The organism is Varibaculum cambriense, from assembly GCF_032557235.1.
In the GTDB taxonomy this organism is placed as follows: Bacteria; Actinomycetota; Actinomycetes; order Actinomycetales; family Actinomycetaceae; genus Varibaculum; species Varibaculum cambriense_C.
In genome coordinates this window covers 57,672-115,342 of sequence record NZ_JAWGMB010000003.1, presented here as the reverse complement: position 1 = coordinate 115,342, position 57,671 = coordinate 57,672, and the positions used below count along the sequence as shown (strand labels likewise).

The window sequence follows — 57,671 nt, the reverse complement described above, 5'->3', positions numbered from 1 at the left end:
TACCGTTCGGGTTTTAGCCCAGTTGACCCGGCAATTAGCGGTGGTGCAGTACCCGCATTTCGAGCGCAGCGGCCTGCGTCATATCGAGCTAATCCCAGTTGCAGAGTTCAAACTGTTAGTAATCGTCATTACCAATAGTGCTCGGGTGCAGCAGGCTAGTATCGAGACTCGTTATGAGATTGACTCTGCGAGCGCCCACTCTTTGGCATTGCTACTAAACTCCACCTTAGAGGGAATGGAAGCATCGCAAATATCCCAGGTGGAGCCAGTATTAATGGCAGGAGCCGCCCCGGAACACCTGGAGGTGATCTCTCAGGTATTGCCGATTATTCGCGAGGCACTTACCGGGGAACGTACCGAGAGGATCGTGATGGTAGGGGCGGGAAATTTGGTGCGTTCTAGCCCCGAGTTTTCTAGCTCAATCGGCTCCATTTTAGATGCCCTGGAAGAGCAAGTAACCTTGTTGCGGCTGTTTTCAGAGATTGATCAACAAGATTCGCCAGTTACGGTCACGATTGGCTCAGAATCAGGAGAGCATTCCCTGTCGGAAACTTCCATTGTGGCCGGGGCTTACGGGGATAAAGAAAGCGGGGTCGCCCATGTCGGAATAGTGGGCCCGCAAAGAATGGACTATCCGCGCGCAATGAGTATTGTTCGTGCGGTTTCGCGGTATTTATCGCGGATGATGACCAGGTAGAATAGGAAAGAGGAAAAAGGATCCTTGGCTGATTACTATGAGATTCTAGGGGTTTCCCGGGACGCTACGGCGGCGGAGATTAGACGTGCGTACCGCCGTAAAGCCCGCAAATTACATCCGGACGTAGCCGGACCACAGTCAGAAGAGGCTTTCAAAGAGGTCTCGATGGCGCACGAAGTCCTGTCTGATCCGGAAAAACGGCGTCGCTACGATATGGGCGGTGAGTCCGGTTTTTCCAGCTCAGGTATGGGCGACTTTTCCATGTTCTCCGATATTTTTGAGAGCTTTTTCGGAGGAGACACGGGCGGTGGCCCGACTCCGAGAGGGCGAAGAGGTGAGGATCTGCGTCAGCGCCTGGAAATCGCTTTAGAGGAAGCGGTATTTGGGGTAAAGAAGCAAGTACAGGTGCGGACTGCAGTAACGTGTCCTACCTGTGAGGGAAGCTGTTGTGCCCCGGGAACTTCCCCGCGTACCTGTCAGGTTTGTAATGGTCGCGGCTCGGTCACCCGCTCTACCCGCACCTTCTTGGGACAAATGCAATCCACGGTTCCCTGTAGCGCCTGTGCCGGCCACGGTACCACTATTCCCGATCCCTGCCCCGAGTGTTCCGGCGAAGGACGAGTACGTACCACTTCCACTTTGCAGGTAGAGATTCCTCCCGGGGTGCAAACCGGGCATAAAGTGCAGCTGCGTGGTAAAGGCGCAGTAGGGCCGGGAGGCGGCCCCAGCGGGGATTTGTATTTAGAGATCAAAGTTAGTGCCCATCGGGTGTTTTCCCGCCACGGGGATAATCTGGAGACCACATTGCGGGTGCCGATGACGGCCGCTATTTTGGGAACCAAAGTTGATTTGGAAACTTTTGATGGGACTCAAGAGATTACTATTGCACCTGGCACCCAGCCTGGCCAACAGATTCGCCTTGCCGGCTTGGGGGTAGGACGTTTACAGCGAGAAGGACGCGGTGACCTGATTGTAAATATTATGGTTCAGGTGCCCACTAACTTAGATACTGCTCAGCGGGAGCTAATCTCGCAATTGGCGCAGCTGAGACAAGAAGATCGGGTAGAACCAGAACCGCTAGCGGATAGTGGAGTGTTCTCTCGCCTGCGGGAACGATTTGCAGGTCACTAATGTTTCTTCCGGTATTTTTAGGTGAAGAATCCTGCCCACCGCTTTCTAACCTGCAGGAAGGGGAACGCGGATCCCTCAAAGGGGCAGAAGCGGCCCACGCAAGCGGTTCCCTGCGTCTTGGAATAGGTGACCCCCTAGACCTAGTTGACGGTAAAGGGTTGCGCCTGCGCTGCCAGATAGTGGCAACCGATAAAAACTTTTTAGAGTTTGAAGTACTTCAGGTAATGCACCTATCTTTACCCCAAACGCAGTTTGGGCTGATTCAAGCGCTTTCAAAGGGAGGGCGTGATGAACAGGCGGTAGAGTCGGCAGTCGAGTTAGGGGTTAGCCGAGTGCGCCCCTGGGCGGCAGGGCGCTCTATTGTGCAGTGGAAGGGATCCAAAGTGCAGCGGGGAGCCAAGAAGTGGGAGTCGCTACTGCAAGCGGCAGCAAAACAGTCCCGCCGTGCCAACTGGCCTCTGCTAGATCCCTTAGCTGATTCGCGGAGGCTGCAAGAAATAATTGCTGCCGGAAGTCGCGAAGAAAAGTTTGTGCTGCTGGATCCGGATTCCCCCCTGCCTCTTGTCGAAGCCTGGGAGCAGGTAAGCGAGGCTAAAATGATACACCTGATAGTCGGCCCGGAGGGCGGGGTGAGTCCGGAGGAAACTGCTAAGTTTTGTGCGGCTGGCGCGATTACTGCTCGGCTGGGACCTACCGTTTTACGCTCCTCTAGTGCCGGGCCGGCTGCCTTGGCGGCGTTAGGACTTTGTAGCGGCTTGTGGGGACGGAAGGAAGCACTCTGAGATGACCGATGAGCTAACCCAGGTGGTAATGCCCGAAGACTTGGATCCGGTGCTGGTGTTTGGCCCGGGAGACCAGGTACTGCGGGCAATGCAAGATAACCTGCCGGGGGTGCGGATTAATTCGCGCGGCAATATCGTAACTTTTCAAGGAAACCCGGGCGAGGCGCGGATGGGTGCCGATCTGCTAGGCGAGTTGATTGCAGCTGCCCGTCACGGTAATCCCTTATCTGCCGCGGCAGTCCAGCAGGCATTAACCCTCATGTCATCCCAAGAAACCTTGCCGGTATTACGTACTAAACGCCGGCAGGTTAGGGCAAAAACTCCCGGTCAACAAAGTTATATTGAAGCGATCAGCAATAATCGGATCGTCTTTGGAGTAGGGCCAGCCGGGACCGGAAAAACCTATCTGGCGATGGCAAAAGCGGTGGAAGCTTTAGAATCCGGGGCGGTGTCCCGGATAGTTTTGACCCGTCCCGCGGTAGAGGCAGGTGAATCGCTCGGTTTTTTGCCCGGTACGCTCACCGAAAAGATCGATCCCTATCTGCGTCCTCTTTATGATGCCTTGCGGGAAATGCTGGAACCAGCAGAACTTGCCCAGCTGCTAGAATCGGGAACGATCGAAGTTGCTCCACTTGCCTATATGCGCGGGCGCACGATTTCTCATGCGTTCATAGTGCTGGATGAAGCCCAAAACACCACTACCCAACAGATGAAAATGTTCCTCACCCGGCTGGGAGAGGGATCAACTATGGTAGTGACCGGCGATATTACCCAAATTGACCTGCCCCGGGGAAAGCTTTCGGGACTTAAAGATGCTCGCAATGTCCTCACCGGAGTTAAAGATATCGAGTTTTGCTATTTGACCAGTGAGGACGTGGTACGCGATAAGCTGGTGGGGCTGATCATTGATGCCTATGAACGACATGCGAACATTTTAGATGAGGGGGAGAAATACCGGTGAGCGTAGAAGTATTAAACGAAACTGAATACCAAATCGACGGGGAAGAATTCCAAGAGCTTGCCGCCTATGTGCTGGAGGCAATGCATGTGTCTCCAGCGGCTGAAACGTCGCTGATTTTCGTGGAACCGGATGCGATTGCTGCCCTGCATGAGCGTTGGTTGGACCTAGCAGGCCCGACCGATGTAATGAGTTTTCCGATGGACGAACTGCGCCCAGGAAGCGCGGATTCTCCCACCGAGGCAGGTATCTTAGGGGATATTGTGATTTGTCCCCAGGTTGCAAAGACACAGGCAGCTAAGGCTGGGCACTCTTCCACCGAAGAAATGTTACTGCTTACAGTGCACGGCATCTTGCATCTTTTAGGGTATGACCACGCCGAAAAGGATGAAGAAAAAGAAATGTTTGCTTTGCAACGCAAACTCTTGTTGACTTTCTTAGCGGAGCGGAGCTGAAGTTGATCTCCCAGATACCTGCGGGAGGACTCCTCGCCTTAGCGATTGTATTAGTGGGGGTAGATGCCGCTTGGGCAGCGGCTCTGGGGGCCTTCCAAACGCTATCTCATGCCCGTGCTCAAGACCTGGTTGAGGCAGGGCGCCGCCGCGCTCGGCTAGTGAGGTCGCTATTGGAAGATAGAGCTCATACCGTGGCTATCTGCCAGTCTTGGCGTCTATTTGCGCAGGTATTAGCGGCCACCTGTATGACTTTGGCTATGGTAGGGTTTGGCCTGACTTGGTGGGTAGCGCTTCTAGTGTCGCTACTGGTATTGGGGGCTCTGCTGCTGATCTTTGCCACTTTTGTAGGTATGCGCGTGGGGTATTATCGCCCCGAAGCTACCGCTTTGTGGCTGAGCAAAATGGTGGGTTTCGGGCTAAAAATATCGGTTATTTCTCGTCCGGTAGAATGGATTGTGCAAAAAATTGCGCCCCTCACTCCGGCAGATGAGGCCGCTTCCCGTGCCGAAATCGCGGAAGATTTCCGGGAAATGGTCGATGAAATGGGGCAGGAAGAGAATCTAGCTTTCGAGGATGAAGATCGCCAAATCGTGCGTTCTGCCTTGGAACTGGGGACTACTTTGGTTCGGGAAATTATCGTTCCGCGTACCGATATGGTGGCGGTAGAAACCACTACCGTAGCCAGAGAAGCTTTCGAAGTTTTCATTCAATCTGGTTTTTCGCGGATCCCGGTGCTCGGTGAAGATGCTGATGATGTGCGGGGCATTCTCTATTTGAAAGATCTGATTTCGCGCTGTTTTTCTCGCCCCGAACTAATGGATCACCCGGTTCCTGAAATGATGCGCGAAGCCTTCTTTGTCCCCGAAGTAATGCTCGCCGACGACTTAATGCGTCAGATGCAAGCTGACGCTCCCCATATCGCGGTAGTGGTGGACGAATGGGGAGGCACCGTTGGCCTCGTGACCATTGAAGATATTTTAGAAGAGCTGGTCGGAGAGGTAACTGATGAACATGACCGCGCCGAGCAAGAACCAGAGCAACTAAGCGCCACTACCTGGTTGGTGCCTGCCCGTTTAGGTTTAGATGACCTCGCTGAACTAGTAGGTCTGGAAATAACTGATGACGAAGTGGATACTGCTGGTGGGTTACTAGCCAAGGCTTTAGGAAAAGTGCCCCTGCTGGGATCACATGCCCAGACTAAGGGACTGGAGATTACGGTGAAAGAAGTTGCTGGCCGACGCCGGCAAATGGATACTCTATTGATAAAACGTCTAGACACAGAAACGGACGAAGAATGAGTGAGCAAGACAAAAAATCCCTTAGCGAGCATCGCGCAGGATTTGTTTCCATCGTGGGTCGTCCTAATGTTGGCAAATCTACCCTAACGAATGCGCTGGTAGGACAGAAAGTAGCAATCACTTCTTCGCGTCCGGAAACTACCCGACATAACGTACGCGGAGTAGTCCAGGGGGAGGATTATCAGATCGTGTTGGTCGATACTCCCGGTCTGCACCGCCCTCGCACGCTGCTGGGTAAACGCCTAAACGATATGGTGCGCGAAGCGCTGGTAGACGTGGATGCAGTGGTTTTTTGCGTGCCCGCGGATCAAAAGATTGGCCCGGGTGATCGCTATATTGCTGCCGAACTTAAAGAACTCAATATTCCGGTTATATTGGCGGTTACCAAAGCTGATCTGGTTTCGAACGAGCGGATGGTATCAGCACTGGTAGCTGCGGGCGAACTGGGAGATTGGAAAGAGATTGTCCCCGTCAGTGCGGTAGAGGGCGAAGTGTCGGTACTGGCGGATCAGATCGCGAAATACCTGCCACCTTCTCCACCTCTATATCCGCGCGACCAGGTCAGTGATGAGTCAGTAGAAAAACTGATTGCGGAATTTGTGCGCGAGGCAGCGCTAGAAGGGGTACGCGAAGAGCTTCCGCATTCGATTGCGGTGCAGGTAGAAGAGATTCTCTACCAGGGGGAAGATAGTGGGCCGAGCCTAGGCTACGGTACGCACCGCGCCTCGGAAAAAGATAAAGATAATGCCAAAGGCACAGAAGACGATGTTGCTTCAGGCGATGCCCACTCTCTTGCCGATACAGGGGCTCAAGGTGAGGCCACGTCCCCTCAGCAGGAAACTAAACCGTTAGATCTGCATGTAAACGTGTTCGTGGAACGCGATTCCCAAAAAGGAATTTTGATCGGTAAAGGTGGCAGCCATATTCGCCGAGTGCGGATAAAATCCAAACGACAGATTCAAAAACTATTGGGGCGTCCAGTGCAGCTTCACCTGCATGTACGGGTGGCAAAGAATTGGCAGTCGGACACTAAAATGTTAGGGCGTCTAGGATTCTAACTCTCTACCTCCTTGAGATGGGCGCTTTGAGGTCGCTTTATTAGGCAGCCGGTAGCTATCTATGCTTCGTTCGTAGCGGGCAAAAGGATTATTGTAAACGTTTCCCTATGTCGGGGTTTTCCTGCTAGGATCGTTAACATTAAGTTGTGGCGCGAGGAGGCGTTTAGTAGTGGCAACCATTAGGGATGTGGCCAAGGCGGCGGGAGTCTCGATTGCTACCGTTTCGCGTGCCCTGAATGGGAATACTCATCTAGCTGCCGATACCAGGCAGAAAGTATTGGTAGCCGCCGAAGAACTGGGGTATCAAAAAGACCGGTTAGCAGCGGCTATGCGCACGGGGCGTACGGGAGCTATCGGGTTAGTGCTAGGAGACGTGATGAACCCGTTCTATGCGATGCTGGCGCATTGTGTGGAGCGGGCGGTTCATTCCCATGAAGCTTCCCTCGTACTATCTAATGCGCATGAGGATGGGCAAAGCTACGAAAGAGGGATTCGAGCACTGGCAAAACAAGGGGTAGATGGGTTGCTAGTGGTACCGCCCTCCCGGGTAGCGCCCGGATGGAAACATCCAGATCCTCCCGAGTCAATGGCAATGGTGGCTCTAGACCGGGAAGCTCCGGGATCCAAGATCCCCTCGGTGGTGATTGATTCTGCCCGAGCAATGCAAGACCTGGGAGAGCATCTACGCGCTGCTGGGTATCGTCATCCCGCTTATCTGGCAGGCCCCGAGTTTTCTTTATCGGAGCAAAGACGCACTGAAAAACTCCAGGAAGCCTTAGCTAACTGTGGTTTTGGAGAGCTAGAAGTGGAATATTGTCACCACGAGGCAGTCTCCGCGGCTAGTGCCGCCCGGGCTCTATTGGCACTGTACCGTCCCGACATCATTATCTGTGCCTCCAACCAGATCGCCCTGGGGGTATTGATGATCGCAAAAAGTATGGGGATGCAGCTAGGTAGCGACCTGGGATTAGCAGCAATCGATGATATTCCCTGGTTTTCAGTAATGTCTCCGGCGATCACCGTAATTGATCAACCGGTCGATAAACTCGCCAACCTGGGGGTAACGGTACTGATGAAACAGATTTTCGGTGCCTCCTATTTGCCGAAAGCTGGGGATCGTTTAGTGGCAGGTGAAGCTGCATTTATTCCTCGGGAATCCACCCAAGGTCCGCAGTTGTCTGCTCAATATGCGGGCCGGTGGTTACCAGAAAGCGGAAAAACAGTTTAAAGTAGACCCGTGCGCATGGTTATTCTGCTGCTAGGCTGCCGCGACGAAGTCCAGTAAAACTGGTCGAGGCTCGTCGCGGGATTCTTTGGTGTCTTCGGCCAGCCACTTAAAAAGCAGAAAGAAATCTTAGAATGCAAACTACTGGTAAAGCGCCTCGTCAGCAACCTTCTGGAATGCCGTTTCAAAAGTATGCTCATTTTTGGGATACTTCTCTGAAACTGCCGGATCGTACCTGGCCAGATAGAAATGTTACCCAGGCTCCCCGCTGGCTTTCTACAGATTTGCGGGATGGTAATCAGGCTTTGATTGACCCCATGGATCCGCTGCGGAAACGGAAAATGTTTGATCTGTTGGTGCAGATAGGCGTGAAGGAAATCGAGATTGGGTTTCCGGCGGCCTCACAGATAGATTTTGATTTTGTGCGCTCGCTGGTGGAAGAGGACGCTATCCCCGAGGACGTGTGTGTTTCGGTACTTACTCAGGCGCGTGAAGATCTAATCGGACGCACCGTAGAATCCCTAGTGGGAGTGCCGCGCGCCAATGTGCATATCTATAACGCCACCTCACCAACTTTTCGGGAAGTAGTATTCCATAACGATAAAGCCGCTACCGTGGAACTGGCAGTAAGCGGGGTGCGCGAGGTAATCGCGCAAGCTGAAAAGCAGCTAGATGATTCCACGGTTTTCGGGCTGCAATATTCTCCAGAAATTTTTGTGGATACCGAAGCTGAGTTTGCCCTGGAAATCTGTGAAGCGGTCATGGATATTTGGCAGCCTGATGAGGATCGCGAAATTATTTTGAATCTCCCGGCAACTGTGGAGCGTTACACCCCGGACTCCTATGCGGATCAAATCGAATGGATGAGCCGGAACCTGAGCCGCCGCGAACACGTCTGTTTGTCGGTACATAACCATAATGACCGGGGGACGGGGATTGCTGCGGCAGAACTATCAATGAAAGCCGGTGCTGACCGGGTAGAAGGCTGCCTGTTGGGTCAGGGGGAACGTACTGGCAACGTAGATTTGATTACTTTGGCAATGAATCTTTATTCCCAAGGAATCGACCCCATGCTGGATTTGTCCAACCTAGACCGAGTACGTGAAACCGTAGAGTATTGCACCCGGATGGAAACTAATCCCCGCCAACCCTATACTGGCGATCTGGTTTACACTTCCTTCTCTGGCTCTCACCAGGATGCCATTAAGAAGGGCTTTGATAAGCGTGCCCGGGAAGTTGCGGCAGCCGGTGGTGACCAGAACCAGGTGATCTGGACAGTGCCTTACCTGCCGATTGATCCCGGTGATGTAGGACGCGACTACCAGGCTGTGGTGCGGGTGAACTCCCAGTCGGGTAAGGGCGGTATCGCGTTCCTGATGAAACGTGACTACTCTTTGGATTTGCCGCGCCGCCTGCAGGTAGAGTTCTATCGCCATGTCCAGGACTATACGGAAAAGTTTGGAGGAGAGGTCGATTCACAGCATTTGTGGAAAATTTTTGCTGACGAATATCTGCCCGGCGAAGAGCATAACCTTGCGCCTTGGGGGCGCTTTAAGCTGCGGGATTCTCTCGCCGACACCAACCATGAAACCGGGGAAGTATCTTTACGGGCGCAGGTTAGCGATAACGGTACCTTGCGCACTTTAGAGGCGGTGGCGCCGGGTCCTATCGAAGCGTTTATCACTGCTTTCCAAGGGCTGGGAATGGATATCAAGGTGCTGGACTATGCTGAGCACGCCATGGAAACCGGCGAGAGTTCGCGGGCAGCGGCCTATGTGGAGGCCGAGATTGCCGGTCAGGTGCTGTGGGGAGTAGGTATCGATCCTTCGATTACTCGCGCTACCTATAAGGCAGTTATTAGCGCCCTCAACCGCGCGGAACGCTAGGGCGTCTGCAAAACCTGCGTTAGAACATCTGCAAATAGTGCGCTAGGGTGTCTGCAAACAGTGCGCTAGCACCCTGGGAGCTGCATTAATCTAGGAACGCCAAAGGAATCACCGCCACCCCGTCCTTGCGTGGGCGGATTTCATATAAAACCAATTGTTTCTAAAGTTGTCTGCGTTTAAGGTAATCCCCTAAAGCGCTCTTTAAAACCGGCAGGTGGTTTTCAACTACGTCCCTGATTATCTGGATGTCAACTCCGAAGTATTCGTGAACGAGAATATTACGAAACCCCCGGATTTGCGCCCAGGGAATCTCTGGATTCGAGTCGGTGACCTTACAAGACAAACGGCTGGTGGCTTCCCCTATTATTTGTAGGTTCCGTTCTATGGCATCCTCCACCATCTCAGTAAACTCGGCAGAACTATCAGGGGTTAGTTGTTTCAGGTAGTATTCACATTTGTTAATGGCTCGCAAAATGTCTTGGCAGCGTGATTTGTCATCTCGAATCATAGTGGTACTGCCTCATTGAGTGCTTGCTGGTTAACCTCTGATTTCAGTAGTTGAACAGGGAAAATATCTATATTTTTCCCAAAAAGCTCCCGGGTTTCCTCCAATAGCCCGCTCGCCCGCATCAACAGGTTTCCGTCCTCGGGGCTCATCTCGACCAAGATGTCGATGTCGCTTTTAGCATTGGCATCGCCACGGGCTACCGAGCCAAAAAGCAGCGGATTAGAGGCTCCGTATTTTTCCAGTAAAGACCGAAACTCGTTGGTATTTGCAGCTAATAGGGCACGCAACTGCACTGTTTCCGGAGTTAAAGTACCTGCGGTATCAACGAACACAAAATCATGCTATCAGTTGATAATCATAGTTTCACTGCTAGTAGCTATTTTTTCGAGGTGGAAGGGGGCGATAACTAGCCGCAGATTTACTTCCTTCGTTTCGAGTCGAAAAGGTGCTGCGAGAGCCCGAAATGGTCGAGCTAGAAGAGTATTTCACCTGGGAAGGGATTGGCAAGAGGCTGTAGGAGAGCGGTAAATACTTTGCAAAACTTGCGTCAGAACGTCTGTAAAAAGTGCGCTAGAGCGTCTGCAATATGTGCGCTAGCACTCTGGGAGCTGCATTAGCCTAGGAGCGCCAGGGGAATCACTGCCACCCCGTCTTTGCGGCGGTAGGCGTAAGGACCGGTATATACGAGGATTTTATCCAGTAGCCGATTTCCGAGGCGGGTTTCTAGCCAGTTGAGGTGGCGGACGTCCTCTGCATCTATGATTGCCGAGGACTTCGCCTCGAATGCAATAGCTTTCCCGTCATAGCGCTCGATAATCGCATCAACTTCACGTTCTCCCGAAGGAGTGCGGAAGTGAAAAACCTGAGATTCGCATTCTTGAGCAGCTCCCCGCAAGGTGAGTAGCATCAGTGATTCAAATAGTTGTCCATAAGTTTCTAGGGTTCCTTCGGCTCCGCTGGTCAAAACATCTTCACTGACCCCCATTAGATAAGCGGCCAACCCCGGATCTGCCAGGTGATGTTTAGCAGCTTTAGATAATCTCGCGAAGGAAGTATAAGTGGGAGACCAAGCAGGAAGCGGGTCTAAAATCCAGAGTTTTTCCAAGAGATTTCGATACCCGCTGGTAGCAGATTTTGAAGGTAAGTCGCCCTCTGTCGGTAACGCCGCCTTCAATATCTTGGTGTATGAAGCGGTGGTGGCGGTGGCAGCAGAATAGGCATGCAGCCATGCGCGTAGTGCTGCGGGTCTACGCAAGTTAAGTCCCTGCTCGGGGAAATCTCGGTCAACGATCCTCGAAATGTAGCCCGCAACTGCCGCCCTGCGCGCCCGGGGAGAAAGAGTTTCAATCTGGGGGAAGCCCGTGGAACAGATGGCTCCGGCGTAATCGGAATAAGAAAAATTACTTTCCCCCGATATCGGAGTTGAAAAGGGTTTCGAAGAAAAAATATCGCGGATAAAAATCGTTGGGGTAGTGCCGGGGCGCTCCGATAATGCTAGAGGACGCATCCGCAGCGAGATAATTCTCCCGGCGCCAGAATGGGTGTCCACATTTTCAATCGGGGTAGCGCTGCCGGTAAAAAGAAAGCGGGTAGCGGTTTTTTCATCGATAAGCCGGCGGGCGCCATCCCAAACCGGAGGATAGTTTTGCCATTCGTCAAGCAACACAGTTTTGTGGGAGGTAAGCACTGTTCGCAGTTGCGAGGCGACGAGATTGCGTACATCCGGAGAATCCAATTCGAGGACGCGCTCTGCTCTACGTGAAGCGGTGACGGTTTTCCCTACGCCTTTAGGGCCGGCAAGCGCGATTCCATGTAGCTCTGGAAGCAGCGCATCAAGCTCGTTGTCTACGTAACGCCTCAAGTAATTTCCGGAAGAACCTGGAAGCATAGTTACCTCGCTTAATAGATGCTAAAAGTCATTTTACATGAAGTCTAGCAATCGTTTTACATGAAGTCTAGCAATCGTTTTGCAGGGGTTCTAGCAATCGTTTTGCAGGTTTTATGGGGCTGGTGATATCCATTCTTGACAGAAGGTGCTAGTAGTTGCCCACCAGCGTCCCATGAAATGTGGAGTTTATAGCCTCAACACTGACCTAGCAACTAGATGTGAGATAATGAGCGGGTGCTGCGAACCTATATCGACCAGGCGATTGTCCTGAGAACCACCAAGCTAGGGGAAGCAGACATGATCTTGACCCTGCTCACCCTCGAGCATGGGCAGGTGCGGGCGGTAGCTAAAGGACTGCGCCGCACCTCCTCAAAATTTGGGGCTCGCCTGAGCCCCTTCAACCGGGTAAAACTGCAGCTACACGCCGGCCGTAATTTGGACACGGTTACTCAGGCCACTTCGCTCAGTCTCAATGCTCCGAGAATTGCTTGCGACTATGAACGATACCTCTCGGGGCAGGTAATGTTAGAAACTGCCGAGAAGCTTTCCGAGGGCGAGGCTTCGCGCAGCCAATATCATCTGCTCGCTGGCGCAATACCCGCTTTAGCAAATCGGGCGCACCGCCCGGGTGTGGTGCTATCCTCCTACCTATTGCGTACCCTAACCATTGCCGGATGGGCGCCGGCTTTAGACCAGTGCGCCCTCTGCGGTACTTCGGGCCCCTTTAAAGTATTTTCCGCACCTGCCGGTGGGGTAGTTTGCGAAAACTGTCAGTTAAGCGGAGGTATCCGCATTTCTAAGCCAGTAACCGACCTACTCGCCGCGCTGTTGGCGGGACAGTGGCCACAGGTCTACCAGGCGGATCCGCTAACCCAGGGAATCGCAGAAGAAGTGGTCACTGCCTATACCGAATGGGTGTTAGAGCGAAAGCTAAAATCCTTGTTCGTGATGGCACGCAAGGCATAATAAGAACATGAGCGATAAAGACTTCGTAGCCACCGTTCCCCCCGGGCAAGGGTCGTCAATGCCGCCGTTATCGTCAGTTCCCTCCCACGTGGCGCTAATCATGGACGGTAACGGCCGCTGGGCTAACCAGCAGGGATTGCCGCGTACGGCAGGGCACGAGGCCGGGGAATTGTCTCTCATGGACACCCTGGCCGGGGCAGTAGAGGCCGGGGTAAAAATGCTGAGTGTCTATGCTTTTTCTACCGAAAACTGGAAACGTTCCCCGGCGGAAGTTCGTTTCCTGATGGGGTATTCGCGGGACGTGATTCGCCGCCGTTCCCGTGAACTGAACGACTGGAACGTGCGCATAGTTTGGTCGGGGCGGCGCGGTCGGCTATGGAAATCGGTTATCAAGGAGCTAGAAGCTGCCGCCGAACTGACCCAAAATAACACCGGCATGGTGTTCAATATGTGTATTAACTATGGAGGGCGCGCGGAACTGGTTGATGCGGTTCGCGCGGTTGCCCGGCGGGTGGCGTCCGGGGAAATCAGTGACAATCATATCCGCGAGGACACCTTGGCGCGGGAAATGTATCTGGGGGGCATGCCGGATGTGGATTTGCTGATTCGCACCTCCGGGGAACAACGCCTATCTAACTTTTTACTGTGGCAATGCGCCTATGCGGAGCTTAGTTTCGTTCCCGAGATGTGGCCAGAGTTTAAACGCGAACAACTCTGGCGGGAACTAGCCGCATTTGGAGGGCGAAATCGGCGTTTTGGGGGCGCGAAAGACCAACCTTGCTCGGCTTAAGTTTGCCTGCGTCCTCGTAATAACAAGGGCGTTAAACCCCGGTAAAGCCTAAACTGGTTCGCAGTTCGGGTCTGAAAAAGTAGAAAATGCAGCCCGCCGCCTAATCCCAGAGGGGATGGGCAAACAGACCGCTGCCCAGTTTCGGTTCAAACCAAGTGGATTTAGGGGGCATGATTTGCCCCGCGTCAGCCACCTCCATTACTTGGTCAATCTGGGTAGGATACATGTAGAACGCGCAGGCAGCGCCCTTATCTACCGCTGCTTTAAGTTCGCTGTCCCCGCGAATCCCGCCTACGAACTCGATACGTTCACTGGTGCGCGGATTGGTAATTCCCAGCAGGGGCGAGAGCACTGTTTCTTGCAGTAAAGACACATCTAAAGAATCAGGTAGCTCTTTACCTGCTAGAACCTGGGGACGGAAGCGGCAGGCATACCATTTGCCGCCTAGATACATACTGAAAGCACCAGAATTTTCCGGGGCAGCAAACTCGCCTAGTTCACTTAGCGTTGCTACCTGCGATATGTCTTTCAAGAACTGGTCGGGGGAGGTGTCGCCCCAATCAAGCACTAGCCGGTTATAGGGCAGACACCGCAGGTCGTGGTCAGGAACCGCGACCGCGAGGAATTCATTCCAGGGGGCATCTGCGCGTTGGGGGCGAGAAAGCCCTACTTTGGCCGCGGAAGCTGAGCGGTGATGGCCATCGGCAATATAAAAGTAGTCCAATGATTCAAAGATGCCGCTAGCTAAAGAAGTGTCTTCCGGCGAGAGCGGCCAAAGCTCATGGACAGTGCCCTCCAAAGTTTCTCCTTTGAGCAGCGGCTGGTCTTGAGTTACCCGCGCGGTGAGGGCGTCTATTTCTTCACGGGCGCGATAGGTGAGAAATACCGGTTCAGTATGGGCATTCACCCGGTCAAAATGTTTAATCCGGTCGGCTTCCTTAATCGCTAAAGTTTTCTCGTGCCGCTTAATAGTGCCGTCTTGATAATCGCCAACCTGGGCACACCCTACGATTCCTACCTGGGCTCTTCCTCGCCAAGTTTCCCGGTAAAGATACAGGCAAGGGCGGTCTTCGCGTACCAGCACGCCCCGGTCAATAAAATCTGTCAGATTAGCGGCTGCCTGCTCATGCACCTGGTCAGCGTGTTGATCCACGCTGAGGGGCAAATCAATTTCCGCGCGCGTGATATGCAGATAAGAGTTCGGGTCTTTGCCCTGCGCGCTAGCTTCCTCACGGTTCATAACGTCATAGGGCAGTGCCACTACCTGCGGGGCAGCCTCGCTAGTGGGACGCAGCGCACGGAAAGGACGCAACTTCGGCATCAAAATCTCCTTAGGGGTAATCTCCTTTGTCTTCAGCTTATCGGCTTCATCTGGCTTTCCTAATTGGGTATCACCTATTGGGGTGAGGATCTTCTTAGCTGACAGCATCCCAGGGAGGTCTTACTATTGCTTGTGCCTATGGGAAAATAGGGGGGCGTCCTCCAGCTATTTGCTGAACTCGCTGTAGACCTCAGGGTTATAAACCCAGTCGAACTGTCCAATCATTTCCAAGAGGCCGCTCTCGCCACAGAAGGCTTTTTTGAAGCTATAGAGTCCCCCCGAGTTATCTACCTCGTAAATTCCTCCCATATCGTATTGGGTATATCCCTGTTCGATAGCGTCCTTAATTGCTTCATTATTCATTTGATAGTTAGGACGCAGATTTCGTTTTTCATTGGAACTAGCAGCATAAATATAAAAACATTTCCGGTTGAAGCCCAAAACGATGGCGCAAGAAAGTACCTCCTGCTCGGCGGTACGAGTTTCATAGAGAGTTACGGCTGGGGGGGGGAAGGCATTAAATAGGCGCACAAAATAATCTTTAGGGCGATAGGTGATTCCCTGGCGCTTCGCCATGATTTTGGTTAGTTCATAAAATTTATCGAGTGCTTGCTCAAACCCGGGATCACCACGATGAAAACGCAAAGTTTCCAGGCCATGTTTATAAGGAACCTTGATCTTACCTTTATTTTTTGATTTTACGGTCTTCAGAAAATCATCATGGGTTCCCATAGAAATGTCCGCAATCATATGCATCCGAGGATTGGAGAAGCTGTGTTCATCAGCTCCCCGAGTGGTGATCGCCAGATTAGTTATGCCGGCATTGCGATAGCTTTCCAATACTTCCTCGTCATAGGCGAACTCGGGATCCATCCTCAAAACAAATCCGTTACGTTTTTCCACCACCGGGGAAGCTTCTTTAACCAGTGCTTTCACAGTGTCGATATTTTTAAAATCGCAGACCGGGCCGCGCGGGGCATACATAAAAGCGTGGGATCCATCATTCTTGACAGACAGTATTGACAGGGCGGCGGTAATACTTCCCGCATCGTCCCGCAGATAAACGTAGTCACTGTCCCAGTTATTTTTTACTTTTGCCCAGTTAACCGATTGCATAACGTGACCGTACGGACTGGTAGCAACGAATTCTTCATAGCGAGCCACCGCTTCGCTATCCGATATATCTAAAATAGGCACGGTAGCGCTCCTCGTTTTTTCGAGATAACCACATATTTTCCGAAATGAAGTCCTAATTTAGAATACTTCACTGCCTTAGCACAGTGTTAATGCCATTAATCAGCGATTTTGGACTCGACCAAGAAATCGTGTCCTTGGTAAATCAGTGGGCGGAAGGTAACCGCTAAGCGCAACTTTTCTCGGAGGGTAGGGGGTACGAAAAGCTGCCAAAGAGCGCTCGGTCACAGTCGTTTTCCTCACTGGCAGCTCGCCTATTAGACTTAGGCGCGATGACAAGCAACGATAAAATGCCTCGCACCTATCATGTGCGAACTCTTGGCTGCCAGATGAATGAGCATGACTCCGAACGGATGGCGGGGCTGCTAGAAGCTGACGGCTTGATACCGGTAGAACTGGTGCCGCAAGCAGCCGCGCGCGCCACTAATGCCGGGGACGGCGGCGCTGATGTGGTAGTAATCAACACCTGTTCGGTACGCGAAGCTGCAGCTAACCGCCTCTTTGGGAACCTCGGGCAACTGGCCAGCGTGAAGCGGGAACGCCCCGGAATGCAAATCGCAGTGGGAGGTTGCTTAGCGCAGCAGATGCGCGAAAAAATCATTGAAAAAGCCCCCTATGTGGACGCGGTATTCGGCACCCACAATATAGATGTGCTCCCCGCGTTACTCCGGCGGGCACGGCACAATCACCGCGCTGAAGTAGAAATTGCAGAGTCCCTGCAAGTTTTCCCGTCCACTTTGCCCACCAGGCGAGAATCCTCCTATTCCGCTTGGGTGTCAATCGCGGTCGGCTGTAATAACACCTGTACGTTTTGTATTGTGCCCTCCTTGCGGGGACGGGAACGCGATCGCCGCCCTGGGGAGGTGCTCGCAGAAGTAGAAGCCGTGGTTTCTCAAGGCGCGATTGAAGTGACTCTGCTCGGGCAGAACGTCAATTCTTATGGCGCGGGATTTGGAGATCGCGGAGCGTTCGCCAAGCTGCTGCGGGCCTGTGGAAATATCGAGGATTTAGAGCGGGTACGTTTCACTTCCCCTCATCCAGCGGCTTTTAGTGATGACGTGATTTGGGCAATGGCGGAAACTGAAAACGTGATGCCCACCTTGCATATGCCACTCCAATCGGGCTCTGATACTATTTTACGCGCGATGCGCCGCTCCTACCGGCAAAAACGTTTCCTGGGGATACTGGATAAAGTTCGGGAGGCTATGCCCGAGGCCGCGATTTCCACCGATATTATCGTAGGCTTCCCCGGAGAAACCGAGGAAGATTTCCAGCAGACTCTAGAGGTAGTAGCGCAGGCTCGTTTTGCCTCTGCCTTTACCTTCCTGTATTCGCCGCGTCCCGGCACTCCGGCGGCTGACCGGGAAGATCAAGTACCTCACCAGGTGAAACTGGAACGCTACAACCGGTTGATTGCACTGCAAGACCAGATTTGTTTGGAAGAAAACCAGAAACTTGTGGGCAGGCAAGTAGAGGTTTTAGTTTCCGAGGGCGAGGGGCGAAAAGATCAAGAAACTCACCGGGTATCTGGTCGCGCCCGAGATGGACGCCTAGTCCACGTAGCATTACCTGCCGGACAGGAAATGCCGCGACCGGGAGATATGGTTACGGCCACTGTCACCCATGGCGCTCCCCATAACTTACTCGCAGATTCCGCCTTGGAGGGAGGATTATTCTCGGTGCGCCCTACCCGAGCCGGGGATGCTTGGCAGGCGCGTCAGAGTAAACAGGAAGAATACTCCCAGCAGGTTTCTCTGGGGCTTCCCGCCATTCGTCCTCGCGGATAGGTAGCCTAATGGATTCCTCCAAGCTTCCACTCCTAGCGGTAGTCGGGCTAACTGCCAGCGGTAAATCTGGTTTTTCCCTGCAATTAGCTGCGGTGTTGGGCGAGCGAGGAATCACTTGCGAGATTATTTCGGCTGATGCTTTCCAGCTATATCGCGGTATGGATATCGGAACCGCGAAGATTCCGGTAGATGAGCGCAGAGGAATCCCGCATCACCTGTTAGATGTTTTAGAGCTAGACGAGAAGGCGTCAGTAGCTGACTATCAGCGCAGTTGTCGCCAAATTATTGAGCAGATTCGCGCTCGCAAAGCGCTGCCGATACTGGTAGGGGGGAGCGGACTATATGTGCGCGCCGTCCTTGACAAAATTGAGTTTCCTGGAACCGATAACGCTATTAGAGCTCAGTTAGAAGCACAGGCGGCGCAGCTGGGGATAGAGAAAATGCATCAACGCCTCGCCGAAGTTGATCCGCAGTCCGCAGCCAGAATCGTGCCGGCTAATGAACGCCGGGTCATTCGCGCCCTGGAAGTCTATGAGTTAACCGGCAGGAAGTTTTCAGCCACTATGCCGCGGCGCGAATACTTCCAGCCTGCTTTGCAATTGGGAATCGCCTGGTCGCTTCCCGTGCTTGATGAGCGTATAGCCCAACGCACCACCCAAATGCTGGCACAAGGATTTATCGCGGAAGTTGAGGAATTGCAAAAACTAGGTTTGGCGGACACTCCTACCGCCTGCCGGGCCACCGGCTACCAGGCGGTTATGGATTTGCTAGCCGGAAAAATCACTCGTGAAGAGGCAGCGGAACAAATAGCGCTGCAAACTCGGCAATTAGCACGCAAACAGCGTAAATGGTTCCGCAAAGACCCCAGAATCCATTGGTTAGACGGCGAAGCCGGCACCGCCGCCAACGTCGAACAAGCCCTAACCTTACTCGGAATCAATGAAGAGCAATAAACTTCCTAGAATTCCGGTTTGACTAGGTTAATGCAGGTAAGAGCGCGGAAAACTTTTTTCCTCCTGCCCAAAATCCGTATTTGCCTGTGGCAAATACAAATTTTGGACATAAAGCACGAAAAATAATTCTGATTTATAACCGGGTATCCGAAAGCTAAAAATGTGATGGTAAGCGTGTCTAGCCTGCTCGGATAAAAACTTTTCCGCGCTCCTTGAAACCGTTTCAGGAAGTCGCAGTACATCAGTTGTATTGCTTGTCTTGTGGCGGTGGAACGGTGTGTCTCACGTGGGGGCGAGGTTTTATCCGAGTGGGTGCGGTGGGCATAAGAATTCGGGAAACGTCGCTACGTTTTCCGAATTCTTGGGCGGGAGGAAAAACCTCGCCCCCACGTGCTTAGCCAGACCCAGAGGCAGGGAAGTTTAGTCCTCAATGACGATGGCGTGGGCGGTTTCCCGGTCGATGCGGCCGAAGTTATAGAACGCGGCGCATGCGCCTTCGGGGGAAACCATACAGGTACCGATGGGTTTTTCGGGCGAACAGGCAGTGCCAAAGACTTTGCATTCCCAAGGTTTAATCCGTCCAGTGAGCACGGATCCGCATTCGCAAGCTGGGGGATCGGGAACCCGCACGCCTGGCACGTTGTACAGTCGTTCCGCGTCCCAGGCGGCGAATTCTTCAGAAATCCCCATCCCGGAGTAGGGCATCCACCCTAGGCCTCGCCACTCGAAAGTGTCACGGGTGGAAAAAACGCGGTCAAGAAGTTTTAGGGCAGCCAAGTTACCTTCGGGACGTACTACTCGTGAATACTGGTTTTCTACTCGCGATTCACCGCGTTCGACTGCTCCCGATAGGTATTGGTCGATTAGCATGGCTACCGACTGCAATATATCGAGCGGCTCAAAACCGGTTACTACCACCGGTTTGTTGTATTCTGTTGGCAAGAATTTGAAGGCGTCGGAACCGACGACGGTGGCTACGTGGCCGGGCCCTATGAAACCATCAATCCGGGTTTCATCCGCGCCTACGATCGCCCGCAATGGTGGCTCGATTTTCACGTGGTTAGAGAACACGGAAAAGTTCTCTACCTGCTGTTTCTTGGCGGCTACCAGGGTTACGGCGGTCGAGGGGGCAGTAGTTTCAAACCCAATGGCAAAGAAAATAACCTTTTTATCGGGATTTTCTTTCGCAATCTTTAAAGCATCTAGGGGAGAGTAAACGAAACGTACGTCACGTCCTCGCGCCCTCGCCTGGAGCAGGGATTCTTGAGAGCCCGGTACCCGCATCATGTCTCCGAAAGTCGTCAATATGACGTCCGGTTGGTTAGCCAGCCAGAGGGCGTCATCCACCCTGCCCATAGGGATTACGCACACCGGGCAGCCCGGGCCGTGAATGAACTGTACGTTCTCGGGTAATAAATGCTCAAGGCCGTGCCGGTAAATAGTGTGAGTGTGCCCCCCACAAATCTCCATAAATGCTAACGGTCGTTCAAAATGTCGGGCTTCAGCATTGATGCGTTTTACCAGTTGGCGCGCAAACTCGGGGTCACGGAATTCGTCAACGTACTTCATTTGTTCTGTCTCATTTCGCGGTCAAAAGATTCTGTCTATAAGGGAGAGGCGGTTAAACCGAGGTGGTCTTGAATTGTTCCAATTCGCTTTCAAATTGCCCCAGTTTTCTAATCTGATCCAAAGTGGTGGCGGCCTCATCCGCATCGATCTGAGACATTGCAAATCCCACGTGTACCAGCACCCAGTCGCCTACTTTTAAACCTTCGTCTGCCAGTAAATCGGTGGAAATCATGCGCTCCACTCCAGATAGAGAAACTTTGGCGCGACCGCTTTCGGTTTCATCGAATGCTACGATTTCGGCTGGTACTCCCAAACACATATGAATCTCCTTTAGCAAGCTTCTTTTCCAGATTACTGACATTTAGTTGAGCTATCAAAAGATGAAAATAACAACCCATTGTGCAATTATCGATATGTGGATCCGAAAAACCGGCTTAATCAAGATGAATCAAAAGTAAACTCCAATATTGCCCGGGTGCGCAGTCGCGGCATGAAACTCAAAGATGAATACGTGACGCTGTCGCATGGAGCGGGCGGGAAAGCTTCGGCTGCCCTGGTTGATCAAGTTTTTGTTTCTGGTTATGGCAATGAGGTACTTGCGGAGCTAACTGATGCGGGAGTGCTGCCCCTGGCAGAACTTCTAGGTACTGACAGCGAGGACGTTAGTTTTGGTGGCGGCAAGCTGGCGATGTCTACCGATTCTTATGTGGTTAATCCCATCGTCTTTCCTGGTGGTTCTATTGGGGAGCTGGCGGTCAATGGTACCGTGAACGACCTGGCGGTATCTGGCGCTATCCCCAAGGTGATTAGTGCCGGTTTTATTTTGGAAGAGGGCTTGCCCATCGCAGATTTGCGTAGGGAAGTGCAGGCAATGCGAGAGGCCGCCGAGAGTGCGGGGGTAAGGATCGTAACTGGCGATACCAAAGTGGTTCCCAAAGGCAGCGGCGACAAACTATTTATTAACACTGCCGGAATCGGGATTGTGCCAGGTGATCGTCAGCTGGGTGCTAGCCAGGTGCAGCGTGGCGACCGGATTATCGTTTCGGGAGCGATTGCAGATCACGGGATGTCGGTGATGATGGCACGCGGGGATCTGGCGATTGAAGCCCCCATTAAATCTGATACCTGTGCCGTTAATCACCTGGTGGAAGCGTTGATGGTGGCGGTTCCGCAGACTCGCTGGATGCGGGATGCTACTCGCGGCGGGCTGGGAACGGTACTGAATGAACTAGCGGTGGCTACTGGCTGGGGAATAGCTATCGAGGACGAATCTATTCCAGTACACGATATGACCCGTGGTGCTTGCGATATGTTGGGGATTGACCCAATCTATGTGGCGAACGAAGGCATGTTCTGTGCGGTAGTTCCCGCTGACCAGGTAGATAAGGCGTTAACAGCCCTGCGAGCACTTCCGGGCGGGGAAGAAGCAGCTAATATCGGGCGGGTAGTTTCCAAACCGGAGTCATCGGTGGTGATGGTGACCGCTTTCGGGGGTACCCGGATGATTGATATGTTGGTGGGCGACCCGCTACCGCGAATCTGCTAACTATCCAGGGGAAGGCATCAAAGGTAGGACTCTGCCTAGTGGTATTAGCCTTCGCTTGCCCCTAAAATAGCTGCCCACGCCTGTCCTAGGCTCAGACCCCCATCATTTGGGGGCACGGTCTTGTGAGTCAAGACTTCATAGCCGTTTTCGTGCATTATCCGTATGAAATGACTGCTAAATAGGCGATTCAGGGCGACTCCCCCGGTCAGCCCCACGGTTTTAATCCCCGCTTTTTCGGCGGTTTCTGCGGCTTGGAACCCTAGTAACTGGGCTACCCCCAGATGAAACTGCCAGGCGCGCTCACCTATTTCCCGTCCCGGTTCAACTAGCATTTCGAAAAGCTCCCGGTAGCTGCCAAAGCGTTGAGCCCGCCCTCGTTCATGCGTATTTGCCCAGCTGGTGGCGGCGTGTTCTAGTTCCATGGCTGCTTGCGCCTCGTAGGTCACTGACGTGCAGATTCCCAAAATGGCGGCTGCGGCGTCAAATAATCTACCGCAACTGGTGGTGGATACTACTCCGAATCCCGTGTCTAACTGGCTTTTTACCAGTTCTACCTCGGCGTTGTGTCCCTGGTGATCTCCAATTTCGTTGCTGATCGCTTGGGTAATCCGATCCAGATTCCAATCATGAGCGATCCCTAAGGCGACTCGCCAGGGATAACGCACTGCTCGGTCGCCTCCTACCAAGCTAAATGAGGGCAGGTGAGCGCGGCGTTGCCAAGTGTCTCCCGCAATCTCCAGGATTTCTCCTCCCCAGATAGTGCCATCGGTTCCATACCCGGTGCCATCTACTGCCACGACTACCACCGGATCCAGGTGGGAGCATTCCGCCAGTAGGCTATAGGCGTGCGCCACATGGTGTTGAATCTGCAATAACTCTGTGTCGTGCTGGCTGGCAAAACGGGAAGCCCAAGTGACGGTGGAATAGGCAGGGTGCAGGTCGCAAACCACTGTTTCGGGCTGGGAATGCTGGAAAATCAGCATTTGGGTTACCGCCCTGTCTAAGGCCTCCTGGCTGGCCAGGGTTCCCATATCCCCAATATGACCCGAGATATGTGCCCAATCCCCGCTGGCCAGGCAAAAAGTATTTTTTAGCTCCCCTCCTATCGCCAGGGTAGGTGCTGTGGCTACCCGGGGTAGAGCCACCGGCAGCGGTGCATAGCCGCGCGAACGCCGCGAAGGAATAGTTACTTGTGAGTTAGCTAAGAAAACTGAGTCCTCCATCGGCAAATAAATATCACGGTCATGGAAAACGAACCCGTCCGCAATACGCGATAAACGTTCGCAGGCGTCCTCGTTAGTAAAACACAGTGGCTCTCCCGCCAGATTTCCCGAGGTTGCCACCAGTGCCATGTCCGAACAGTCGGCGCTCAAAAGCTCTAAGTGCAAAGGGGCATAGGGCAAAAGCATCCCCACGTCCCCTAACCCGGGAGCCACCGCGGGCGCTACATCATATTCGGAGCCCAAAGGAGCGATTACGATGGGGCGTGCCGGGCAGGCCAGCTCTTTTAACTGGGAATCATTTAGCTGCGCCAACCTGTTAGCAGCCTCAATATTGGGAGCCATCACTGCAAACGGTTTATCTCCGCGGTTTTTTCGTTTGCGTAGCCGGGCTACCGCTTCTTCATTGCGGGCATCGCACATTAGATGAAAACCGCCGATACCTTTTACCGCCAGGATTTCTCCCCGTCGCAAACGTGCCCGAGCCTCGTTTAGGGCCTTGGCGATCAGGTTGCGGCGATCTCCCGAGGGAGGACGCAGATTTGGGTTGGCAGTATCGCTTACCCACAACACTGGGCCGCAATCAAAACAGCTAACCGGTTGAGCGTGGTAGCGCCGATTTTTTGGATCGGTATATTCTGCCTGGCATGCCGGACACATCGGGAATTTAACCATAGTGGTGGTGTCCCGATCATAGGGTAAATCGCGCATAATCGTTGCCCGCGGACCGCAATTTGTGCAGGTAGTAAAAGGGTAGTGATAGCGACGATTAGTGGGGTCGGCCATTTCTTGGCAGCAATCCGGGCAGGTAGCGGTATCGGAGGGAATCAGAGTGCGTGCGCCGGAACGCCGCCGCGAAGAAACAATTCTAAATCCGCTTTCGCCCTCGATATCGGCAATATCGCAGGCAACAGTGTGCAGAACTTTAGCTAGGGGAGGTAGAGTCGCCAGCATTTTCGCCATGAAGTTATCGATATCGCTGGCGGCGCCTTGGACTTCGATAAAAACTGACTCGTCGTCGTTTCCCACGAAGCCGCTTAAGGGAAAATCTGCGGCAACTTTGGCTACGTGGGGGCGAAAACCTACTCCTTGCACCACGCCTTTCAGCCGATAGGCTCGCCGCACCTGGTTCCTCCTCATAGATAATCAACAACTTCCACCCTAGCGCTAACCCGCGTCAAGGGAAGCGGGTAAAGTTAAGGGGGTTCCGCTGTGAGCGGTAAGTCACGAACTCAAGGAGGGTCATGCACGAAGTTGCGCTTTCGCGTCAACTTGCGCGGATAGTCTCGCGAAATGCAGCTGGACGTGAGGTTCTAGAGGTCGAGTTAGAGGTAGGGCATTTACGACAGGTAGTTCCCGAAGCTCTCCATTTCGCCTGGGGAGCGGTTCGTAAGAATACTTTGCTCGGGCCTGCCCGGCTTAATATCACCGAAATACCGGCGGTGGTCCGCTGCCGAAATTGTAAGGAAACTACCGAATTACGGGAAGTGTTAGATTTTCGCTGCCAAGAATGCTCCTCGCGGGATCTACAGATAATTAGTGGGGAAGAGTTTAGAGTGGTGTCTATTGAGGTAACACCCTTAGGGAAGGAATAAAATGGGACGTTTTCATCGTCACGATGACGGTACGGTACATTCACACGATTCAGCAGATCATACTCACCATCATGATCATGGTGACTATGTAGCTGATCCGGAGGTAATCGGGGATCACTCGGGATATGACACCGAGAAAGAACGTATTGAGATCCTAGAAGATATCTATGCGGAAAATGATCATTTGGCAGAGCATAATCGTCAGGCGTTTGCAGAACATAACGTGAAAGTGGTTAACCTGATGAGTTCGCCCGGATCGGGGAAAACCACTTTGCTGGAGCGCACCTTATCTGAACTGCAGGGAAAAATGCGGATCGGAATTATTGAAGGCGATATCGAGACTCCCTTGGATGCCGATCGCCTCCGCGGTTATGGCGCTCAGATTTCCCTACTCAATACTGGGCAGGGCTTCGGGGGAGAGTGTCACCTAGACGCCCCCATGGTGCACCACACATTGGACGGTCTAGATCTCAGCCAACTTGACCTGGTGATTATCGAAAATGTGGGCAACTTGGTGTGCCCGGCAGAGTTTGATGTGGGAGAGAACGCCAAGGCGATGGTGTTCTCTATTACCGAGGGCGAAGATAAGCCCTTAAAGTATCCGGTGATGTTCCGCTCGGTTGAGATCGTGGTGGTAAACAAGATGGATCTGGCACCCTATCTTAACTTTGATATGGATCGCTTCCGCGGCTACTTGGAGCAGGTCAACCCGGGGGTAAAAGTGGTGGAAGTTTCCGCCGAAAAGGGAGAGGGGGTTGACGCCTGGATTCAGTGGCTACAACAACTATAAATACGCTAATTATTTTTTGCGTAATATAAGTGGATATAGTAGCTGGTTACGCTGATGTGTGGGCGGTAGCTATATATAATGACTTCGACAGACGTTGTGGTCTAACTTAAAAACCAGTGAGGAACCGGAAATGAGTTATGAGATAAAACCCTGGCGGGAGGGAACCCTCGCCGATAACCTCGCCAGTGCCGGGGTCAGCCGACGAGATTTCGTCAAATATTGTGCTGGCTTGGCAGCAATTTTTGCTGTAGGTACTCCCCAGATGGCACATGCAGCTCCGGCACAAAAAGCCGCCGAGGAGCTGGCCGATAAACTAGGGGCGATTACCAAACCCAATGTGGTGTGGCTACAGCTCCAAGAATGTACCGGTTGCATGGAATCGGCTCTGCGTAGCGGGGGAACCACGGTAGAAGAGGTGGTACTGAACTTACTTTCCGTTAACTACAACGAGCTGCTGATGGCGGCCGCCGGTGAGGCGGCCGAAAAAGCTTTGGCTGAAACTAACGCTAAAAAACATATCTTAGTGGTCAACGGTTCTATACCCACTAAAGATGGTGGGATCTACTGCACCATAGGTGGTAAATCTGCAGAGCAGGTTTTGCGCGAATCTGCTGAGAACGCAGACATTATCTTGGCAGTGGGAGCCTGCGCTGTCTACGGTTCGGTGCAAGCTGCTAAACCTAACCCCACCGGGGCGGTAGGGGTAGATGAGATTATTAAAGATAAAGCAGTTATTAACGTTTCTGGTTGTCCGCCGATTGGGGAAGTAATTACCGCCTCCTTAACCTATATTTTGACCCACGGGGAGCCTCCCGAAGTTGATTCCGAGGGACGTCCCCTCTTTGCCTATGGTCAGCGAATTCACGATTCCTGCCCGCGGCGCCCTCACTTTGATGCCGGCCAATTCGTGCGTACTTTTGATGATGCTGGCGCGCGGGAGGGATGGTGCCTATACGATGTGGGCTGCAAAGGTCCCTCGACGTATAGTCCCTGCCCGATAGTGCAATGGAATCTGAAATCAGGGTGGCCGATTGGTGCTGGTCACCCCTGTATCGGCTGTACCGAGCGTGACTTTTTCGATCGTTTTTCACCGTTCTATCAAGTCTTGCCCAGTGTCCCGGGATTCGGAGTAGAAGGTACTGCCGAGAAAGTAGGACTGGGCTTTACCGGCGCAGTGGCGGCAGGAGTCGCCGTCCACGCGGGAGTTACCGCTGCTAGAGCCGCTGCGGATCGAAAAGCCACCCGGAATTCTCCAATGGCGGCTTTTGGGGAAGCCACTGATATTGATACCGAGCCGCCCTCCCCGGAGGAAAACCCTAACGCAGAAGTTCCTGAGGCCAGCGAAAAGAACAGTGAGGCGAAATAATGGCTGAAAAAGTAGTTATCGACCCGTTAACCCGCATTGAGGGACATCTGCGCATAGAGATGGAAACCGAAGGCGAGCAGATTAAAAAAGCTTGGAGCGTGAGCACTCAGTTTCGAGGAATCGAAACTATCGTTCAAAATCGCGATCCTCGGGATGTGTGGGCTTTCGTCCAACGTATTTGTGGGGTTTGTACCTCGGTTCACGCGATTGCTTCCATTACTGCAGTAGAGGACGCTATCGGTTCCAATCCCCCAGAAAATGCGCGATTGATCCGCTCGCTAGTGTTGGGGTCGCAAGAAATCCAGGATCACGTGATCCACTTTTATCACTTGCACGCTTTGGACTTTGTTAACGTCCCCAATGCCGCGAAAGCAGATCCAGCTAAAGCAGTCGAGTTTGCCCGCTCTATCGGTTCTAAATGGCGAGGCAATAACTTGAAACGCTTCACCGAAGTTCGGGACACGGTGAAGAAGATTTTGGATTCCGGGCAGCTTTCGGTGTTTACCGGCGGGTATTGGGATCACCCGGATTACCGCCTTCCTCCGGAAGCAGATTTGATGTGTGTGGCTCACTATCTGGATGCTTTGGAGTTCCAACGTTCCATGATTCGGATCAATACGGTTTTCGGGGGCAAGAACCCGCACCCGAACTTCCTGGTAGGTGGCATGGCCTGCTCGATTGATCCGAAGTCCTCAGAATCCATCAACCAGGTGCAAATGGATCAAGTAAAAACCTGGGTCGAGGAGATTAACGAGTTCGTAAAGGATTGTTACTATCCCGATATTCTCGCCTTGGGCGGGGTATACAAAGACTACTTCGATATTGGTGCTACCCATCCAAATTACTTGGCAGTGGGACTGGCAGGATCGATGTATGCGGGTGACCCGAATAAATCTCGTCTGTCCTCTCCTCACATGGCTATTAAGCCGGGAGTGATATTAGACGATGACTTCACCAAGGTTCATCCTTTCGATCCTAACAAGATTGAAGAGTTTATTACTTCTGCTTGGTACCAGTACTCGGTAGGAGACAAGAAGGGACTAACTCCGGATAAGGGCGAAACCACAGTCAACTACACCGGTCCCAAGCCTCCTTTCAAATGGCTAGGTGACCGCGATAAATACACCTGGTCGAAGGCTCCTCGCTATGATGGCAAACCTATGCAGGTCGGTCCGGTAGCGCGGATGTTGTTGGCATATGCTCAAGGTTACGCACCGGTTAAGAAGCTACTTGACGGGGCGATCGCTACCTTAGGTATTACTCCCAAACAGATTAACTCTACAATGGGACGTACCTTTGCTCGGGCAGCGGAAGCGGTAGTCTCTGCAGATTTAATGCGCGAGGATTACAACGCCCTGGTTAACAACATCAAGAAAGGCGATATTGATGTTTTTGACGCCAGCAAGTGGGATCCGAGTAGCTGGCCTGCCCAGGCGCAAGGATACGCCTTTATTGAAGTTGCTCGCGGAGATCTATCGCACTGGGTATCGATCAAAGATGGCAAGGTAGAACGCTACCAAGCAGTAGTGCCTACTACCTGGTTGGCGGGTGGACGTGACGCTCAAGGAATTACCGGCCCCTATGAAGAATCCCTGATGGGAACGGGCACTCATCCGCTGGTAGATCCCAAAGCGCCCCTCGAACCCATGCGTACTATCCATTCCTATGATCCCTGTATGTCATGCGGGGTTCATATTCTCGATCCCGATGGCAATCTCCTGGGTGAGGCGGTGACATCATGAACGACAAAGCGGGAACGACAACAGTTGAAGTATCGAAGAAGTCCTCTGATAAAGCTTTAGCGAAGGCGAACAAGGATCGCCAAATAGAGTTTTTCGCTCAAGATGATGCTAAAACCGAGGGGATTGAAGTCGGGGGCGGCTTCAGCTGTTCGGATATCTCTCTGCGTCGCCTGCTGGTAATGGCGGCAGTGTCTCCTAAAGGCAGCACCGATCCGGTCGATGTAGCGCTCAAAGAGTCACTGCGCTACCGGTTCCGCCATGGCGCACCTAATGTTGAGATTCCTGCCGAAAACTTTGATCCCCCGGTGGATCGACGCTACTCGCTGGCACGCATCAATGATATGAAACGAACCAAGAGCGGGGAGTCTCGTAATACCATCATTGCCCGGGGGGATCTCGAGTCAGTGATGAATGTCGCTGAAACCGAGCGATCGCTGCGAACCTTGCTCAGGAAGAACGCGCAGATGGCGGGGTCGCGAGGCTATCGCTGCCTGGGGGTGGCAACCGCCACCGTGGACGAAAACGGCGAGATCAGTCCCTTCACTATGGAAGGCTTTGTCAATGTGCGCCCGGTGGGCACTGGTTTGCGAGGTGGGGATCTTACTCCCACCAGTGAAGACTGGGTACGGCTGAGCGTGTGGTCAGCTAGCTTGCGTTTCCTGCATTGGTTGAACGTGCTCCTGATCGTCACCCTCTCTGTAACTGGCTACTACATTTTGGACCCGTTCTTTGGGGATACTTTCTTCCGAGGAATCAATCCCGGATTCCTCATGGGAATTATGCGTTTCATCCACTTCTCAGCGGCATTTGCCTGGTTGGCTGTGGGAGCAGCCCGCGTCATTGTCGCTTTCATCTCTAAAGATCGTTATATGAGGTGGGAAACTTTCGGGCCATTTAAGAAGAAGCAAGACTGGATCAATTTCAAAGAAACTGTGGGTTTTTACCTGTTCTTACGCAAAGAAAGCCCACTGTATGTAGCGCATAATCCTCTGCAGCAAATGGCCTATACTTCTATCTACATACTGGGTGCTTTCCAGATGCTGATAGGAGTGGCACTGTATGCTTTGCCATATAAAAATACCAACCTTTTCTGGCAAATACTGGCTGCCCCCAACGATTGGCTGGGTATCCCCGCCTTGCGGTTGATCCACGCGCTAATCATGTTTGCCTTCTGGGGTTTCGTCATTGGGCATATTTACCTGGCATTCCGAGCAGATTCACTGGAGCGTCACGGCGGGATTTCTTCGATGATTTCCGGCGGGGTTTGGATGCGTCGCACCTCTAAACCCTACGATGCCCCCGAACTCTAGATTGAAAGGAATAGATGTCGGCAGGTGATTTAACGCCTTCGCAGCTACCTAACTCGCAGTTTCCTGCGAGTTTACCTTCCCACCCCTGTAGGGAGTCGGGTAGTAGCGATAACTATTTGCCTCTTCCGGATACCTCTCAAGCTGACGGTAGCCCTTGGGCAGGAAGCCGTTTTACCGTCTTGGCGGTGGGAAATCCCATCATGGGTGATGATGGGATTGGCCTGGAGATTCTAGCGGGGCTGCAAGCGCTAGTATCCCAGCGCCCGGCCTGGGAGGCAGCGATTGCCAGGGGAGAGATGTCCCTACTAGAAGGCGGAACAAACGGTATGGAACTGGTTCCGGTAGTGCAAGAAGCAGAGCGGCTATTGATCCTAGATTCAATAGCTCCGGGTAATGGGCGCCATCCGGGACAGGCATTGCATATGAGTGGCGATCATGTGCCCCGTCTGCTTTCGATGAAGATATCACCGCACCAGGTGGGTCTGCTAGATGTGCTAAGCTCCGCACGTCTTACTGGAAAAGAACCAGATGTACTGGAAGTTGTAGGGGTAGTTAGCGAAAAGGTCGATCTACACTTAGGTTTAACCGCTACCGCAGCCTCGGGAATAAAACCGGCGGTTGGTTATGCTGCTGAAATCCTAGACTCGTGGCTTAAATAGCTTCCCCACGTTAGCGATTGTCTGCTTGTAATCGGACGTCGTTTTGACCTGGCGTAGCGCGAGCGTTAGTTCTGATCCCACTCCACCCAGGAAATTTCAAACTCGCGGCCGTGAGTGAGATTGCCAGTAGGCATGCCGCATTTTGGGCATAGCAGCGCGAAAAATTCGTCAATCTCTACATCTTTAGCACAGCCGGGGCAGTAGACACTAGCGGGAATAGGGTTGATCTCCAGCTCGGCCGCGGCGCAAATGGTATTTTCGCGAGCTATTGGCCAGGAACCATACAGGGCATCTGGAATGGCACCGGACATGGTACCGACATTTAGCGCGACTTTTTCAACTCGGGTAACCTGATATTCAGCATCAGCGGCTGCTTTTTCCACCGCCGCCACTACTGAAGTTAATAGCCCAAGTTCATGCATATATTTATTTTCTCAGGAGAGTAATGAAAATCAACTTAGATGAAATCATTGATCCGATGCAAGGACGGGTGGTGATAACCCCAGACTCACGAGGGCAGGCTCATGCCCATTTTGATCTGCAAGGTTTACCGCGGATAGATGGAATGCTGGTAGGAAAATCTGCTCTGGAAGCATTGAAAATGACCGAGCATTTATGCGGTATATGCCCAGTAGCACACCATTTGGCCGGAATTCGCGCCCTCGACGCCCTCAGCAGTAATAGTGAAATATCCCAGGTAGCCGAGCTTACCCGTCGCCTATTGCATTACGGATCGGTAGTAGAAACCCATGCCCTACGCTTCTTGCGCCAAGACCGCGATAGTGGGGTGACCCTTAAGAAAGTTTCAAAACAAATGCTGGTTGCGGCAGGTTCGCCAGGGCATTTCCCAGTTACTGCTGTGCCGGGAGGGGTTAGGAACTGGCCGAATATCGAAGATTTAATAAAGCTGCAAGAAGAGCTACCGGCAGCGCTAGCAAGCGCCGAAAAACTGTGCGAACTGTCTCTCAACAGACAGCTTAATACCGAAGTATCCAGCCAGTTTGCCGGGGCAGATTTGGCTCTGATTAACGAGGACGCAAATCCGGATATTTTTGGAAACAGGGTTCGGGCAGCGCGCGCCGGGTCGATCTGGAAAGAGTTTGACTTCGAGGAATGGAACCAGCAGGTAGCGGAAGAAAACCCGGGTGAGCCTGCACCGCGCCCCTATTTGAGCGCTTGGGGGCCAGTCCAAGGACGCTATCGGGTAGGCCCGGTCGCGCAGCTTTCCGTGGGGGTTTTGCCCAGTGAACTTGCAAGCACGGCGCAAGAACACTGGTTAGCGGGTAGCCGCGATGCTGCTAGTGCGAGAGTCATCATTACTTTACATGTCCTGGAAAAAACTGTAGAGCTAATTTCTGAGCTATTACGCCTGCTTGAGCTAGGAGAACTCGAAGGGTGCCCACCACAAGAGCAGGTACGTTTCCAAGAGGGAGTTGCTACCGGTCTGGTTGATGGCCCGCGCGGACTGCTGGCTCATACTTACCGCAGCGATTCCCAGGGGATTATTACTGCCGCTACGATTCTCACCCCCACTGCACAAAACGAACCCTGGCTGGCAGATTTATTAACCCAAGCGATCGGTAGGGATGATACGGGTCGACAAGCGGCTCTAGAGCAATCAATTCGCGAGGCTGATCCCTGTTTGCCACTCAGCTCGGCGCCGGAGGGGCAAATGGGGCTGCGGGTTGATACCCAGCATTAGTACTGAGGGGTATCCTAAAGTGAGAGATTCCAGTATCCCGACCAGAAAGGACTAAGGCCATGTGCGTGGGAGTGCCCTGCAAAATCTTATCGATTGAGTCAGGCGTGATGCCGATGGGGCGCATCGACGTAGCTGGACAAGTCCAGGACGCTTGTATGGCTTATCTTCCGCAGGCGCGCGTGGGCGACTATGTCCTAATTCAAAATGGTTTTGCAATGAATCTTTTAACTGCCGAGGAAGCCCAGGAGTCTTTAGATACCTGGCGAGAGCTGGGAATGATCTCCTAGAAGTGCGTCCGGGGCAATGGAAGTATTCTTTTCGTAATCGGAATATTTGCTAAACTCGATAGCAAGCTCATAGATAGTCGAAGGAGTTATCATGGCATGTTTTATTGTTCCTGCTGCTGAAGCAGCGGCAGTAACGGTAGCTAAGAAACAGATCGCAAGGAAAGCGCACAAAGGTGCCACCCCGGAAAGCACCGAACGTTCATTAAATCTAGTTCGCAAACTGACCTGGCTAACCAACCTGTTATGGGGCGGAGCGTTGCTGCTGGGTTTTGAGCACCTGTGGCATGGGGAAGTAATCGCCTATTTCCCGTTCCTTTCGGCGCTTACGGAGCGTTCGACTACTCAACAGATGCTATTGGAAATGGGAACTGTCGGTGTGGGTATGGCACTGCTGGTAACCGCCGTTTGGGGTGCGGGCTTGGCTCTGATTCGTACCAGTGAACGCCGCAGCAAAGTAGTTACCGAAAAGATCTAGGCTTAAGGAAATATTCATGACCTTGGTTATTACCCTTTTCGCGGCGATTGCCAGTACTGCCTGGTGGTACGCGCATGCCCCCCAGTCAAAAATGCGGGTAGATCTCCTTTGCTGGATGTATTGGGGAGCTTCCTTAATGTGGATGGTCGATCTGGTAGCTGAATATATCGAAGAGGGCGCGAAGGTATTTGCACCCGCAGCCCGCGATATGCTCAACGACGCCTACTTGGGGCTGTTCGTGGTAGCACTGGCCGGCATTGTCTGGATCGGTTACCTAATCGTTAAGGATCCCCGAGGAGTCCGCACCCAGCTGCTGGCTCAACAAGAAACAGCTCTTGACCGGGATGCCAGTGTTGACGCGAAAGATGTACTGGCTTCTCGTTAAGGACAGTAGCAGTTCTTTTCACCAGGGAAAACGGGCTAAGCAGATAACTAAAACTTAATAAGTGAGCGGGCAGATGCTGAGAAAAGTATCTGCCCGCGCTTGTTATATCTGCAGTAGCTCATGAACAGGCACTAGCTCTAATAAACGCGGGGAGTTCATTTTTCCTCTCGCATTGGGTCGGGTCGTAAAAGCGCTCAGGGGCCCCGGTGATCCTCGCTGCGCTCGGCTCAAGTCCCCTCTCGCATCTTTTACGGCTCGACCCTTACGTAGGTGGCACCAGCGAGCGCGGGGGATAACTTTTATCCGAGTAGGTGCGGTGGGCATAAGAATTCGGAAAATGCCTGCGGTCTTTTTCCGAATTCTTGGGCGGGAGGAAAAAGTTATCCCCCGCGTATTCCGGGATTAGTCGCAAACTAGGCAGGGTAGACGGCTAACAGGCGAAAACCTTTTTTCGAGGCGAGGCGGCGGGTGGGGAACCCCTGCGCGCACAGCCACTTTTGCATCGAATCTGCGCCCAGATTCTTCCCCATCACTAAAATGGCTTCTCCGCCCGGTTTTAATAATGGCAACCAGGTCAGCAGTAAGTCTTGGAGGGGTTTCTTTCCGATCCTCACCGGGGGATTAGACCAGATCAGATCGAGTCCTCCGGCCGATTCCGCGGCTGCAAGAATCTCCTTGGGAGAGCCTACTTGCAGGCAAACTCCTGCCCGCTGGGCGTTGGTGCGGGTGAGATCCCGGGCGCGTTCACTAACGTCAACCGCTAGCACTTTTGCCTTAGGCCTGAAGATTCCCAAGCTGATTGCCAGCGGTCCCCAGCCACAACCTAGATCCAAGAAAGTACCGGCTTCAGGCGGGGGAGGTGCTTCAGCTAATAGCACCGCGGTGGCTTTATCTAGGTGACGGGCAGAAAACACTCCCCGCGCGCCCTCTAAGCTTAGTTTTATGCCAGCTAAAGTCACCTCGATCTGGGTGCGTTCCGCGGCAAGTGCCGCGGGTTGATCCGTGAAATACTGTTCCATCACTTCTAGAGTATTATTTTTAGTTTCCTCGTGGGGGTAAGCCGTAATATAGGGCTGAACCGATAGCCTAGCGATCTAGCCGGGACTACCGGGGGCGAACACTAAACGAAGAGAATATAGGAGGTGCGATTGACTAACCAGGTTAAGCAAATCGACAGCGTACTTGATCAATACGTCACCGCCTATGCTCGGATCGACCCGTTCAAAGCATCCGAATGGGGAATCTCCGGATATGACGCTTTCTTGCCGGATTATTCGCCTCCGGGGATTTCTGAACGTTACAATCTGCGAAAAGATACTTTAGAAAGGGTGGCAAAGACCCCTAAGGGATCAGCTCGCGAGATCCGAGAAGCCAAGGGATTCACTCTTTGGGCAGGCGCGGAACAAGAGAAGTTTGAATCTGGGTTTTTGACTTCCGAGATTAGCGGAACCAACTCACCGATCCAGGTGTTTGCGGAAACACTCAAACTTATGGATGTAAGTAATGAGGCAGCGGTGGGTAATCTTACCCGCAGATTCTTGGCTCTTGACCAAGCATTTACGGGACTAAGAACCACGATGAAGGAATCTCGAGATCGCGGTTGGGTGTTCCCCCAGGAAGTCATGGAAATGGTTTTGGAACAGGCAACCGTCCTAGCGAATCCGGATCATGACATTTATGAAGATAAACGCGCGGAGATGAACGATACCCGCCTGTCGCAAATGAGTCAGCGGGCATTTGAGCGGGGAGTCGTTACCGCTCAGGGTGTCTTTTCAGAAATGGCAGACTACTTGCGGCAAGAAATTCTGCCGGCATGCTCCCCAATAGGCCCGATTGATCCGCACTCTTATTTCATTTCCTTATCGGGCATAGGAGTCACTGACCCAAATCCGGGTGAGCTTTTTGAAACGGCTAGTCAAGATTTAGTACGCTTGCGTGCTTCGTGTGACCAGTTGCGTAGCGAGTTGGGGGATGAACCAGCCTATCGGCTCTCTGATTTAGAAGTTGCAGATGGCTTTAACGTACTAACTTGGGCAATGGAAGATGCTTGGGAAGGTTTCCACTCCCGGGTGGATCCGGAACTAGCCGGGCTGGTAAATCCCGAAACCTCTCCCTTAAAATGGGAAAATGATCCCCACGGTTGCCTTGTACATCCCTACTATTCCGCAGGTATTCGCCTGACAAAGAACAATCGGGTTTTACCGCGTAAGTGCGCTGCCAGTAGGGCTCCCTACTCCTATAGAGGCACCGAGAACCCTACGGTTACTAGTGGGGAAGCCTTCGACTCTTTCCTAGAGATTGATAACCGCTACTTTGCGGTAGCTTCTCTGGAAAAGGGCATCCCCGGCTCTCATCTCTACTCGCGAGCGCGTGAAGCTTTCGGCGCTAATCTTTTTACCCGGATAGCTGCGCGTTTGCCGATCTCCAATTTAGGTTGGGATCTGTTCGCCCTGGAAATAGCACCGCAATTTTGGGATATTCCTAGGGAGGTCAATTTGCAAATCCAAGAGCGACTTATGCACTATACGGCGCTGGCTCTTGCGGATCTGCAGTTATACGGAGCGCAAGGGAAAGGTAAAACTTGGGGCTTGCCGGAGGCCGTCGAATACCTCAGCGATACCGTATCGCTCCCCGGGAACCGGATGCTGTTGCAGCAACGATACCTAGGGGTTCCCGCATTGAGTGTGGCACCTTGGTACGGATGGCTGCGTTGGAAAGCGATTTATCAGCAATTCCTGGCCTCTGGAGGCACCGGTTTTGCGGATTTTGTGCGGAAAGTAGCCCCGGCCGGAGCAGTTCATTTTGAGGTGCTCGCGGACGCCACTTCCGACTAGACCAACTAGTTACTGCCGCAGTCACCTCGACCCTGTCGGGGAAGGCGATTACGCGTCCGGAAAACCTTATGTTCGAGCTGTTTATGTTGCTCTTAGCGAAAAATAAGGATTATTTCTATCAATTTTGGAAAATCAAAAGCAATCTGCCCAAAATATCAATTAACAGTAATAAATCAGTATTATGAAAGCTAATCATTCCGGTTTTTAGAAAGGCTAAGACTATGCGCAGTCGTTGGCTCCCCCTAGCAGTCCTAGCAGCGACCATCCTAGCTACTGGAGGTCTGACCGCTTGTAGTAACAACTCCCCAGCAGATTCGGTTGATCGGATACTAATTAATGGGGAAGAGCCGGCTCGCGGACTAATCCCGGCAGCTGCCGATGACGAAGCCGGAATTAAGATTATAGATTTACTTTTTGCCGGTTTAGTCACCTATGACAAACAGGGGCAAGTAGTAAACGATGTGGCTCGGGAAATCACAGATTCTTCCGATCATAGAACTTGGACCATTCAACTGAATACTGATCGTAAATTCTCTGACGGTACTCCGGTGCTGGCGAAGAATTTTGTACGCGCTTGGAAGGCCGCAGCTGCACAAAAATTGGGGGCGACCACTGCATATGAAGCAATCGAGGGCGCTGAAGAAGATGGAACCGGTAACCTTAGCGGGGTCATGGCTAACGGTGACGACAAAATAACTATTAAGCTGAAACGTCCGGTGGCTGACTTTTCCAATCGCCTGGGGATCAATGGTTTTTATCCACTCCCGGATAGCGCTTTTGACAAACAAGGGAAAATTAAAAAAGAGTTTGGGCAAAAACCGGTGGGCAATGGTCCCTATAGGCTTACTACGTGGGAGCCTTCCAGCCAGATACTACTTGATAAATCCACTACCTATCGCGGGCCACGCGAGGCAGAAAACGCGGGACTGGAAGTTAAAATCTATGCTGATCTATCGGCTGCCTACCAGGATCTTTTAGCCGGTAATTTGGATGTGCTTGACCAAATCCCGGATGGAGAACTGCCTAATTCTAAAAAGGATTTGGGGAACAGACGGATCAGCGCGGTGCAAGCCGGGATGCAGACTTTAGATATTGACTACCAGACGAAACACTTCTCAGGTGAAGAAGGAAGACTGCGGCGCCAGGCGATATCACAAGCTATTAATCGGGAAGAGATCATAAAAACTATTTTCTACGGCACCCGCAAGGCAGCTACTGATTTCATACCCCCGCAAGTCTTGGGGCATATCGAGCGGGGCGCCGAAAGCAACCAGGTGTTGGATTTTGATGCTGCAGCTGCCAAACAAGCCTGGGAAGCTGCCGATAAGATCCATCCCTGGCAGGGAGAACTAAAAATCACCTATAACTCCAACGAGTCTAATCAGCCGTGGGTAGATGCAGTTTGTAACCAGTTGTCGAATACCCTGGGGATTAAAGCAGTCGGTGATCCCAAACCGGATTTCAAGACCCTATTAGAAATGATGGATCAGCATTCCTTTGCCGGGCCTTTCCGGATGGGATGGTCAATGGGATATCCCTCCCCAAATAACCTGCTCGCCGGACGCTACGTAAAAGGCGGTAATGGTAACAAAATGGGATATGACAATCCCGCGTATGCCGAGCTTTTGACGAGGGCGCAGGCGGCAGATACAGCTAAAGAGGCTGGAAAACTCTATCAACAGGCACAAACTCTGCTGCTAGCCGATCTGCCTTCCATACCGCTATGGTCTCCCAGCTCAAATATTGGATTTAGTCAACATGTGGGCAAGGTGACTACAGATTGGAAAGGTGAGGTAGCTTTTCATAAAGTTACTAGAAAATAACCATCTCGGAGGATGCCGTGGCCAATAGCGAAATTTCTGATAGTAATCTCGAGTCATCCCAGGCAGAAAATGCCCATTTGCATCGCAAATTAAAGGCCCGGCATCTGAATATGATCGCCATCGGGGGAGCGATTGGTACGGGACTGTTTGTGGCCTCCGGCGGTACTATCACCGGTGCCGGCCCTGGTGGTGCCCTAGTTGCCTATGGGGCGATTGGTATCATGGTGTTTTTCCTAATGCAATCATTGGGAGAGATGGCCACTTATTGTCCCACCTCGGGCGCTTTTGAAGTTTTTGCTACCCGCTATGTATCCAAATCATTTGGTTTCTCGCAAGGGTGGAACTACTGGTACAACTGGGCAATCACCGTAGCGGCGGAGCTAGTTGCTGCCACCATTGTTATGCAATACTGGTTCCCAGAATCTATGGTTCCCGCCTGGGTATGGTCACTGCTATTCCTGGTAATCCTGTTTGTCCTCAATGCATTTACAGTCCGGGGGTTCGGCGAATCCGAGTTTTGGTTTGCCTCTATAAAAGTAGTAACTGTAATCGTCTTCCTGGTGCTGGGGATTTTAATGGTGCTGGGGATTATGGGGGGAGAATCTCCAGGTTTCACCAACTTTACTCGGGGAGATGCCCCTTTCGTTAATGGTTTTTGGGGCATTATGGGGGTCTTTATGATCGCCGGGTTCTCCTTTCAAGGTACCGAGATGATCGGGATTGCGGCCGGGGAAACTCAAGATCCGGAAACTAATGTTCCCCGCGCTACTCGGGCGGTATTCGTGCGGATTCTGCTGTTCTATATCGGTGCGATCGCGGTGATTGCCTTTTTGATTCCCTATTCGGATCCCGCCCTCTTGCAGGGGGCAAGCGCCGATTCCGATACTGCCCAAGGCTTTACCGAGGCCGTTACCAAGTCTCCCTTTACTCTGCTGTTTGAACGAGCCGGGGTAGCGGTAGCTGCGGGCGTTATGAACGCGGTTATCTTAACTTCGATCCTGTCTGCCGGTAACTCCGGAATGTATGTGGCTACCCGGATGCTCTATTCCCTGGCCAAAGAAAAGAAAGCACCGGCTATTTTCGCTCGGCTGACCGGTCACGGCGTGCCTTTAATGGCACTAGTGGCTACCAGTTTGGTAGGTGCACTTTGCTTTGCCACCTCGCGCGTAGGTACCGGTCAGGTCTATATATGGTTGGTGAATGCTTCCGGGCTGGCGGGCTTTATTACCTGGATGGGAATCGCCTGGTCTCATTACTGTTTCCGGCGCGCATATAAAGCCCAAGGCAAATCGTTAAGCGACCTGCCCTACAAGGCTAGTTTCTATCCGGCGGGACCGATTATTGCGCTCATAATGTGCGCGGTAGTGATAGTTGGTCAGTCTTTGGATGTGATAAGCGGGGAAGCCTCGGTTATGGACTTCTTGGCAGTTTATATTGGGTTGCTGTTCTTCTTGGCGCTGTGGGGCGGACATAAACTAGTTACCCGCGCCTCGGCAGTAAAACCGGAAGAAGCAGATCTATCCCGTCATATCTAGAACGATATAACGCTTCAAAGCCGGGCGAAATAGGCGTCATCGGCGTTGGAATTGACCTGAAGATTCCTAAAGCACCCCTGCCAGTTTCCTGAGTAGTCGGTATCCTACCAGTTATCGGTTTCTCAAAGCCAAGTCGAGAAAATCTTGGGATTTTGTAAAAACTATAACTGGGAATGCTATATTGGCTGTGATCGTGTCAACAATTTTGCTGATACATCAGCTTTAATAATGTAAGTAACAAGCTTGGAGGCAATAGTGAAACGACGGGGCGCATTGGCCCTTGCATCTGCACTTGCTCTATCCCTCGGACTCGCCGGTTGTTCAAATGGGGCTGGCGACTCTTCCTCAGCGAAGGCAGATGACAAAGGGATTATTACTGTAAACACCGTAGAACCTCAAAATCCCCTGATTCCGACTTCTACCAATGAAACCGGTGGTGGACGCGTTCTAGACGCGCTATTCTCTGGCCTGGTCTATTACGAGCCTAAGACCGGAGAGGCCAAGAATGAACTGGCGGAGTCGATTGAGTCTAAAGATCAAGTAGTTTGGACCGTTAAGCTCAAGAAGGATGCCAAGTTCTCCGATGGTTCCCCCATTAAGGCCGATAACTACATCAAGGCTTGGAACTACGGGGCAAACCCGAAGAATGCGCAAATGTCTTCCTCTTTCTTCGAGGTTATTAAGGGCTTTACCCCAGGTCCGGAAGAAGAAGGAGCCGAGGCACCCGACGTTCCGGAATTGGCCGGCCTGAAGAAGATTGATGATTACACTTTTGAAGTAACTCTGAACCAGCCGACTTCTGACTTTGCGCTGCGTTTGGGTTACTCTGCCTATGTGCCGCTGCCGGATGTGGCTTTCAAAGATATGAAAGCCTACGGCCAGAACCCCACGGTTACCTCCGGGCCTTATATGCTCAAGGACAAGGGATGGCACCACAATGAATCTATTGAACTGGTAAAGAACGACAAATACGCCGGTCCGCGGGAAGCTAAGAACGGTGGAGTCACTTTCAAGATTTATACCAAGTCTGATGCTGCCTATGCGGATGTGCAGTCTGGTCAGCTGGATGTACTTGACGATGTCCCAGCGGCCTCTATGAGCACCTTCCAGTCTGATTTCCCGGATTCTAACGCTAATATACCGGTAGCAATTTTCCAGTCCTTCACGATTCCGGATCGTCTCAAGCATTTCGGGATGGATGAGGAAGGCCGTCTGCGTCGGCAAGCGATTTCTTACGCCATTGACCGGGCAAGCATTTGCGAGAAGATCTTCCAGAAGACCCGCGTACCGGCTAAAGACTTCACTTCTCCGGCCATGCCTAACTACGACAAAGTTATGAAACAGGTTAAAGGCGAGGAAGTTTTGAAGTTCGATAAAGCTAAGGCTAAGGAACTATGGGGGAAAGCTGACGCTATTTCCAAGTTCGATGGCAAGTTTACCATCGGTTACAACTCTGATTCTTCCCATAAAGACTGGGTAGATGCAGTCGCCAACCAGCTCAAGACCAACTTGGGTATTGATGCAGTCGGTGATCCTTATCCGGACTTCAAAGGCTTGCGCGATGCTATTACCCAGGAAACCATCAAGGGTGCTTTCCGCTCTGGGTGGCAAGCTGATTACCCGGGTATGAGTAACTTCCTGGAGCCCCTATACTCCAAGAACGGTAACTCCAACGACGGTAAGTACAACAACGAAGAGTTCAACAAACTGATGGTAGAGATCTCTAAGTTGCCGGTTGGCGACGACCAGGATGCGAAGTTTGCCGAAGCGCAATCGATCCTGTTCACCGATCTGCCCGCCATCCCGCTGTGGTACTCCAATGTTTTGGGTGTCTGGAATAAAGACAATGTTTCCAACGTGGCCTTTAACTGGAAGAGCGAACCGGTTTACTACGAGATCACTAAGAACGCCTAAAAACAGCGAGAAACAAAAGATAATCCTGCTATAAATGCAGGTTCGGAGGCGGGTCTCAAGGTAGCAAAATGCCTTTTGACCCGCCTCCGGTTTTTTGCTGGGCGCTTTAACGCGATAAGGTTTAACACAGCTTATAGTCAAGGAGAGACCAATGCTCAGATACATAGGGCATCGTCTACTGCAGATGATCCCGGTATTCTTTGGGGCAACGTTCCTGATTTTCGCCATGGTGTATGCCATGCCGGGTGACCCGGTGCAGGCACTAGGCGGAGATAAGGGACTACCCCCCTCGGTAGCCGCGCAAATTCGGGCGGAATACAACCTGGATAAACCGCTGTGGATGCAGTATTTGCTTTATTTAAAGGGAATCGTCACCCTAGATTTCGGAAAGACCTTCTCGGGTAGGGAAGTTACCGAAGTGATGGCTAACGCCTTTCCGGTAACGATAAAACTGGCTTTTATGGCGATTATCTTCGAGGCCGTCATCGGGATATTCTTCGGATTTTTCGCCGGACTCAAAAAAGGCAAAATTTTTGACTCCACCGTGCTAGTGATTTCCCTAGTAGTAATCGCGGTGCCGACTTTCGTTATCGGTTTCTTACTGCAGTTCCTATTCGGGGTAAAACTGGGATGGCTCCCTACGACTGTAGGGGCAAATGTTAATTTCCAATCCTTACTGATGCCGGCGATAGTGCTAGGGGCAGTTTCCTGTGCCTATGTCATTCGGCTTACTCGCCAAGAGGTTTCCGAGAATCTGACCGCTGACTTCGTGCGCACTGCCCGGGCGAAAGGGATTCCCGAAACTCGGGTAATGACCCACCACGTCTTGCGGAACTCGCTAATCCCGGTGGCTACTTTCCTAGGAGGCGACCTGGGAGCTTTGATGACCGGCGCGATTGTGACCGAGGGTATCTTTGCGATCAACGGTGTGGGCGGCACTCTTTACCAGGCTATTTTGCGTGGTGAAGCCGCCACGGTAGTTTCTGTTACCACCGTTCTGGTGCTGGTCTATATTGTCGCTAACCTGCTAGTAGACCTGTTATACGCTGTACTAGACCCGAGGATTCGCTATGAGTAACCAACTACTGCCTGGACAAGATCATTTCGTAAACAAGGTCGATGAAACCGGCCTGGGCGCTGTGGATGCCGTAGCCGACGAATCGGCACCCTCCTCGGTGTGGGGAGAAGCTTGGAAACAGTTGCGTCGCCGTCCCCTCTTTTGGGTAGCGTTGGTGATCATCGTGGTGTCAGTACTAATGGCCGTAGTGCCGCAGCTGTTTACTTCTCAAGATCCCACCTATTGCACCCTGGAAAACTCCCTCAAAGGCCCCGCTAAGGGGCATGTTTTCGGTTTCGATAAACAGGGTTGTGACCTCTATTCTCGGATCATCTATGGTGCTCGCGCCTCAATCGCGGTCGGGATTTTCTCGACCCTAACTGCCACGATTATCGGCGTCATTTTCGGGGCTTTGGCCGGCTACTTTGGGGGAGTTCTAGACGCGATCCTTTCCCGGATTGTGGATATTTTCTTCGCCATCCCGATGGTGCTGGCTGCCATTGTGATTATGCAAATGTTCAAAGAACACCGTTCCATCTGGATGGTGGTAATCGTGCTGGGGGTCTTTGGATGGACACAAATTGCTCGTATTACTCGCGGCGCGGTGCTTTCTATCAAGAACGAGGAATACGTAACTGCAGCTCGTACCCTAGGCGTATCTAATATTCGGATTTTGCTGCGCCATATTCTGCCGAATGCGGCGGCTCCCGTGATTGTTTATGCCACGGTGGCTCTGGGAACCTTTATTGTGGCGGAAGCAACGCTATCCTTCATGGGGATTGGCTTGCCGTCCTCTATCGTTTCTTGGGGCGGAGACATTTCTACTGCCCAGCAACAGCTGCGGACTGCTCCGATGGTGTTGTTCTTGCCTTCGATCGCTTTGGCGCTTACGGTATTGAGCTTCATCATGATGGGGGATGTAATCCGTGACGCGCTCGACCCGAACCAGAGGAAACATTAATCGTGAATCAAAATAACCAAAAGGATCAGATTATGGCAGCTGACTCGGATCAAAACGCTACCTTCACTAAGACGGCGGCAACCAGTGATAATGCTATGCCCGAACCCTTACTGGAAGTAAAAGACTTAGAAGTTACTTTCCAGTCCACCACCGGGGTGGTTCCAGCGGTTCGTAAAGCTAATCTCACTCTCTACCGCGGACAGACCGTGGCGATTGTAGGGGAGTCCGGTTCCGGCAAATCTACCCTGGCAATGTCGATAATTGGTTTGCTGCCTGGGACTGGGAAAGTTGCCGGTGGCTCCATTAAATTTGCGGGACGGGAACTAACTACTCTTTCTGAGAAAGAGATGCAACAGGTGCGCGGAGCCCAGATCGGGATGGTTCCGCAAGACCCGATGTCAAACCTGAATCCAGTTTGGAAAATTGGATCCCAGGTAGCTGAAGCGCTGAAATATAACGAGGCTACTAAAGGCGGAAATATCCATGATCAGGCCATGAAAGCCTTATCGGATGCCGGTCTGCCCAATGCCGAGGCGCGTTCTAAACAGTATCCGCACGAGTTTTCTGGCGGCATGCGCCAGCGCGCGCTGATTGCCATTGGTTTAGCGGCCGGACCGCAGCTGCTAATCGCTGATGAACCCACTAGCGCTCTGGATGTAACCGTACAGCGCCGGATTCTGGATCACTTGGAAAAAGAAACCCAAGAGCTGGGTACCTCCACTTTGTTTATCACCCACGACTTAGGTCTGGCGGCCGAACGTGCCTCCCACCTGGTAGTTATGCACCGCGGGCGGGTAGTAGAATCCGGGCCTGCCCGGGAAATATTGAATGATCCGCGCCATCCCTATACTCAGCGCTTGGTTAATGCGGCGCCTTCGCTGGCGTCTCGGCGGATCGAAATCAATTATTCTCCTTCCGAAGATGAGGTGACCAGCGGTACTATCGACTCGCAGACCTCGGCAGATGTGAACCTAGCGGTGGCAGCGGCCAAAGGCTCCGGGCAAAAAGTTATGGGCACCAATGTTTTGGGCGAGCCTTTAGAAAAACACCTCGGTGAAGAGGTTATCCGCGTAGAGCACTTGGTTAAAGAGTTTGAAATCCGCGGTCAAAAGGGTAAGAAGAAGGCTTTCCGTGCGGTTGATGACGTTTCCTTCCAAGTACGGCGGGGATCCACTTTGGCTTTAGTGGGGGAATCGGGTTCCGGCAAATCCACAGTCGCTAATATGATCCTTAATCTGCTCGATCCTACCTCGGGAAAGGTCTATTACGAAGGTATCGACCTGTCTACTTTGCATCGCAAGCAATTATTTGCGCTTTGTCGCAAAATGCAGGTGGTTTTCCAGAACCCTTACGGATCTTTGGATCCTATGTTCTCGGTATATCGCTGTATCGAAGAACCGCTGCGCACTCATAATATTGGTGACCGGGCTAAGCGAGAAAAGCGGGTCGCAGATTTGTTGGATATGGTGGCGCTGCCGCGTAGCGCTATGCGGCGTTTCCCGAACGAGTTGTCGGGAGGGCAGCGGCAGAGGGTAGCGATTGCGCGCGCCTTGGCGCTGCGCCCCGAACTGGTAGTGCTAGACGAAGCAGTATCAGCTTTGGATGTGTTGGTACAAGATCAGATCCTGCATCTGCTTAACGAACTGCAAGGCCGGCTGGGCTTAACCTATCTGTTCATTACGCATGACTTGGCGGTGGTGCGTGAAAACGCTGACGATATCGCGGTAATGGAACAGGGCAAACTGGTCGAGTATGGCAAGGCTGACGATATTTTCGCCAATCCGCAAAAAGAATACACCCGCGAACTTATCGATGCAGTCCCCGGTGGGGACTTGCTGAAAGCTCGCACTGGTTACCAGGCTGGCTAATCTGCAGTTTTTTCCCGTTTGGGGTGCGGTTACCAGGAAGTGGGAAGAACGCCGGGTGTTTTATACCCAAAAGCTCGGAATTCCAAAATGTTTTGCACTCTGAGATGAGAATGAGCGTTTAAAAGGATCCGCCAGGCGCTCTGTTAAACTCTAGGTGTCTTGCAGGTGGGTAGGGAGAAAGATTCCAAATGAAGTTGAAGAAAACACTGCTAATGCTAACCAGTCTGGTGCTGGCACTATCGCTTTCCGGATGTGCAGGGGGAGCAGGTTCCGCTAATACGGATAAAGCTATAGGTGACGACTTCACAGTGGGCTTTGACGCCAACTTCCCTCCTTACGGGTATAAGGATAAAAGCGGAGAATATGTCGGTTTCGACTTGGATCTTGCTGCTGAGGTAGCCAAACGTAACGGTTGGAAGCTGCAAAAACGGGCTATTGATTGGGACTCCAAAGATATGGAGCTCAAGTCAGGTACTATCGACTGCATCTGGAATGGCTTCACCATGAACGGGCGGGAAAAACAATACACTTTCTCTAAGCCCTACGTAGACAACTCGATTGTGTTCGTTACCAAAGCCGGATCGGGGATTAAGTCCCCGGCGGATCTGAAGGGCAAAACTGTGTTGGTGCAGGTAGATTCCTCGGGACTGGCTGCGCTACAAGATGAGGAAAACGCAGATTTGGTAGCTAGTTTCAAAGAAATGACCCAGGTGCCGGACTACAATAACGCGTTTATGACCCTGCAGGCCGGAGCGGCGGATGCAATCGCGGTTGATATTGGGGTAGCTGACTATCAGCTGGCTCAGCGCGGGAAAGATAAGTTCGAGATTATGGATCCGCCTTTCCACACCGAGCAGTACGGTATCGGTTTTAAGAAGGGTAACCAAGCTTTGCGTGACCAGGTACAAAAGACTCTGGATGAGATGAAGAAAGACGGTACTTTCCTGAAAATCGCCAAGAAGTACCAACTAGAAAAATCAATTGTTACTGATTAGTTAACTGCGCGAAATTCTAAACGCTAACGCAGGGAGCTATGGGTAATGGATTTATCGTTTTTGCCGGAACTTGCCGGCGGTATGCTACAAACCTTCATCATCTTCGCGCTCACCCTGGTTTTATCGCTGCCTCTAGGGTTGGTGGTCTACGGCGGGCGGGTGAGCCAGTTTAAACCGCTAGCCTGGCTTATCCAGTTTTATATCTCGGTGATGCGAGGTACCCCCTTGATGCTGCAACTGCTGGTGGTGTATTTCGGCCCCTTCTTCCTTTTCGGAATGCAGATTGGAGCCGCCTATCGTTTCAGCGCCGTGATTATTGCTTTCGCGATTAACTACGCCGCCTATTTTGCGGAAATCTACCGTGGCGGTTTCCAGGCGATTCCGGTGGGACAATCGGAGGCCGCCTTTGTTCTGGGGTATTCTCCGGCGCGTACTTTCTTGACCATCAAGTTGCCGCAAATGTTCCGCACGGTCTTACCTTCGATTACTAACGAGGTAATCACCTTGGTAAAAGATACGTCGCTCGCTTTTGCGATTGCCTATGCGGAAATGTTCACGATCGCCAAGCAGCAGGCCGCCGCCAGCGCTTCTATGCTTCCCTTTGTGGCAGCAGGGATCTTCTACTGGGTGTTCAACCTGGTAGTGGCGGTAGTGATGGAACGGATTGAAAAACGCATGGGAAGCTACAGGATTAGGTGAGGAAGATGGAAGCGCTACGTATTACCGGTATGGAAAAAAGCTTCGGCACTAACCGAGTGCTAAAAGGGGTGTCGCTAAGCGTCAATACCGGTGAAGTGCTAGCGGTTCTCGGTCCTTCCGGGTCTGGAAAATCGACGCTGTTGCGCTGCTGCACTTTCTTGGAAGAAATGGACAGCGGTGAAATCTGCTATTTCGGGAAGCAGGCACTAAAGAAAGAGGACGGCGTTAAGGTGTCTACCGAGGACGAGCGCGAGTTCCGGCGCGACTTTGGGTTGGTTTTCCAAGACTTTAACCTGTTTCCTCATTGGACAGTGCTGAGAAATCTCATTGATGCCCCCATCAAGGTACAGGGGAGAGGGCGCGAAGAAGCCGAAGAAACAGCGCTGCAGCTGCTCACAAGGATGAACCTAGCCGATAAAGGGCAGGCCTATCCCGCAGAGTTATCGGGTGGGCAACAACAGCGAGTGGCGATTGCGCGAGCACTGGCGTTGAAGCCGAAAATGTTGTATTTCGATGAGCCTACCTCCGCCTTAGATCCGGAGCTGACTGGCGAAATCCTGCAGATTATTCGCTCGCTGGCAGCGGAGCAGATGACGATGGTAATCGTAACTCACGAAATGGAGTTCGCGGCCGAAGTCGCTGATCGCGCCCTCTTTATTGATAACGGCGTGGTATTGGAATCCGGGGATGCCAAGCAGCTAATCCGCAATCCTTCCCAAGAACGTACCCGCCAGTTCCTCAATAAACTCCGCGGGCAAAACTAACAGCTTAAAAGCTGCTAGTTTTGCCGTTTACCGCTTTAGTCGGCTTGTACCTGCGCCATCCAGGCTTCTACGGCCTCAATAGTGCGGGGAATATCTTCTGACAGGCGCCTTACGCTCCCGTCTGCTTCCACTAGCACATCGTCCTCGATCCTAACCCCGATGCCGCGCAGTTCCTCGGGTAAGAGTTCATCGTCCTGGTGGAAATAAAGACCTGGCTCGATAGTGAAACACATGCCCGGCTCGAGCAGGGCGTCCATATACATATCCCGAGCCGCTAAGGCGCAATCGTGGACGTCTAGTCCTAAGTGGTGGGAGACTCCATGTGGCATCCAGCGCCGGTATTCCCCGCCGTCCTCTGACAGGGTCTGCTCGGCGTTAACCGGCAGCACCCCCCAGGCATCCAAGTGTTTAACCAGAGCCGCAACTGCCGCGTCATGTACATCTTTGAACTTGCATCCGGGCTTATTGGCTTGCGCCAAGCCGGCCTCGCAGGCATCGAGGACTGCGTTATACACCTTGGCTTGCACCGGGGTGAACTTGCCATTTACCGGCAGGGTGCGGGTGATATCCGCGGTATAGAGCGAATCTGCTTCCACTCCGGCATCAATCAAAATTAGATCGCCTTCGCGCACTGGACCATCATTGTCAATCCAATGCAAAGTATTGGCGTGATTTCCCGAGGCCGCGATGGTGTCGTATCCCAGACCATTGCCTTCTTCGCGGGCCCGCGCCTGGAAGGCTCCCTCAATCACCCGCTCACCGCGGTGGTGTTGTACGGCACGTGGTAGCGCCCGAATCATGGCTTCAAAGCCCGATTTGGTCACTGCAATCGCGTGTTCTAGCTCCTTGACTTCGGAGGCATCCTTTTGCAAGCGCAATACCGAGGCAGCCTCTTCCAGTTTCTCGTCCAGCCCTCGCGCGTCCTCTCCACTTGGCAGCCCGGCTTCGCTACGTACCTTCTTTACCGTCGCCTGCACCGAAGCATCGACCTCGCGAATAACTCGCAGCTGTACTAGACCGGCATCTTTAGCCAGTTGATCGGGCAAAGTATCTAGCGGGCGCGCCTCAAGGCCAGTCACCGCCTCCATCTGGGAAAGGGTCATTCGCGGTCCCACCCAGAACTCGCCATAAGTAGAGTCGGCATAAAACTCTTCGCTGCTGCGCGGAGCTTGGGGACGGAAAAATACGATCCCGCGATGGGTGGCTGCGCCCTCATTGTCGGGGGCGTTCTCTAAGGGGGTGCCTTCCTTATCGGTTAGCGGTTCCAGGACTAGGGTGGCGTCGGGTTCTAGTTCCCCGCCTAGCCCGGTCAAATGGGCGAAGGCAGAGTGTGCCCGGAAGCGATAGTCGCAGTCATTGGAGCGAACCTTGTAGTTTCCGGCGGGGATCACCAGGCGTTCGCCCCGGAACTGGGCGCCTAGTTTTTGATAGCGAGCAGCCAAAAAATCTCGAGCATGACTGGGAATAGGGTCGGGATCTTTGCGTTCGCCCCAGCCGCTGCCAATAAACTCGCGAAATGCGGGACTGCCAATGCGGCGAGAACGGTTATTTACCCGGTCTTTAAGGGGCTGATCTTGTGCGGGTGCTGAGTTTTCTTCCATGCTTCCATCATGCCACGATGGCTTAAAATAAGTCCTATGGCGGCTGCGCGAATTGATTTACATACTCATTCTTGCTGTTCAGATGGTACTGATACCCCAGAGCAGGTAATGGTTCTGGCCGCGCAAGCAGGTCTAGACGTAGTCGCCCTCACCGATCACGACACCTTCACGGGGATAGCTGAGGCCAGTAAAATGGTGCCGAAATGCGGGGTTAGTCTGGTTCCGGGGGTAGAGATTTCTACCTCGCATCAGGGAATCACCGCTCATCTGCTGGCGTATTTACCTGACCTGAAAAGCCAGGTACTGCCGGATTTATTTGAAAAAACGGTGCAGGCGCGTCAGCAGCGAATGCGGCAAATGGTACAGCGTTTATCCCAAGATTTCGATATTTCTTATCAGGAGGTTCTCGGGCAGGCGGGATCGAGCCCCATAGGGCGGCCGCATGTGGCTGATGTTTTGGTGAAGGCCGGGTATTTCCCGAATCGCTCCGCCGCATTTGAACAGGTACTGGCTACTTCCAGTAAATACTATGTGCATTATCAGGCTCCCGATACCGTCTGCGCAGTGGAACAGGTAATAAAAGCAGGGGGAGTCCCGGTTCTGGCGCACCCGCGATCGGGCGGCCGGCAGCGCCGATTCTTATCGGTAGCCACTATTGCCCAGCTAAAAGAGGCGGGATTGTTTGCCCTGGAGGCTTTTCACCCGGAGCAAACCTCTGCGGAACAGGCAGAAGTTAGCGAAATAGCACAAGAATTGGGGCTTTTTGTTACCGGGTCTTCCGATTATCACGGGGGAGGCAAACCTAATCAACTGGGACAATGCCTGACAGCTTCCGAAGTATTTGCAGAAATCTGCAGCAGGGGAGCAGGCGAACTGGTGTGCCCTTGAGAAAAGGGAGGAGGCTGCGGATGCTCACTTTATCGCCCGGCGGAGATTGCCACTAGAGTAGAGGTTATGACCGTAACTTTTCGAGATTTTCGTCCCCAAAATATCGCCCCGGTTTCGCTAGCACGCCTAGTGGAGGGGGTTGCCGCCCAAATTGATCCTGCCTGGGAAAAGGCTCAGGTGCGGGGAGTTTCGATGGCTTCCGATGAGATTTTGGCCGGGGAGGCCTTTATCGCCGTGGGGGGAGCCAATGTGCATGCCGCCAAGTTTGCCAGCGAAGTGGAATCCCTGGGGGCAGCAGCGGTGATTACTGATGAAAAAGGGGCGGAGCTGGCTCGCTCCCAAGGGGTGAAAATCCCGGTGGTAACGGTGCCTGATCCACGGCAAGCGGCCTCGCCCCTGGCTATTAGAGCCTTCGATAATCCGGCTGGAAAAATGAAAACCGTGGCGGTAACGGGAACTAACGGTAAGACCACCACTTGTTTTGCTGCCAAAGCCGCTTTTGAGGCGGCGGGGCTTTCCACCATGATTCTTTCCACTGCAGAGACGCAGGTGGGGGAACTGCGGATTCAATCTTCGCGTACCACTTTTGAAGGCCCAATGCTGCAGCGTATTTTGGCTTATGGGGTAGAGCAGGGAATGCAAGCCGCAGTCGTGGAAGTGTCCGCACATGCCTTGGCTTTGGCTCGTATAGCTGGAATGAAGTTCGATGCCACCGCTTTTACCAATCTGCAGCATGATCACCTGGATTATTTCCACACTATGGAAAACTATCTGGCTGCTAAAGCGCGGTTGTGTTCGAAAGAGTTTACGGATTATAGCGTGATCTGCACTGATGATAAGTGGGGGCAGCAGCTAGCGGCCAATTGCGACACCAATAAGGTGACAGTATCTGCCTATGATCCGGATGCACAAGCCGATTGGGTAGTGACCCGAAAAGTTAACAATATAGCCCACGCTGCCTGCGATTTTACTTTGACCGGGAAGACGGAACCGAATAGGGGACGCGAGGAAGAAATCACCGTTGCCCTGCCCGGAGAAGTCAATGTGCAAGATGCCGCGATTGCCTATTTAATGGTTACCGGAATTGGAATTCCTGCCGAGGCCGTAAAAGCGGGCTTAGCGAGCCTAGCCGTTCCCGGGCGTCTAGAAATTGTCGGCCGGCGTAATGAAGGCACCCCGCTGGTCATCAATGATTATGCCCACACCCCGGAGGCTTTAGCTTCGATTCTGCGCACCATGCAAGAGTTTACGCCCGGAAAACTACATTTGGTATTTGGTACCGATGGAGATCGCGATGCCACTAAACGGGTACCACTAGCTAAAGTAGCAGCTAAAGAAGCAGATATGCTCTGGGTTACTGACGAAAATCCGCGCACCGAAAACGCAGAGAATATTCGTGCCCAGCTGCTGTCAGGGATTAAAGAAGTGCGTCCTCAGATGGAGAATGTATGCGAGGTTAACACCTGCCGCCGGGACGCAATTCGTAAAGCGATTTTGACGGCTGCTAAGGACGATACGGTAATAATCACCGGCAAGGGCGCGGAGCCCTATCAAGAAATTGAAGGGGTTTTCCACGCCTTTAATGACACCCCGGTGGCTCAGGATTGTCTGGTTGCCTATAAGAATCGCGCGCATATCCAGGGATAATACCTGCTAGGATAGCAACCCTATTTCCTGCGCTTCGCATCATACGAGGGCGGGGCAGAGGTATCGTGCCCCTGGGAGTTAATCCGTACTGAGGTGGCTATTCTGAGACTAGGTCAAAGTCGTAGCTGGCGCCATCGTCTAGGGTATGGCCAACGGTGCAGTATTTATCGATTGCTTCCTGGGATTTTTGCCGCAACTGCGTTACTTGCTCCTCGCTTAGTTCGGCGAGGTCAGCTACCATTTCTACTGTCAAATGCGCATAGGAATCACGGCGCTCATCTTTTTGTGCTGCCACCCCTACAGAAGCTGCAAAATCCTTCCCTAAAGCGGCAGAAAATACGTGATCGGCGGAGAATGTATGGCAAGTAGCCAGTGCTAGTTGCAGTAGCTCCCCGGGAGTGAATTGATTTTCACCCATCCCGATTTCTACTTTCGCGCCACGCTCATTTTGTCCTACGTAGTGTTTCTTGCCTTGGCGGTATGCCCACAAAATTTTACTCATGCCCTTATTGTGGCAGGAAAAAGCGGGATGTGTAGAAAGATGAAAAATCCTGCAACCTAGGGCTGCAGGATTTTTACTGGTAGCGGGGGCTGGATTTGAACCAACGACCTCCGGGTTATGAGCCCGGCGAGCTACCGAACTGCTCCACCCCGCGTCGACCTGTCTATGTTAAGCAGGCGAGCTACCTAAAGGCAAAAAAATTCACTGTAGAAGAAGTCACGTTAAGATCTTTAGAGCCTGAAATGGCAGTTTAAACAGGGATTTAAGGGGAGAGAGGGGCATTTTTAGCCGTAAAGATTTCGGTGCAGACGTTAGATAGTGAAGTAATAACCCCTTAGAGCCCGGAAGGGATCAGTTTATAGCGCTCGCAGAACGGTAACTACTTTTCCTAAAATCGTGGCATTATCGCCGGGAATCGGTTCAAATGCCGGGTTGTGGGGCAGCAGCCAGATGTGACCATCCCGCCGCGCAAGGGTTTTAACAGTAGCTTCCCCCTCGATCATGGCAGCTACGATCTCGCCGAGTTCGGCTACGTTTTGGCGACGAACTACCACCCAGTCACCATCGCAGATCGCCGCTTCGATCATCGAGTCGCCATGTACCTTGAGCATAAAGAGTTCGCCATCGCCGGTAAAACGGGTAGGGATGGTGAAAACGTCCTCTATGTCTTGCTGGGCATCAATGGGGGTACCGGCAGCAATCTGTCCTACCAAGGGAATCGCGTGATGATTTAAGGGAGTTACTTCCGCTAGTTGCGCAATTGAAGATTCGGGATCCGGCTCACTGGTTGAAAGTGCCGTGAATTGCGGGTTTACCTCGAGGGCACGGCTTCTTCCCGCGGCGCGTACTAAGAAACCCTGACTGACCAGATTGTCTAGGTGGTGTTTGACTGTGGATGAGGAAGACAGACCCACAGCTGCCGCAATTTCCCTAACTGAGGGCGGGTATCCCTGAGCGCGAATACCAGCGCAAACCGCCTCGAAAATAGAGCGCGCGCGCGGACGTAATGTTTCAATATTCAAGGAATCCTTTTGGTCTTTGCTCATGTTCCCTCCCGCTGTCACCTTGATCATAAGAAATTGTGACCCGTTATGCAAACATTTGTTCGATAAATTTATCGTTTTCGCTTGCTTTCGTAGTGGCTAGTAGTTAGTATATCAAACAGATGTTCGACGAACGTTTGTTCGAGAAAGGTGTAGTCATGTCCACACAACTTTCTTTCAATCTGGAAGAACTAGCCCAAAAACGGGTAGTGGGTTTGGGGAGCTACCAGTTGGCGAAGCTTTCTACGGCAAAGCCGAAGCGTCCTCACCTCCAGTTGGTTGACGCCACCTATATAGAACGTGCACGGGCTAAGTCCCGTCATCCTGCGGGCTCAAAATTGCAATGCCCGCCCGCCGTCGGTAGGGAGAACCGCACGGAGGGGCCGGCAGCAGCTTTTGACTCGCTTCCCCAATGGGCGCGCCGAGCGCCTCGCACCGAACAGGTAAAACCAGTACCGCTGATAGCGGTTCCTCCCGCTGCCAAGGCTGAAAACCAAGACAGTGCGCGGCGCCCGGCTCCCCAAAATCAATCGCCTAAGAAACTCGTGGTTCCCCGGGTTAGCCATAAATTATTCCAAGTGTCCTTCGGACTATTGCTGGTGGCAGCAGCGTTAATCTCCGGTATCGGACTTGGCGGTTATTGGGATGCGACCGCTGATGGTGTCGGGGAAACAAGCCAGATTTCTAGCGCGGTGACGGCAGAAAACAGTCAAGCTTCCTCGGCGGATCTCCTGTTAGGACGGTAATCCTATCGGCAGGGGATAATCAAGGAAGCATCTTCCTATCCGATAGCCTGGCTAAATCGGTTGCTGTCGCTTTTAGCTACGTGGAAGACTCCTAGCTATGACCGGGGATTCAGGTTAGGGAGCGTCATTCTTTTTTACGCTCTGATTGCCTTTGAGGGCGTTGGTGCAAGAGTGTCAAATGTTGCGATAAGCTAGACCTCCAGGATGCTTATTGATGGGGGAAAAGTTGCACTGTCCGTTTTGCCATAATGATGATTCGCGGGTAATCGATTCGCGGACCGCCGAAGAGGGAAATGCTATCCGTCGGCGACGCGAATGCACCAAATGCAATAAGCGTTTTACCACTATTGAAACTGCAGCTTTATCCGTAAAAAAACGCTCCGGTACTTTGGAACCGTTTTCACGAGAAAAAGTGATCAGTGGAGTTAGAAAAGCCTGCCAGGGGCGTCCCGTCAGCAGTGATGACCTCGCGAAATTGGCGCAACAGGTAGAAGAGAATCTACGGGCGAGCGGAAAATCGCAAATTGACTCCCATTGCATTGGACGGGCAATCCTGGAGCCACTGCGGGAACTCGACGTGGTCGCTTACCTGCGCTTTGCGTCTGTGTATTCCAGCTTTGACGATCTAGATGACTTCCAAACTGCCATCGACGAGATCCGATTGCAACAAAATGCAGCTAACGCAGCGACAATACTCGCAGGCCAATAGATTCGGGCATAGAACGGATTTCGGCAACTGCCGATACTGGAAGCTCGGAGGCTATATCGGTTAGGGCATACCCTACCTGACCTTCGGTACCTAAAATTTGGCCATTGATGTTCACGTTTTGGTTGGCAAAAACCTGGTTAATACGCCCCAATACTCCTGGGGTATTAGTGTGCAAGAATGCTAGTCGGTAACAAGAATCCGGGTGAGAATTAAGTTTCAAGTTGGGCATATTAACGCTCATCTCGGTACTACCTCGGTGCCAGTAGTCCGCAATTTTATGTGCTACAAACTGACCGATATCAAACTGAGCTTCCAAAGTAGAGCCGCCGATATGGGGAGTCAAAATCGTGTTGGGTAGTCCTAGTAGTGGCGAATGAAACTCGTTTCCGTTCTTTTGTGGTTCTTCGGGATACACATCTACTGCAGCTCCCGAGATTTTTCCGGAACGAATGTTTTCAGCTAAAGCCTCAACATCTACCACTGTGCCACGCGAGAGGTTAATGAAAAGCGCGCCGTCCTTCATCTGTTCGAACTGCCGCTTGCCGATTAATCCTTCATTGGATTTACGGCCGTCCACGTGCAGGGAAATAAAATCTGCAGTTTTTAACACTTCATCCATGGAGGGCAATGCCCGGGCATTGCCCATTGCTAGGCGCTGGGATGAGTCATAAAAGACCACGTTCATTCCCAAGGCTTCAGCTAATACTGAAAGCTGGGTACCAATATTTCCATAGCCAATAATCCCCAGAGTTTTCCCGCGAACCTCATGAGAACCTGATGCACTCTTGTTCCAGATTCCGCGTTGTAAATCCTGGTTGCGAGTTTCCACGTGGCGCGCCAGGTTGATAATGTGTCCGACGGCCAGCTCTACCACCGAGCGCGTGTTGGAGTAAGGGGCATTAAAAACCGTCACTCCGGCTTGGGTGGCGGCTGACAAATCTACCTGGTTAGTACCAATGCAAAAACAACCGACCACTCTCAGGCGGGGACAAGCAGAAATCACCCGCGAAGTTACCTGGGTTTTTGAGCGAATCCCCACAATATCGGCATCCTGGAGTCGTTCGATCAACGCGTCCTCGTCCAGGGCGCCTTTTACTCGCTCTACTTCAATGTCACAACCGGTAAAAACTTCATCCGCCACCTGGTGCGGATCCTCAAGTAAAACAGCCTTCGTCATGCTTCTATCTTTTCAACGCAGGCTATGCTTAGCAAAACCGTCCGCTTTTCGGTATTAATACTCGCTATGGAACTGTTATTGCCAACCGGCTGGTAGCTGCTGGGTATACAGAGTAACTAGGCGACGGGTGGGGCGAGTCATGGCCACAAAAAGATTGCCGACACTTTGGGCGGATATATTGACTGGTTCTAGCAAAATTACACTATCGAATTCCAAGCCCTTCGAAGTGACCGCATCCAATACGCAGACTCGATCACTAATCGGATCGCTCCCCACCGGGAGGGGGAGCTTGCTGGTAAGCTGCAAAACCGTAGAGTAATCACGCTGCGCGCAGATCAGGGCAATGCGTCCTCGTCCAGTGCCTAAAGCACTATCTAAATAGCTGATCTCGTTGGAAATTGCTTCCCGTAATGCACAAACGTCAAGCGCTGCTACCTGGCGGGTTATTAGCGATTTCGGATCTTGTCTAACTGCTTGAACCGGATAAGGGGAGGGACGCCCAGCGGCAGTGGTAACCGCCTCCGCTAAATCCATAATTTCTTTCGGGGTGCGATAACAAACCGTTAAATAGGCTTCTTCCTCCAGAGCATCCCCGGCCGGTCCTAGCAGCTCGCTCCAAGAAGATCCCCCGGCGGAAATCCGCTGGGCTAAGTCGCCCACTACGGTAAAAGAACGCGAAGGGCAGCGCCGCAGAAGGCAGCGCCAATCCATCGGGGATAGTTCCTGAGCTTCATCCACCACTACGTGTCCATAGGTCCAGGTGCGATCCTTATAAGCTTTCTCCGCTAGGGACGACTGTTCAATGTCTTCGGCGGCGCGAGTGGCCAACATCTTAGCGGAGACAATTCCGTCTCCCAGCCCTTGTCCCTCGATCGCGGCTTGCGCCCGCTCCTGCTCTCGCTCGCGAACCGCAGATCGGGAGCGGCGAGAAGCAGGAGAAGTAGCATCTGGTGCCTCTCCTAGCAGTTCCGCGAGCTCATCGAGTAAGGGCACGTCAGCAGGCGTAAATGCCTCCTGTTTAGATCGGTAAAGTATCTCTTGCTCGGCGGTGCTGAATTCACTGGCAAAACGGGCAAGAAATGCAGGGTAGGCGTAAAGACGCCGTAATAGATTCTGCGCCGAATAAGGCATCCAGCAAAGGTTGATTGTCCGGCGCACATTGAGGTTGGAACGCAGCTCTTCGCGCACTAGGGCGCGTTCCGAAAGCACGTCACGACTAGTTTCTATTTCCCCTAAGCCGGCCTCTTGAGCGGCCATAGTTAATTCTGCTTGTTCCCGGCGGGTTTCGCTATCTAAATATTGGTCAGTTAATGAATCTAAAACGTGGGTAACAAATATTTCTCGTGCCTGGTTATGGGGCTTACC

Annotated in this window: 53 protein-coding genes and 1 tRNA gene (2 of these 54 cut by a window edge); 38 read left to right on the top strand and 16 right to left on the bottom strand. The window is 52.5% G+C overall.

Going from position 1 to position 57,671, the window contains the following annotated elements; all coding sequences use genetic code 11:
- The 9 genes from hrcA to leuA all read left to right on the top strand — a co-directional run.
- Positions 1 to 697, top strand: partial view of a heat-inducible transcriptional repressor HrcA gene (gene hrcA, locus E6072_RS03535; protein ID WP_316693778.1) — the 3' portion only. 329 nt of this gene lie to the left of the window's left edge; only the last 697 of its 1,026 coding nucleotides appear in the window; its start codon lies off the left edge, out of view; the stop codon is at positions 695 to 697.
- Positions 698 to 721: 24 nt separating this feature from the next.
- Positions 722 to 1,828 (top strand): molecular chaperone DnaJ, encoded by a 1,107-nt coding sequence (gene dnaJ / locus E6072_RS03530; RefSeq protein ID WP_316693776.1) that lies wholly within the window; start codon positions 722 to 724, stop codon positions 1,826 to 1,828.
- Positions 1,828 to 2,610 (top strand): 16S rRNA (uracil(1498)-N(3))-methyltransferase, encoded by a 783-nt coding sequence (locus tag E6072_RS03525; protein WP_316693774.1) that lies wholly within the window; start codon positions 1,828 to 1,830, stop codon positions 2,608 to 2,610. The genes dnaJ and E6072_RS03525 overlap by 1 nt, the downstream gene beginning before the upstream one ends.
- Position 2,611: 1 nt before the next feature.
- The gene (locus E6072_RS03520; protein ID WP_316693772.1) at positions 2,612 to 3,571 is read left to right on the top strand and encodes a PhoH family protein; all 960 of its coding nucleotides are present in this window, start codon (positions 2,612 to 2,614) and stop codon (positions 3,569 to 3,571) included.
- On the top strand, positions 3,568 to 4,023 hold the full coding sequence (gene ybeY / locus E6072_RS03515; RefSeq protein ID WP_316693770.1) for an rRNA maturation RNase YbeY: 456 nt from the start codon (positions 3,568 to 3,570) through the stop codon (positions 4,021 to 4,023). Before E6072_RS03520 ends, ybeY begins: the two co-directional genes overlap by 4 nt.
- Before the next feature lie 2 nt (positions 4,024 to 4,025).
- The gene (locus E6072_RS03510) at positions 4,026 to 5,321 is read left to right on the top strand and encodes a hemolysin family protein (protein ID WP_316693768.1); all 1,296 of its coding nucleotides are present in this window, start codon (positions 4,026 to 4,028) and stop codon (positions 5,319 to 5,321) included.
- Positions 5,318 to 6,379 (top strand): GTPase Era, encoded by a 1,062-nt coding sequence (gene era / locus E6072_RS03505; protein ID WP_316693765.1) that lies wholly within the window; start codon positions 5,318 to 5,320, stop codon positions 6,377 to 6,379. The genes E6072_RS03510 and era overlap by 4 nt, the downstream gene beginning before the upstream one ends.
- A gap of 169 nt (positions 6,380 to 6,548) precedes the next feature.
- Positions 6,549 to 7,607 carry a LacI family DNA-binding transcriptional regulator gene (locus tag E6072_RS03500; protein ID WP_316693763.1) on the top strand — a complete coding sequence of 353 codons (1,059 nt, stop codon included), beginning with the start codon at positions 6,549 to 6,551 and terminating at the stop codon, positions 7,605 to 7,607.
- Between the two features lie 131 nt (positions 7,608 to 7,738).
- Complete coding sequence (gene leuA, locus E6072_RS03495; protein WP_316693761.1) at positions 7,739 to 9,490, top strand: 2-isopropylmalate synthase; 1,752 nt, start codon at positions 7,739 to 7,741, stop codon at positions 9,488 to 9,490.
- Positions 9,491 to 9,650: 160 nt separating this feature from the next.
- Here leuA and E6072_RS03490 read toward each other — a convergent pair whose 3' ends face one another.
- The 3 genes from E6072_RS03490 to E6072_RS03480 form a co-directional block, all read right to left on the bottom strand.
- Positions 9,651 to 9,998 carry a HepT-like ribonuclease domain-containing protein gene (locus E6072_RS03490; RefSeq protein WP_316693759.1) on the bottom strand — a complete coding sequence of 116 codons (348 nt, stop codon included), beginning with the start codon at positions 9,996 to 9,998 and terminating at the stop codon, positions 9,651 to 9,653.
- The gene (locus E6072_RS03485; protein WP_316693757.1) at positions 9,995 to 10,330 is read right to left on the bottom strand and encodes a nucleotidyltransferase domain-containing protein; all 336 of its coding nucleotides are present in this window, start codon (positions 10,328 to 10,330) and stop codon (positions 9,995 to 9,997) included. The genes E6072_RS03490 and E6072_RS03485 overlap by 4 nt, the downstream gene beginning before the upstream one ends.
- A gap of 281 nt (positions 10,331 to 10,611) precedes the next feature.
- Positions 10,612 to 11,886, bottom strand: coding sequence for a DUF4143 domain-containing protein (locus E6072_RS03480; protein ID WP_316693755.1), 1,275 nt, complete (start codon positions 11,884 to 11,886; stop codon positions 10,612 to 10,614).
- Between the two features lie 234 nt (positions 11,887 to 12,120).
- Here E6072_RS03480 and recO point away from each other — a divergent pair, with 234 nt between their 5' ends.
- Entirely contained in the window at positions 12,121 to 12,852 is a 732-nt protein-coding gene (recO, locus tag E6072_RS03475; protein WP_316693753.1) for a DNA repair protein RecO, read from the top strand.
- Between the two features lie 58 nt (positions 12,853 to 12,910).
- Complete coding sequence (gene uppS / locus E6072_RS03470) at positions 12,911 to 13,642, top strand: polyprenyl diphosphate synthase (protein ID WP_399335205.1); 732 nt, start codon at positions 12,911 to 12,913, stop codon at positions 13,640 to 13,642.
- Between the two features lie 100 nt (positions 13,643 to 13,742).
- On the opposite strand, the gene E6072_RS03465 is transcribed toward uppS, so the two are convergent.
- Together E6072_RS03465 and E6072_RS03460 are read right to left on the bottom strand one after the other, a co-directional pair.
- Positions 13,743 to 15,071, bottom strand: coding sequence for a DUF1015 family protein (locus E6072_RS03465; RefSeq protein ID WP_316693748.1), 1,329 nt, complete (start codon positions 15,069 to 15,071; stop codon positions 13,743 to 13,745).
- 57 nt (positions 15,072 to 15,128) lie between these two features.
- A complete protein-coding gene (locus tag E6072_RS03460; protein ID WP_316693746.1) occupies positions 15,129 to 16,160 on the bottom strand; it encodes a peptidoglycan bridge formation glycyltransferase FemA/FemB family protein in 1,032 nt (343 codons plus the stop codon).
- Positions 16,161 to 16,429: 269 nt separating this feature from the next.
- Between E6072_RS03460 and miaB the strand changes: the two genes are divergently transcribed.
- Together miaB and miaA are read left to right on the top strand one after the other, a co-directional pair.
- Positions 16,430 to 17,944 carry a tRNA (N6-isopentenyl adenosine(37)-C2)-methylthiotransferase MiaB gene (gene miaB / locus E6072_RS03455; RefSeq protein ID WP_307738220.1) on the top strand — a complete coding sequence of 505 codons (1,515 nt, stop codon included), beginning with the start codon at positions 16,430 to 16,432 and terminating at the stop codon, positions 17,942 to 17,944.
- Between the two features lie 8 nt (positions 17,945 to 17,952).
- Positions 17,953 to 18,897: a tRNA (adenosine(37)-N6)-dimethylallyltransferase MiaA gene (miaA, locus tag E6072_RS03450; RefSeq protein ID WP_316693742.1), complete on the top strand. Its 945-nt coding sequence runs from the start codon at positions 17,953 to 17,955 to the stop codon at positions 18,895 to 18,897.
- Positions 18,898 to 19,317: 420 nt separating this feature from the next.
- On the opposite strand, the gene hypD is transcribed toward miaA, so the two are convergent.
- Both hypD and E6072_RS03440 read right to left on the bottom strand, forming a co-directional pair.
- Positions 19,318 to 20,466, bottom strand: a complete 1,149-nt coding sequence (gene hypD, locus E6072_RS03445) for a hydrogenase formation protein HypD (RefSeq protein ID WP_307738218.1) — start codon at positions 20,464 to 20,466, stop codon at positions 19,318 to 19,320.
- A gap of 52 nt (positions 20,467 to 20,518) precedes the next feature.
- Positions 20,519 to 20,785, bottom strand: coding sequence for a HypC/HybG/HupF family hydrogenase formation chaperone (locus E6072_RS03440; protein ID WP_024058579.1), 267 nt, complete (start codon positions 20,783 to 20,785; stop codon positions 20,519 to 20,521).
- Between the two features lie 96 nt (positions 20,786 to 20,881).
- On the opposite strand from E6072_RS03440, the gene hypE reads away from it, so the two are divergent.
- Positions 20,882 to 22,012 carry a hydrogenase expression/formation protein HypE gene (gene hypE, locus E6072_RS03435; protein ID WP_316693741.1) on the top strand — a complete coding sequence of 377 codons (1,131 nt, stop codon included), beginning with the start codon at positions 20,882 to 20,884 and terminating at the stop codon, positions 22,010 to 22,012.
- 44 nt (positions 22,013 to 22,056) lie between these two features.
- Here the strand turns inward: hypE and hypF are convergent, their stop codons facing one another.
- The gene (gene hypF / locus E6072_RS03430) at positions 22,057 to 24,372 is read right to left on the bottom strand and encodes a carbamoyltransferase HypF (protein WP_316693740.1); all 2,316 of its coding nucleotides are present in this window, start codon (positions 24,370 to 24,372) and stop codon (positions 22,057 to 22,059) included.
- Between the two features lie 104 nt (positions 24,373 to 24,476).
- On the opposite strand from hypF, the gene E6072_RS03425 reads away from it, so the two are divergent.
- From E6072_RS03425 to E6072_RS03400, 6 genes are all read left to right on the top strand, one after another.
- A complete protein-coding gene (locus E6072_RS03425; RefSeq protein ID WP_316693739.1) occupies positions 24,477 to 24,827 on the top strand; it encodes a hydrogenase maturation nickel metallochaperone HypA in 351 nt (116 codons plus the stop codon).
- Position 24,828: 1 nt separating this feature from the next.
- Positions 24,829 to 25,617: a hydrogenase nickel incorporation protein HypB gene (hypB, locus tag E6072_RS03420; protein ID WP_307738214.1), complete on the top strand. Its 789-nt coding sequence runs from the start codon at positions 24,829 to 24,831 to the stop codon at positions 25,615 to 25,617.
- Between the two features lie 130 nt (positions 25,618 to 25,747).
- Positions 25,748 to 26,983, top strand: coding sequence for a hydrogenase small subunit (locus tag E6072_RS03415; protein ID WP_307738213.1), 1,236 nt, complete (start codon positions 25,748 to 25,750; stop codon positions 26,981 to 26,983).
- Positions 26,983 to 28,725 (top strand): nickel-dependent hydrogenase large subunit, encoded by a 1,743-nt coding sequence (locus E6072_RS03410; RefSeq protein ID WP_316693737.1) that lies wholly within the window; start codon positions 26,983 to 26,985, stop codon positions 28,723 to 28,725. The genes E6072_RS03415 and E6072_RS03410 overlap by 1 nt, the downstream gene beginning before the upstream one ends.
- The gene (cybH, locus tag E6072_RS03405; protein ID WP_316693735.1) at positions 28,722 to 30,035 is read left to right on the top strand and encodes a Ni/Fe-hydrogenase, b-type cytochrome subunit; all 1,314 of its coding nucleotides are present in this window, start codon (positions 28,722 to 28,724) and stop codon (positions 30,033 to 30,035) included. Before E6072_RS03410 ends, cybH begins: the two co-directional genes overlap by 4 nt.
- Before the next feature lie 14 nt (positions 30,036 to 30,049).
- Positions 30,050 to 30,694, top strand: coding sequence for a hydrogenase maturation protease (locus E6072_RS03400; RefSeq protein ID WP_316693734.1), 645 nt, complete (start codon positions 30,050 to 30,052; stop codon positions 30,692 to 30,694).
- Positions 30,695 to 30,759: 65 nt separating this feature from the next.
- Here the strand turns inward: E6072_RS03400 and E6072_RS03395 are convergent, their stop codons facing one another.
- Entirely contained in the window at positions 30,760 to 31,116 is a 357-nt protein-coding gene (locus E6072_RS03395) for a hydrogenase/urease maturation nickel metallochaperone HypA (RefSeq protein WP_307738209.1), read from the bottom strand.
- A gap of 23 nt (positions 31,117 to 31,139) precedes the next feature.
- On the opposite strand from E6072_RS03395, the gene E6072_RS03390 reads away from it, so the two are divergent.
- The 4 genes from E6072_RS03390 (at position 31,140) to E6072_RS03375 (ending at position 33,543) form a co-directional block, all read left to right on the top strand.
- Positions 31,140 to 32,396 (top strand): nickel-dependent hydrogenase large subunit, encoded by a 1,257-nt coding sequence (locus tag E6072_RS03390; protein ID WP_316693732.1) that lies wholly within the window; start codon positions 31,140 to 31,142, stop codon positions 32,394 to 32,396.
- Between the two features lie 59 nt (positions 32,397 to 32,455).
- On the top strand, positions 32,456 to 32,683 hold the full coding sequence (locus E6072_RS03385; RefSeq protein WP_307738207.1) for a HypC/HybG/HupF family hydrogenase formation chaperone: 228 nt from the start codon (positions 32,456 to 32,458) through the stop codon (positions 32,681 to 32,683).
- Positions 32,684 to 32,774: 91 nt separating this feature from the next.
- Positions 32,775 to 33,158: a hypothetical protein gene (locus E6072_RS03380; RefSeq protein WP_316693728.1), complete on the top strand. Its 384-nt coding sequence runs from the start codon at positions 32,775 to 32,777 to the stop codon at positions 33,156 to 33,158.
- A 16-nt stretch (positions 33,159 to 33,174) separates the two neighbouring features.
- Positions 33,175 to 33,543: a hypothetical protein gene (locus tag E6072_RS03375; RefSeq protein ID WP_316693727.1), complete on the top strand. Its 369-nt coding sequence runs from the start codon at positions 33,175 to 33,177 to the stop codon at positions 33,541 to 33,543.
- 413 nt (positions 33,544 to 33,956) lie between these two features.
- Here E6072_RS03375 and E6072_RS03370 read toward each other — a convergent pair whose 3' ends face one another.
- A complete protein-coding gene (locus E6072_RS03370) occupies positions 33,957 to 34,562 on the bottom strand; it encodes a methyltransferase (protein ID WP_316693725.1) in 606 nt (201 codons plus the stop codon).
- A gap of 129 nt (positions 34,563 to 34,691) precedes the next feature.
- Between E6072_RS03370 and E6072_RS03365 the strand changes: the two genes are divergently transcribed.
- The 10 genes from E6072_RS03365 (at position 34,692) to E6072_RS03320 (ending at position 47,993) form a co-directional block, all read left to right on the top strand.
- Positions 34,692 to 36,377 (top strand): DUF885 family protein, encoded by a 1,686-nt coding sequence (locus tag E6072_RS03365; RefSeq protein ID WP_316693724.1) that lies wholly within the window; start codon positions 34,692 to 34,694, stop codon positions 36,375 to 36,377.
- Positions 36,378 to 36,598: 221 nt separating this feature from the next.
- Positions 36,599 to 38,200: an ABC transporter substrate-binding protein gene (locus E6072_RS03360; RefSeq protein WP_316693721.1), complete on the top strand. Its 1,602-nt coding sequence runs from the start codon at positions 36,599 to 36,601 to the stop codon at positions 38,198 to 38,200.
- Between the two features lie 110 nt (positions 38,201 to 38,310).
- Entirely contained in the window at positions 38,311 to 39,735 is a 1,425-nt protein-coding gene (locus E6072_RS03355) for an amino acid permease (protein ID WP_316693939.1), read from the top strand.
- Positions 39,736 to 40,008: 273 nt separating this feature from the next.
- Positions 40,009 to 41,649: an ABC transporter substrate-binding protein gene (locus E6072_RS03350; protein WP_316693720.1), complete on the top strand. Its 1,641-nt coding sequence runs from the start codon at positions 40,009 to 40,011 to the stop codon at positions 41,647 to 41,649.
- A gap of 151 nt (positions 41,650 to 41,800) precedes the next feature.
- On the top strand, positions 41,801 to 42,727 hold the full coding sequence (locus E6072_RS03345; RefSeq protein ID WP_278619506.1) for an ABC transporter permease: 927 nt from the start codon (positions 41,801 to 41,803) through the stop codon (positions 42,725 to 42,727).
- The gene (locus tag E6072_RS03340; protein WP_316693717.1) at positions 42,720 to 43,667 is read left to right on the top strand and encodes an ABC transporter permease; all 948 of its coding nucleotides are present in this window, start codon (positions 42,720 to 42,722) and stop codon (positions 43,665 to 43,667) included. Before E6072_RS03345 ends, E6072_RS03340 begins: the two co-directional genes overlap by 8 nt.
- A gap of 32 nt (positions 43,668 to 43,699) precedes the next feature.
- Positions 43,700 to 45,535: a dipeptide ABC transporter ATP-binding protein gene (locus E6072_RS03335; RefSeq protein WP_399335201.1), complete on the top strand. Its 1,836-nt coding sequence runs from the start codon at positions 43,700 to 43,702 to the stop codon at positions 45,533 to 45,535.
- Positions 45,536 to 45,723: 188 nt separating this feature from the next.
- Entirely contained in the window at positions 45,724 to 46,530 is an 807-nt protein-coding gene (locus tag E6072_RS03330) for an amino acid ABC transporter substrate-binding protein (RefSeq protein WP_316693715.1), read from the top strand.
- A gap of 45 nt (positions 46,531 to 46,575) precedes the next feature.
- Positions 46,576 to 47,229, top strand: a complete 654-nt coding sequence (locus E6072_RS03325) for an amino acid ABC transporter permease (protein WP_316693713.1) — start codon at positions 46,576 to 46,578, stop codon at positions 47,227 to 47,229.
- Between the two features lie 5 nt (positions 47,230 to 47,234).
- A complete protein-coding gene (locus E6072_RS03320; RefSeq protein WP_316693711.1) occupies positions 47,235 to 47,993 on the top strand; it encodes an amino acid ABC transporter ATP-binding protein in 759 nt (252 codons plus the stop codon).
- Positions 47,994 to 48,028: 35 nt separating this feature from the next.
- Here E6072_RS03320 and E6072_RS03315 read toward each other — a convergent pair whose 3' ends face one another.
- Positions 48,029 to 49,594, bottom strand: coding sequence for an aminopeptidase P family protein (locus E6072_RS03315; protein WP_316693710.1), 1,566 nt, complete (start codon positions 49,592 to 49,594; stop codon positions 48,029 to 48,031).
- Positions 49,595 to 49,630: 36 nt separating this feature from the next.
- On the opposite strand from E6072_RS03315, the gene E6072_RS03310 reads away from it, so the two are divergent.
- A complete protein-coding gene (locus tag E6072_RS03310) occupies positions 49,631 to 50,482 on the top strand; it encodes a PHP domain-containing protein (RefSeq protein ID WP_316693708.1) in 852 nt (283 codons plus the stop codon).
- Between the two features lie 66 nt (positions 50,483 to 50,548).
- Positions 50,549 to 52,129, top strand: coding sequence for a UDP-N-acetylmuramoyl-L-alanyl-D-glutamate--2,6-diaminopimelate ligase (locus tag E6072_RS03305; protein ID WP_316693706.1), 1,581 nt, complete (start codon positions 50,549 to 50,551; stop codon positions 52,127 to 52,129).
- 97 nt (positions 52,130 to 52,226) lie between these two features.
- On the opposite strand, the gene E6072_RS03300 is transcribed toward E6072_RS03305, so the two are convergent.
- The 3 genes from E6072_RS03300 to lexA form a co-directional block, all read right to left on the bottom strand.
- On the bottom strand, positions 52,227 to 52,631 hold the full coding sequence (locus E6072_RS03300) for an OsmC family protein (protein WP_278605768.1): 405 nt from the start codon (positions 52,629 to 52,631) through the stop codon (positions 52,227 to 52,229).
- Positions 52,632 to 52,708: 77 nt separating this feature from the next.
- Positions 52,709 to 52,785: transfer RNA gene (locus tag E6072_RS03295), tRNA-Met, on the bottom strand.
- Between the two features lie 202 nt (positions 52,786 to 52,987).
- Entirely contained in the window at positions 52,988 to 53,677 is a 690-nt protein-coding gene (lexA, locus tag E6072_RS03290) for a transcriptional repressor LexA (protein WP_278605769.1), read from the bottom strand.
- Positions 53,678 to 53,832: 155 nt separating this feature from the next.
- Between lexA and E6072_RS03285 the strand changes: the two genes are divergently transcribed.
- Both E6072_RS03285 and nrdR read left to right on the top strand, forming a co-directional pair.
- Positions 53,833 to 54,420, top strand: coding sequence for a hypothetical protein (locus E6072_RS03285; protein ID WP_316693704.1), 588 nt, complete (start codon positions 53,833 to 53,835; stop codon positions 54,418 to 54,420).
- Between the two features lie 214 nt (positions 54,421 to 54,634).
- Positions 54,635 to 55,129: a transcriptional regulator NrdR gene (gene nrdR, locus E6072_RS03280; protein WP_316693702.1), complete on the top strand. Its 495-nt coding sequence runs from the start codon at positions 54,635 to 54,637 to the stop codon at positions 55,127 to 55,129.
- Here nrdR and serA read toward each other — a convergent pair.
- Together serA and E6072_RS03270 are read right to left on the bottom strand one after the other, a co-directional pair.
- Positions 55,098 to 56,306: a phosphoglycerate dehydrogenase gene (serA, locus tag E6072_RS03275; protein ID WP_278605772.1), complete on the bottom strand. Its 1,209-nt coding sequence runs from the start codon at positions 56,304 to 56,306 to the stop codon at positions 55,098 to 55,100. The two genes, nrdR and serA, sit on opposite strands and share 32 nt — an antisense overlap.
- Positions 56,307 to 56,381: 75 nt before the next feature.
- A protein-coding gene (locus tag E6072_RS03270; protein WP_316693701.1) for an AAA family ATPase crosses the window boundary here: on the bottom strand, positions 56,382 to 57,671 show its 3' portion. The gene runs 993 nt beyond the window's last position; the window shows 1,290 of its 2,283 coding nt (coding positions 994–2,283); its start codon lies beyond the right edge, outside the window; its stop codon occupies positions 56,382 to 56,384.

Excerpts from the sequence above, each read along its gene's own strand:
- E6072_RS03525 (WP_316693774.1), top strand. The coding sequence starts at position 1,828 with ATGTTTCTTCCGGTATTTTTAGGTGAAGAATCCTGCCCACCGCTTTCT.
- E6072_RS03520 (WP_316693772.1), top strand. The coding sequence starts at position 2,612 with ATGACCGATGAGCTAACCCAGGTGGTAATGCCCGAAGACTTGGATCCG.
- era (WP_316693765.1), top strand. The coding sequence starts at position 5,318 with ATGAGTGAGCAAGACAAAAAATCCCTTAGCGAGCATCGCGCAGGATTT.
- leuA (WP_316693761.1), top strand. The coding sequence starts at position 7,739 with ATGCAAACTACTGGTAAAGCGCCTCGTCAGCAACCTTCTGGAATGCCG.
- E6072_RS03490 (WP_316693759.1), bottom strand. The coding sequence starts at position 9,998 with ATGATTCGAGATGACAAATCACGCTGCCAAGACATTTTGCGAGCCATT.
- E6072_RS03480 (WP_316693755.1), bottom strand. The coding sequence starts at position 11,886 with ATGCTTCCAGGTTCTTCCGGAAATTACTTGAGGCGTTACGTAGACAAC.
- uppS (WP_399335205.1), top strand. The coding sequence starts at position 12,911 with ATGCCGCCGTTATCGTCAGTTCCCTCCCACGTGGCGCTAATCATGGAC.
- E6072_RS03465 (WP_316693748.1), bottom strand. The coding sequence starts at position 15,071 with ATGCTGTCAGCTAAGAAGATCCTCACCCCAATAGGTGATACCCAATTA.
- miaB (WP_307738220.1), top strand. The coding sequence starts at position 16,430 with ATGACAAGCAACGATAAAATGCCTCGCACCTATCATGTGCGAACTCTT.
- miaA (WP_316693742.1), top strand. The coding sequence starts at position 17,953 with ATGGATTCCTCCAAGCTTCCACTCCTAGCGGTAGTCGGGCTAACTGCC.
- hypD (WP_307738218.1), bottom strand. The coding sequence starts at position 20,466 with ATGAAGTACGTTGACGAATTCCGTGACCCCGAGTTTGCGCGCCAACTG.
- E6072_RS03440 (WP_024058579.1), bottom strand. The coding sequence starts at position 20,785 with ATGTGTTTGGGAGTACCAGCCGAAATCGTAGCATTCGATGAAACCGAA.
- hypF (WP_316693740.1), bottom strand. The coding sequence starts at position 24,372 with ATGAGGAGGAACCAGGTGCGGCGAGCCTATCGGCTGAAAGGCGTGGTG.
- E6072_RS03425 (WP_316693739.1), top strand. The coding sequence starts at position 24,477 with ATGCACGAAGTTGCGCTTTCGCGTCAACTTGCGCGGATAGTCTCGCGA.
- hypB (WP_307738214.1), top strand. The coding sequence starts at position 24,829 with ATGGGACGTTTTCATCGTCACGATGACGGTACGGTACATTCACACGAT.
- E6072_RS03415 (WP_307738213.1), top strand. The coding sequence starts at position 25,748 with ATGAGTTATGAGATAAAACCCTGGCGGGAGGGAACCCTCGCCGATAAC.
- E6072_RS03410 (WP_316693737.1), top strand. The coding sequence starts at position 26,983 with ATGGCTGAAAAAGTAGTTATCGACCCGTTAACCCGCATTGAGGGACAT.
- cybH (WP_316693735.1), top strand. The coding sequence starts at position 28,722 with ATGAACGACAAAGCGGGAACGACAACAGTTGAAGTATCGAAGAAGTCC.
- E6072_RS03400 (WP_316693734.1), top strand. The coding sequence starts at position 30,050 with ATGTCGGCAGGTGATTTAACGCCTTCGCAGCTACCTAACTCGCAGTTT.
- E6072_RS03395 (WP_307738209.1), bottom strand. The coding sequence starts at position 31,116 with ATGCATGAACTTGGGCTATTAACTTCAGTAGTGGCGGCGGTGGAAAAA.
- E6072_RS03390 (WP_316693732.1), top strand. The coding sequence starts at position 31,140 with ATGAAAATCAACTTAGATGAAATCATTGATCCGATGCAAGGACGGGTG.
- E6072_RS03385 (WP_307738207.1), top strand. The coding sequence starts at position 32,456 with ATGTGCGTGGGAGTGCCCTGCAAAATCTTATCGATTGAGTCAGGCGTG.
- E6072_RS03380 (WP_316693728.1), top strand. The coding sequence starts at position 32,775 with ATGGCATGTTTTATTGTTCCTGCTGCTGAAGCAGCGGCAGTAACGGTA.
- E6072_RS03375 (WP_316693727.1), top strand. The coding sequence starts at position 33,175 with ATGACCTTGGTTATTACCCTTTTCGCGGCGATTGCCAGTACTGCCTGG.
- E6072_RS03370 (WP_316693725.1), bottom strand. The coding sequence starts at position 34,562 with ATGGAACAGTATTTCACGGATCAACCCGCGGCACTTGCCGCGGAACGC.
- E6072_RS03360 (WP_316693721.1), top strand. The coding sequence starts at position 36,599 with ATGCGCAGTCGTTGGCTCCCCCTAGCAGTCCTAGCAGCGACCATCCTA.
- E6072_RS03355 (WP_316693939.1), top strand. The coding sequence starts at position 38,311 with ATGATCGCCATCGGGGGAGCGATTGGTACGGGACTGTTTGTGGCCTCC.
- E6072_RS03345 (WP_278619506.1), top strand. The coding sequence starts at position 41,801 with ATGCTCAGATACATAGGGCATCGTCTACTGCAGATGATCCCGGTATTC.
- E6072_RS03340 (WP_316693717.1), top strand. The coding sequence starts at position 42,720 with ATGAGTAACCAACTACTGCCTGGACAAGATCATTTCGTAAACAAGGTC.
- E6072_RS03335 (WP_399335201.1), top strand. The coding sequence starts at position 43,700 with ATGGCAGCTGACTCGGATCAAAACGCTACCTTCACTAAGACGGCGGCA.
- E6072_RS03330 (WP_316693715.1), top strand. The coding sequence starts at position 45,724 with ATGAAGTTGAAGAAAACACTGCTAATGCTAACCAGTCTGGTGCTGGCA.
- E6072_RS03325 (WP_316693713.1), top strand. The coding sequence starts at position 46,576 with ATGGATTTATCGTTTTTGCCGGAACTTGCCGGCGGTATGCTACAAACC.
- E6072_RS03320 (WP_316693711.1), top strand. The coding sequence starts at position 47,235 with ATGGAAGCGCTACGTATTACCGGTATGGAAAAAAGCTTCGGCACTAAC.
- E6072_RS03315 (WP_316693710.1), bottom strand. The coding sequence starts at position 49,594 with ATGGAAGAAAACTCAGCACCCGCACAAGATCAGCCCCTTAAAGACCGG.
- E6072_RS03310 (WP_316693708.1), top strand. The coding sequence starts at position 49,631 with ATGGCGGCTGCGCGAATTGATTTACATACTCATTCTTGCTGTTCAGAT.
- E6072_RS03305 (WP_316693706.1), top strand. The coding sequence starts at position 50,549 with ATGACCGTAACTTTTCGAGATTTTCGTCCCCAAAATATCGCCCCGGTT.
- E6072_RS03300 (WP_278605768.1), bottom strand. The coding sequence starts at position 52,631 with ATGAGTAAAATTTTGTGGGCATACCGCCAAGGCAAGAAACACTACGTA.
- lexA (WP_278605769.1), bottom strand. The coding sequence starts at position 53,677 with ATGAGCAAAGACCAAAAGGATTCCTTGAATATTGAAACATTACGTCCG.
- E6072_RS03285 (WP_316693704.1), top strand. The coding sequence starts at position 53,833 with ATGTCCACACAACTTTCTTTCAATCTGGAAGAACTAGCCCAAAAACGG.
- nrdR (WP_316693702.1), top strand. The coding sequence starts at position 54,635 with ATGGGGGAAAAGTTGCACTGTCCGTTTTGCCATAATGATGATTCGCGG.
- serA (WP_278605772.1), bottom strand. The coding sequence starts at position 56,306 with ATGACGAAGGCTGTTTTACTTGAGGATCCGCACCAGGTGGCGGATGAA.